The organism is Corynebacterium sp. HMSC076D02, from assembly GCF_001813815.1.
Classification (GTDB): Bacteria; Actinomycetota; Actinomycetes; order Mycobacteriales; family Mycobacteriaceae; genus Corynebacterium; species Corynebacterium simulans.
In genome coordinates, this window is record NZ_KV814037.1 from 163,970 (window position 1) to 219,753 (window position 55,784).

A 55,784-nucleotide genomic window follows, 5' to 3' on the forward strand; every position below is an offset into this window, starting at 1 on the left:
AGGTGAAAGGAAAGTTGTGGATATACGGGGCGTCGTAAAGATCGCCGCCCGCCTTCACGTCGGCGCCGGCGAGCTGGTAGATCTTCAGGTCGAAAGGAATCCTGCCAAAGAAGGCGCGCCCGCGCTCATCCGAGACGTTGAAGCGGTAAATCACGAAGGCGGCGAAGGCCGTCAGGACAGTAGCCAACGTGGGCAAGCCGTAGAGCTTTTTCACCTGCTGTTCCCTTCAAAGGTTATTTTTTACGCAAAGCACGGGTTGCTGGTTTGTCGTTTCGGGACATCAGTTCCGGCGACCCGTAGAGGCCCTCGCGGCGCGCGATTCGGGAAGTGCGCTGCGCCGTAACGGGACTCGTAATCATGGCAAACAGTACCAGCAACAACAGGATTCCCAGATCACCACGCTCTGCTGGGCCGAAGGAATCTGCGCCGGTGACGCGGAAGAATGCCCCCAGGATGCTCAAGATGAGACCGGTCGTTTGCGGCTTAGAAATGGCATGCACGCGCGACATGGTGTCGGGAAAGCGCGCGACGCCGATCGCGGCGGCCAGCACCAAAAGCGCACCGGCGAGGATCAAGATGATCGAGATGATGTCGGCGAAAAGGTGATAGCTCACTAGGCATCCCTCTTTCGGAATCTGGTGACAGACACGGTGGAGATAAATCCCAAAAGGGCCACGACCAACATCGCGGAGACCACCGAGGTGTTCAGCGTCCAACAAATATAGGCGGCCATCGCGCATTGGAACATGGCCACGAACCCGTCCATGCCCACCAGGCGGTCCAGCGAATTCGGGCCGGTGATAATCCGCCAAGTGGTAATCAGGAAGGCCACGACCAAGATGCCGGCGGCAACGCCCAGAAGAATGTCATAAAGCTGGGGATCCATTAGGGGTGGCTCCTTTCAAAAATCTCAATCATGCTTGCTTCGAGCCCCGCGACGTTCGCGATTTCGCGCTCTATAGCGGCTTCCGACGCCGCGTCCAGGATGTGGATGGTCAGCATACGGTTGGCGATGTCGATATCGGTCACCGTGCCGCCTGGCTGCAGGTTGTACAGGCTAACCGCCAGAGACAAGATAAACTCGCTGTCCAGGCGCATCGGCAGCTCGAGGATGGCCGTCTTTGGTGGATCTTGCGGGCGCACCGCCAGCCAGGCCACCTTTAAAGAGGCGTGGAATAGGTCGATGGTCCAGCCCACCATGAATAGGGCTAGCTTGCCCCAGGAGACCTTCAGCTCGGCAATCGGCATGGCCGGCAGTGGCAGCGCAAGCACCACGAACAGGCCCACCAGTAGTCCGCCAACTAGGTTGGCTACGGTGACTGCGCCCATGAGTAGGCACCACATGGCGGTGATCCACGCGATAAACCAGGGGCGGAAGCGGTGGCGGAGTCCAGCAAATTTCATTACTTCGCCTCGCTTTCGGTGGGTTGTGATTTGGGCTGTTCCTGAGGCGCAGTTTCTACCGCCGGAGCTGGGTCCTTGATGGGCCCACGGCGTACTTCAAAAGAATCCTGCTCGTTGGTGTAGCGATCCTTCTGGTTCTTGTGCCGGGTGGGGTTATCTGCGTTATCGCCCAGGACCGCGTAGCGGTAGATGGAATCATCCTGCGCAGACTCGGCGGCGCGGCTGGTCACGCCGGAGATCGGGCCGGCCAGGAAGGTGATGGACACCGAGGCCAGCACCAGCAGGCAGGTGGAAGCCAGCATGCCAAAGGGCACGCGGCCGACGTCTTGGCGCTCGTCGAATTCGACGACATCCGTGACGTCGGAAAGCGGCGATGGATGCGCCAGCACGATGTTGCCTTCCGGGGCGTCGGCGCGGTCACGCAGGAAGCCCTTGGACCAGACCAAAACCATGACGTAGAGGGTAAGCAGGGAGGTCACTACGGCACCGCCGATGACCACCCAGACCTGCCAGGAACCCTCGTTGGCGCCGGCCTGCAGGAGGATGACCTTGCCTAGGAATCCGGAAAATGGCGGGATGCCGCCCAGGTTCATCGCCGGAATGAAATACAAGATGGCGATGAGCGGAGCGGTATAAATCAGCGAGCCCAGGCGCCGCAGGGAAGAGGTGCCGGCCTGGCGCTCGATGAGGCCGACCACCAGGAATAGTGCGGTCTGGACCAGAATGTGGTGCACGGCGTAGAAGATGGCACCGGACAGGCCCTCGGCAGTGCCCAGCGAGACACCGAAAATCATGTAGCCGATGTGGCTGACCAAGGTAAATGACAAAAGGCGCTTGATGTCGGACTGCGCGATGGCGCCCAAGATACCCACCAGCATCGTGGCGAGAGCAACCCACATGAGCAGCTGGTCCAGCCCGCCAGCGGTGAAAATGGAGGTGCGGGCGCGAATAATCGCGTAGACGCCGACCTTGGTGAGCAAGCCCGCGAAGACTGCCGTCACCAGCGAAGGTGCGGTGGGGTAGGAGTCCGGCAGCCACGCCTCCAGCGGGAAGACGGCGGCTTTGATGCCGAAGGCGATGAGCAGCACCGAGAAAATAGCGGTGCGGGTACCGGCCGGGATTTCCTCCATGCGCATGCCGATCTGCGCCATGTTCATGGTGCCGACCGCGGCGTAGATATAGCCCAGCGCCAGCACGAAGATCAGCGAGGAAGCCATCGAGACCATCACGTAGCCCACGCCCGCGCGCACGCGCGCCGGGGAAGCGCCCAGCGTCAGCAGCACGTAGGAAGCCACGAGGAAGATCTCAAAGCCGACGTAGAGGTTGAAGAGATCGCCTGCCAAGAAGGACACGTTCACGCCCATGGTCAGCAGCATGTACGTGGGCAGGAAGACCGCTACCGGCTCGTCCTTGGAACCGTCGCGAATACCCTGCGAGATGGCGTACCACATCACCGAAAACAGCACTACGGACGAGGTAAACAGCATCACGGCGGAAAGGCGGTCAGCCACCAGCGTGATGCCCACCGGCGCGTCCCAGCCGCCCACCTGGAGCGTTTGAATGCCGGCCGTATCGGCGATGAAGATCAGCAGTGCGTTCGCGGCGGCGAGCAACAGCAGCGAGAAGAATGCGATCTGGCGCTGCACGCCGGTAAAGCGTGCGCACAGCATGGTCAGGGCCGCAGCCAGTGCCGGGATTATCACCGGCATGGGGATGAGGAAGCCGGTATAGGGCAGCAGGAAGTTAACCAGCGGAAGCAGCGTCTCAGTCATCGTTTGCCTCCTTTACTGGCTCTTCGAAAAAGTTGGGGCCAAAGGCGTCGCCCTGCTTGGTGGCGCGGCCGGTGGTTGGGTCATTGGAAGCATCGTGGTCCGGTGCCGCCGCGGCGTTGCCAGGGCGGGTGGCCATCGCTGCAATCGCGGTATCTTCCGCGTCATCCTCAATGACGTCGGCGGTGCGGTAGCGGTACTGGCGGTAGGCCAGGGTCAGGATGAAGCCGGTCAGTGCCATGGAAATGACGATGGCCGTCAGAATCATGCCTTGGGCCAAGGGATCGGCGATTTGATCGCCATACTGGGCGGTCTCGCGGCCGTCGATAGGCGGCGAACCCGCCTTGCCGCCGGCCTGCAGCATGAGCAGGTTAGCGCCGTTACCGAGCAGCAAAATGCCCAGCAGCATCTTGGTCATCGCGCGGTCCAGCATGAGGTAGACGCCGGTACCGCACAGCACGCCCGCGGCGAGGAGAAGGAACAGGTTTGCTTCCATGTTTATTTCTCCTTTCCGGAGGTCATTGTTCGGCTTGCGGATTGCGCCGTGGCGCGGTTGCGCTGGCGGCGCGCGAGGGAGCGGGCGCGGTCGCGGGCGCGCTGCTTACGCATGTCCTCTTCCTCGTCGAGCTTGGCGCCCAGCGAGTTCAGGATGTAGAGCGTGAGCCCCACGACGATGAGGTAGACCCCGGCGTCGAAGACCAAGGCCGAAGGTAGTGAGACATCGCCCACCAGCGGCACCGGCAGCTTGGTGTAGCCGGTGGTCAGCGGCGGATGGCCGAAGGCAAAGGGGACTACCACCGAGGCGATCGAAATCAGCAGGCCGGTGCCCATGGTGCGCCCGCCGTCGATTGGCAGTGCCTCATCGAGCTCCGCGCGGCCGCCGGCGAGGTAGCGCAGGATGAGCGCGAGCGCGGCCACCAGGCCACCGGCGAAACCGCCGCCCGGCGCGTTGTGGCCAGAGAAGTAGAAGTAGAGCGAAAGTGCAATCATTGAGGGGAAGAGCAAGCGCGTGGTGACGTCCACCATGAGCGAACGGTTCAGCGCCTGCTCGGATTCCGCACCGGCTGCCAGCCAGCGACGCCCGGTCACGCGCAGCGTAGGACGCCGCGAGGAGCGGGTAAAGGACTGGGTGCGGTAGATCAGCGAGGCGATGCCGGTGGCCGCGATGACCAGGACGGTGATCTCGCCGAAGGTATCCCACGCACGCAGGTCCACCAGCAGCACGTTGACGGTGTTTGCGCCGTGGCCGATTTCCTTGGCCAGCTCCGGCATGAAGGTGGAGATGGACTCGCTGCGACGGGCATTGATGGAGAACATGCCCACCAAGGTCACGCTAAGGCCAACGCCAACGGCAAGCCAGGCGCGCAGGCGCGAGACCTTGGGGTCTTGCTTCCAATCGGTGTTTGCCGGCATGCGGCGCAGCACCAGCATGAACAGCACCATGATGATGGTCTCCACGAGCAGCTGGGTTAGCGCCAAATCCGGTGCGCCGTGCAGGGCGAAGATGAAGGACAGACCATAGCCGGTCACGCCGACGATGATGACGCCGGAGAGGCGGTTATCGGTCACCGTGGCCGCAATTGCCGCGACCATGATGATGACGGCGGCGACTATCTGCCATGGGTTTTCCGCGACTTCCATGTGCACGTTGGTCAGATCGCCGCGGATCAGCATGATGACCGGCAGGATCATGAGCGTGCCGAAGATGATGGACATGTTCATCTGCAGCGAACCGCGCTGGGTGGAGGCGGTGGTGCGCAGCGAGAGGGTGCGCAACGCCTGGAGCACGGAATCGTAGGCGGCGTCGGCTGAGCCCAGCGCCGGGTACTGGAACTGCCACTTGGCCACCACATTGCGCTGCCAGTGCACGATGAATCCCACCACCACGATGAGCAGCGACAGGCCCAGCGGGATGGTGATGCCGTGCCACAGCGCTAGGTGGGTGTGCTCGTGGTGGCCGAAGAGATTGTCCAGGTGCTGGTTGATGCCGAGGGAAAGCGGGTTTGGCTGCAGGCCCAAGAAGATGGTCAGCGCGGTCAAGATTGCCGGCGGAATCCACAGCAGCGGGGCGAGCGCATGCATGTTCTCCACGGCTTCGGAGGTGCCCAGACGCTCGCCGTCTTTATCCTTCTTTACGGCGAAGGCGCCCCACAGGAAACGTAGCGCATAAGCCATGGTGAGCATAGAGCCCACCACGACGCCGACGAGCAGCATGTTGCGCGGCATTCCTACGAGGAGGGACTCGTGGAGGATGGCCTCCAGCGTTGCCTCCTTGGCCACGAATCCCAGCAGCGGTGGGATACCAGCCATGGACAGCGCGGGGATGATGGCCAGCAGATACAGTCCCGGTTTAGCGCGGCCAAGGCCGGAAAGCTTGGCGATGTCGCGTGTGCCCGAGGCATGGTCGATGGCGCCGACAATCATGAACAAAGCAGCCTTGAACAGCGAGTGTGCGAAGGTCAGTGCCAGGCCTGCTTGCAGCGCCTCGCGGGAGCCGATGGCCACGATGGAGGTGATAAAACCCAGCTGGGAGACGGTGCCATAGGCCAGAATCAGCTTGAGGTCGCGTTGCTTGAGCGCCATCCAGCCGCCCAACAGCATGGTGAATAGACCCAGCGGAATGAGGACGAGATGCCAGGTGGCGACCTCATGCAGCTCAGGGGCGAGGCGGGTGACCAAGTAAATACCCGCCTTCACCATTGCCGCGGAGTGTAGGTAGGCCGAAACCGGTGTCGGCGCTGCCATGGCGCCGGGCAGCCAGAAATGGGCGGGAGCGATGGCGGACTTGCTGATCGCACCGGCCAGGATCAGGACGATAGCGATCGTGATATAAGGCGTCTGTGTGATCTGCTCGAAATCTGCGAGTGCGCTGAAGGTCCACTGGCCGGTCTGTCGGCCCAGCAAAATGATGCCCATGAGCATCGCCAGGCCGCCCAGGGTGGTGATCATCAATGCCTGCTGGGCCGCACGCCTCGAGGAAGCTCGTTCTCCGTAGTAGCTAACGAGGAGGAAGGAAAGCAGGGAAGTGATTTCCCAGAAGACGTACATCATCAAGATGTTGTCTGAAACCACCAAGCCAAACATGGCGGTGGCAAAGGCAGTCATCTGCGCGCCAAACATCGCAAGGCGCCGCCGGGTTTGGTCGAAGTAGCCCCAGCAGTACAAAAGCACGAGCGCGCCCATACCTAAGATGATGAGGCTAAATAGCGCCGATAGCCCATCCATCCGCAGGGTGATGTTGAGGTTGGCGTCCGGCATCCATTTCAGGTTGTACTGCAGCGAGTTGCCGTCATTGAACGTGGAGTTTGTCAGCTGGCTGAGTACCCAGAAAAAACCCGCGCCCGGGGCGATGGCAAGAATGCCGAAGGCAGGCCTGCCCAAGTAATAGATCAAAAATGGCGCGAGGACTGTGGCCAGAATTAGAGCACTCAGCACTGCTATCACAGTTAAGCCGGATCTCCTTTGCAAGATGGAGACGCGCGAGCATTTTTAGGCGCACGTGCGACGTTGTGTGTACACGAAATCGAGCATGCGCCGATGAAGACATCTAGGCCACCGAAAAGACCTGGTTGATGAACCACTGTGAAAAGGAAACCCCACTAGAGGGGTGCCGCTGGCAGCGTCAACGCCCTGCCTTAAAAGAAAGTAGGGGGCGTATCACATTTGGCGCAGCCAATACGGCCACTATACCGGCATAACCAGCAAAAGTCACTGATTTTTAATCAGGCAGTATTATATGGGGCTATTTATTATATGGGGCTATTTTGGCTGAACACAGCCTCAATAGCCCCACGAGTTCAACGCAGCCACAGCGTCTGCTGTGCGGTCTGCCGCGCGATTAGGCGAAGCGCTGGAGGAAATAAGCCTCGGCGGTGGCGATCTTTTCGATCTCGTTTGGATCGACGGACTCGTTTGCCGAGTGGATGGTGGCCTGTGGATCCTCCACGCCGAAAAGCGCGATCTCTGCGTTCGGGTGCTTTTCCTGCAGCTCCACGGTCAGCGGGATGGAACCGCCCATGCCCTGGGAGCTGGTCGCAGTGCCGTATGCCTCAGCCAGGCACTCGCCGAGCAGCGCTGCGGCTGGCTTTGTAGGATCGGTCTCGAAACCGCGGTTGGCCTCCAGAATGTCGACCTTGATGTGAGCGCCCCACGGAACGTGGTTCTTCAGGTGCTCGGCAACTGCCTCGGCGGTGGCGCGCGGATCCATGGTGGCCGGGGTGCGCAGGTTCAGTTTTGCAGCGGCGGTAGCTGGAACGGCATTGACGGCCTCGGTAACTGGGGTAGAGGTAAAACCGGTGACGGTTACGGCCGGGCGTGCCCAGATCATGTCAGCGATTTCGGTGGCGCCGGCCGGATCTTGTGAGCCCATGATTTCGGTGCCCTCAAGCATCTGCGCGTCGGTACGGAAATCTTCCGGCTTATAAGCGGTGGTCTGGCCCTCAGCCAGAGGCCAGGTGCCGGCGCAATCGACGCCGTCGATAGTGGTGCGTCCGTGCTCGTCGCTCAGGGAATCGAGTGCGCGCATCAGCGCCTTAACGGCATCTGGAGCGGCGCCGCCGAACTGGCCGGAGTGTACGCCGGCTTCGAGGGTGTCTACCTGGACATAAATCTGCGCGCCGCCGCGCAGGGAGGTGGTCAGCGTGGGCTGGCCAGCCTTGGCGTTGCCGGCATCGGCGATGAGGATGGCGTCGGCAGCGAAAAGCTCCGGGCGCTCCTCGATGAGTGCGGACAGGCCCTCGCCGCCGCGTTCCTCAGAACCCTCGATGAGGAAGGTCAGGTTGAGGTCGGTGCCACCGTTTGCATCGATAGCGCGCAGGGCGGCCAGGTGCATGGCGATGTTGCCCTTGCAGTCTGCCGCGCCGCGGCCGTACCAGCGGGTATCGCCGGAAGGTGCAGTGCGCTCGGTCAGGGTCAGCGGGTCAGATTCCCATGGCTCGCGTGGGCCGACCGGGACTACGTCGTAGTGGGAGTAAAGCAGGACGGTCTTGGCACCCTCTTTGCCGGCGCGCTTGCCGACGAGCGCGGTAGAACCGTCCGCAGTCTTCACCGCCTCGACCTTGACGCCGGCGTCAGTAAGGGTCTTCTCAACCCACTGCGCTGCCTTCTGGGCTTCTTCCTCGAGGCCCGGCTCGTTGTGTACGGAGTTGAAAGAAACGAGTTCTTTGAGCTGCGCGAAGATATTCGCGCGATCATTTGCGATGTAGTCAGAAATAGCAGTCATGTTGTCCAACATACTCGCAGGCTTGGACACGCACGCCAGGTGCTGTTTGGGGAACCTGTCCGAAAATTAGTATTGCCTGAACGTTTGAGATCGTGCCCGGGTGAACTAGAGTTCTAAGAATATTTAATTCCGATAATTAAATACACATACCTTCACATTGGTTTCTCGTTAGAAAGGTCTCGGCATGGCACACGACGCCGTCCAGGCTTCCCCCGCTTCTGCGTCCCACTCACCAGGGGCAACAGACAATGATGCAAGTTCTTTGCGCGAGCTGACGCTGCGCGGCATCCTAATCGGCGGACTCATCACGTTGGTCTTTACCGCAGCCAACGTCTATCTCGGCCTCAAGGTCGGCCTGACCTTCGCCACCTCGATTCCGGCAGCCGTTATTTCTATGGCTGTGCTGCGTCGCTTTGCCGGGCACAATGTCAAAGAAAACAACATTGTGCAGACCATCGCTTCTGCGGCCGGCACTCTTTCTGCCATCATCTTCGTCCTGCCGGGCCTGGTCATGGTGGGTTACTGGAAGGGATTTAGTTTCTGGGAGACCGCAGCTGTCTGCGCCATCGGTGGCGTGCTCGGCGTAATGTACTCGATCCCGCTGCGCCGCGCGCTGATTACCAGCTCTGACCTGCCCTACCCGGAGGGCGTTGCCGCCGCTGAGGTTCTCAAGGTAGGCGATGGTAACGGTGCGTCGGAAGTCGCTGCGGAAGAAAACGCCCAGGGCTTGCGCGTCATCTTGGTTGGCGGTGTTATCTCCGCGGTGATGGCGCTGTTGGCTGCGATGAAGGCTGCAGCCTCCTCAGTCTCGACCTACTTCAAGCTGGGTTCTGGTGCCACCACCTTGGGTACTTCGCTGTCGCTGGCTCTTATCGGTGTGGGCCACCTCGTTGGCCCGGCTGTCGGCTTTGCCATGCTCATCGGCGTCATCATTTCCTACTTCTTCCTGCTGCCGATGCACACTGCGGGCGACGTCTCTGGCCTGGACGCCACTGCGCTGGCTGATACCGTCGATTCCGTTTTCTCCGGCGAGATCCGCTTCATCGGTGTCGGTGCCATGGCCATCGCCGCGATCTGGACGCTGATCAAGATCACCGGCCCGATCATCAAGGGCATTTCTGAGTCTCTGGCTTCCTCCCGCAAGCGCAAGGAAGGCCACACCGTCGACGTCTCCGAGCGTGACATCCCGTTCCCGTACGTGCTTGGCACCATCGTCATCTTGATGGTTCCGATTGCGCTGCTGCTGTGGGACTTCGTACGCGGCACGGATATCCACGAGCACATGGGCGTGCTGATTACGGTCTCGGTGCTGTTTACCTTGCTGGTTGGCCTCATCGTCGCTTCCGTGTGCGGCTACATGGCGGGGCTGATTGGTGCGTCTAACTCGCCGATTTCTTCCGTTGGCATCATCGCCGTGCTGGCTGCCTCGCTGCTGATTGCCGCGGTAACTCGCGGCAGCAGCGCGGACCCGCTTTCGCTGGTGGCTTATACCCTCTTCACCGCGGCCATCGTCTTCGGCATCGCCACGATTTCGAATGACAACCTGCAGGACCTGAAGACCGGTCAGCTCGTCGGCGCGACACCGTGGAAGCAGCAGGTTGCGCTGATTATTGGCGTCCTTTTCGGCTCCGTTGTCATTCCCCCGATCCTGCAGATCATGCTCAACGGCTTCGGCTTCCAAGGCATGGAAGGCGCGGGGGAGGACGCTCTCGCTGCCCCGCAAGCTGCGCTGATGTCTTCGGTGGCATCGGGCATTTTCGATAACTCCCTGGATTGGAGCCTTATCTTCACCGGTGCCGTCATCGGCGCGGTTCTTATTGTTATTGATGAGGTTCTGCGTAAGACCACCAAGAAGTTCTCCCTGTCCCCGCTGGCCGTGGGCATGGGCATGTATCTTCCGGCCGCGCTGACCATCATCATCCCGATTGGCGCAATCCTGGGTTACTTCTACGACAAGTGGGCGGCAAGGCAGGCTAACCCGGATTTCTCCAAGCGCATGGGTACCTTGCTGGCAACCGGCCTCATCGTTGGTGAGTCTCTGTTCGGCGTGGTCAATGCTGCCATCATCGCGGCAGCCGGCGGCGAGTCCCCGCTGGAGATCTTCGAAGGTGGCACCTCCGCTAACGTCTTCGGCCTCATCCTGTTCATCACAGTGCTGGGCTTTATTTACCGTTGGACCGCCAAGAAGGTGAAGAAGGCCGAGTAGAACCGCGAAAATGCGAAGAACTCAGTAAACTCCGCAACCTAATTTCTGACACGAACGCCCTCTAGAACGCTCACAGCGAACGTACTGGAGGGTGTTCGTGTCTTTCCTTGCACTCGTAGTAGTCGAGTGTCAGAATGGTCGCTAGCACTCCCACCGGGTAAGTGCCAGAAAATCTCATCTATGTGGTTGAGGCTGGTTAACACTCACCAGCCGTGCCGTCGCGGGCGTCCGTATAGATACAGACGTGAGTGTCGTCCTAAACAAATCAAGGAGCACAAACACAATGGCAAAGCTTATTGCTTTCGATGAAGAGGCACGTCGCGGCCTTGAGCGTGGTCTGAACACGCTGGCCGACGCAGTAAAGGTCACCCTCGGCCCGAAGGGCCGTAACGTCGTCCTGGAGAAGTCCTGGGGCGCTCCGACCATCACCAACGATGGCGTCTCCATCGCTCGCGAGATCGAGCTGGAAGATCCTTATGAGAAGATCGGCGCTGAGTTGGTTAAGGAAGTAGCAAAGAGGACTGACGATGTTGCCGGTGACGGCACCACCACCGCTACCGTTCTGGCACAGGCGCTCGTACGCGAGGGTCTGCGCAACGTTGCAGCAGGCTCCAACCCGATGGGCATCAAGCGTGGCATCGAGACCGCTACCAAGGCAGTCGTTGACTCCCTGCTTTCTTCCGCTAAGGAGATTGAGACCCAGGAAGAGATCGCTACCACCGCTGGTATCTCCGCCGCTGACCCGGCAATCGGCGCCAAGATCGCTGAGGCTATGTACACCGTGGGTAACGGCTCCGTGAACAAGGACTCCGTTATCACCGTTGAAGAGTCCAACACCTTCGGCGTGGACCTCGAGGTAACCGAGGGCATGCGCTTCGACAAGGGCTACATCTCCGGCTACTTTGCAACCGACATGGAGCGCCAGGAGGCAGTCCTCGAGGATCCGTACATCCTGCTGGTTTCTTCCAAGATCTCTAACATCAAGGACCTCGTTCCGCTGCTGGAGAAGGTCATGCAGACCGGCAAGCCGTTGCTGATCATTGCCGAGGACGTTGAGGGCGAAGCACTGTCCACCCTCGTCGTGAACAAGATCCGTGGCACCTTCAAGTCCGTTGCTGTTAAGGCTCCGGGCTTCGGCGACCGCCGCAAGGCTACTCTGCAGGATATGGCTATCCTGACCGGCGGCCAGGTCATCTCCGAAGAGGTTGGCCTTTCCCTCGAGACCGCTGAGATTGAGTACCTCGGCCAGGCACGCAAGGTTGTTGTTACCAAGGATGACACCACCATCGTCCAGGGTGCTGGCAACCAGGAGCAGATCGACGGCCGTATCAAGCAGATCCGCGCTGAGATTGAGAACTCCGATTCTGATTACGACCGTGAGAAGCTGCAGGAGCGCCTGGCCAAGCTGGCTGGCGGCGTTGCTGTCCTGAAGGTCGGCGCTGCAACTGAGGTGGAGCTCAAGGAGCGCAAGCACCGCATTGAGGACGCAGTCCGCAACGCAAAGGCTGCCGTTGAAGAGGGCATCGTTGCCGGCGGTGGCGTCGCCCTCCTGCAGGCTGCCTCCGCTCTGGATGCGTTGAATGACCTGACCGGTGACGAAGCAACCGGCGTCAAGATCGTTCGTGAGGCACTGTCTGCCCCGCTGAAGCAGATTGCTCACAACGCTGGCCTGGAGCCGGGCGTTGTTGCTGACAAGGTTGCATCCCTGCCAGCAGGCGAGGGCCTGAATGCAGCTACCGGCGAGTACGTTGACCTGATGTCCGCTGGCATCAATGACCCGGTCAAGGTCACCCGCTCCGCACTGCAGAACGCTGCTTCCATCGCAGCGCTCTTCCTGACCACTGAGGCTGTCGTTGCTGACAAGCCGCAGCCTGCTGGTGCAGGCGCTGGCATGCCTGACGCTGACGCTATGGGCGGCATGGGCTTCTAATAGCGCCAAACCTCGAAAGGCGTCCATGTAGCTCCGTGCGAGCTAGATGTTGTCGATTTAAGGCGCCCTACGTGAGATAAAGAACGTCTCTCGTAGGGCGCTTTCGCGTGTCGCTACACGGAAAGATGAAAAGTGTGATTCCAAACCTCAACTTTCACACTAGACAACAATTTTCACAGCTAGCGGCCCATTTTTGAGGCTGAATGGCGGTTGATTGGTTGCGCCTTCGCCTCTATTTGACTGCCTGGAACTCCGGGCGAAAGCGAAAACGGCCAATCTGAGGTCTTTGGTACACCCCCGCATTGGGGCAATTTTGGAACCGATTTTCCGCTGAATTTCTGAATTTTGGACCGTGTCCATCGGGGGGTTTCTGATGTTTGTTACACACTTTTTCCAAAGAATTTGATCATTTCTGTCTATCGTCAGAAAACCCGCTGGTAAGGGGCATTCTAATTAACTTTCGAGTAAGAAATGACTTGGAGTATGCTGTGTATAAAGTGACGGTTGGGAACTGTGGGGAGCTTTCCCGAGATTTAAAAACTCGAGAGTTTCGGATTGATCTTTGAGCGCTGTGTGGCAAAATAGTTACTTGTGACGCCCACAGAGGGTGTCTGCAAATCCGCAATACCCTCGGGTGTAAATACCCGAAACCTATCCAAGGAGTTCATTATGGACCTCTCCATGATTCAGACCCACCTCGAGAACTTTGCTACCACCTGGGAGAACTGGACCAAGGTGCTCCAGGGCTTCGCTAACGTTCTGAAGTTCGTCGTCGATTTTGCAACCCCGGGTCAGGATGGTTTCATCCCAGCTGAGACCGCTGCTGCAACCACCTCCTCCATTTTCGAGCAGTAAATTTCAACGGCTTGGGTAGCATCGCCTAAGTTGACAACACCTTTAAGAACTTAAGGAGTTCAAAATGAACCACGATAACTTCGATACCGCCGCAGCTGAGAACGCACAGACCGTTGCTGACCAGTGGTCCACCCTGTCCTCCGATGGCGTCTTCGGCTTCATCTTCGACCTTATGGGTCAGTTCGCTGACATCGCTGAGGCTGCCGCAAAGCTCATCGGCCTGATTGCCTAAGAGCATCTTCGCGTAAGCGATTTCTAAGAGCCTCACCTTTAGGTGGGGCTCTTTTGCTATGTCTGGGTGGGGGAGACCTTAGGGGTAAATCGGTAGAGTTGCAGTGTAATTTAACGCGCCGAATAGTTGGGTGACCGGTAAACTTTTAAGTATGGCTGATATTAAAGACGACGAACTTCCCGAGATCGACCTTGCTAAGACCGACGGCTACGTCGTCGATGATTCTGATGAGGATGACCCGGCGCTGATCATGCCGGACGGTTCCCCCATCGATACCTGGCGAGAGAACTACCCTTACGAAGAGCGCATGACGCGTGATGAGTATGAGGCCACCAAGCGTGCGCTCCAAATCGAGCTGCTGAAGTGGCAGAACTGGACCAAAGAAACCGGCCAGCGCCACATCATCTTGTTTGAGGGCCGTGACGCCGCTGGCAAGGGTGGCACCATCAAGCGCTTCAACGAGCACCTGAACCCGCGTGGTGCGCGCACCGTCGCACTGGAAAAGCCCTCCCCGCGTGAGTCCACCTCCTGGTACTTCCAGCGCTACATTCAGCACTTCCCAGCAGGCGGCGAAATCGTCTTCTTCGACCGCTCCTGGTACAACCGCTCCGGCGTCGAGCGCGTCATGGGCTTTTGTACCGAGTCCCAGCACGCAGAGTTCCTGCGCGAGGTGCCAATGCTCGAGAACATGATTCTTGGTTCCGGTATTTCCCTGACCAAGCTGTGGTTCTCCGTTACTCGTAAGGAGCAGCGCACCCGCTTCGCTATTCGTCAAATTGACCCAGTGCGTCAGTGGAAGCTTTCCCCGATGGACCTGGCGTCCCTCGACAAGTGGGACGACTACACCTCTGCGAAGGAGGAGCAGTTCCGCTACACGGATACTGAAGAATCGCCGTGGATCACCATCAAGTCCAACGACAAGAAGCGCGCCCGCATTAACGCTATGCGCTACGTGCTCTCCAAGTTCGAATACACCAACAAGGACCATGAACTGGTCGGCGAGCCTGACCCGCTCATCGTTATGCGCGGCCGTGACCAAATTGGTGACTAACGTTAGTTTCGCCGTGAGGCCCTAGGTTGGCTCTAAAGCCGAAGGCTGGACGCACGATGCATCCAGCCTTTTGCTTTGCGCCCCATCGCCCTAAGTACCAAATCGTGGGGCCTACGATGGTGGCGGTTGAATCTTCCCACGATATGGCATCTAGGCAGGCAAGCCGGCGAAAAATGCCGCTGCAGCCAATTCCGCAGAGGATAATCGGCGGCAGGCCGGGCCTAGTCCCACGGCTCAATTGGATTGCCCTGCCATACGGAGTTGGCGGGCACGCGGTCGCCGCGCATGACGAGCGAGCCGGGGCCGACGGTGCCGGCGTCGCCAAGCAGCGATGCTGGCAGTGCGACCGAGTGGGCAGCAAGGGTCGCGCCGTCTTCGATGGTGACGGTATCCAAGCTCATAACGCGGTCCTGGAAGAGGTGGGTCTGCACCACGGTGCCGGGGCCCACGGAAGCGCCCTTGCCCACGTAACAGAGATCCGTCTCCGGGAACCAGTAGGAATCGATCCAGGCGCCCGCGCCGATCTTTACGCCCAGCGCGCGCAGGCCGAGATTGATCTCCCCAGTGCCCAGCGTGTGCTGGAAGAACCACGGCGCCGCGACGGCCTCAACGAAGGTGTCCTGCAGCTCGTTGAGCCACACGAACGCGGACCACAGTGGGTGGTCGGCCGCGCGGTGCTTGCCCACGCAGATCCACTTCACGGCCACGGTGATAGCCATGCTGACCGCGCCAATTGCCATAAGCAGCAGTCCAGAGACAGCCCAGGCAAGGCCCACACCGTAGTTATCCACGAGCACGTACATGGTGGCTAACGTTGCTGCCAGCAGCATCGCCGAGGTCATCGGCGCGAGCAGGCGCATGGTCTCAACGAGACCGCGGGCCGCCTTCACTCCGAAGCCAGGGTTATAGGTCAGGGACTCGCCCTGTACGCCCTCAACGCTGGCCTCCACGCGGCGCATGCGCTCCGGCGGCGAACCCCACCAGTTCGAGCCCGACTTGGACTTCTTCGGCGTCGAGGAGAGCACCGCAACCAGCGAGTTCTTACCTAGCTTGCGGCCCGGGCCCGTGATGCCGGAGTTGCCCACGAAGGAGCGCTTGCCCACCTTGGTCTCACCCGTGAGCATCCAGCCGCCGCCCAGCTCGTAGCCGCCGATCATCGTGTCGTCGGCTAGGAAGGCGCCGTCCTTGATGTCCGTCAGCTTCGGAATCATCACTGCTGTGGAAATCTCCACGTCTTTGCCGATCTTCGCGCCCAGCGAGCGCAGCCACGTCGGGGTTAGCTGCGAGGCGTAGAGCGGGAAGAGCGTCGTGCGGGCTTCGTCCATGAGACGCTCAACGGACCACAGGCGCCAGCCGGCAGCAGACCGTACCGGAGCCACGCCAGGCTTGAGGCCGATGGACAGAATCCGCACGCCCAGCCAGGTCTGCGCCATGAAGCAGGCGAATGCCGCCAGTGCGCCTAGCGGCGCGAAGAAGATCGAGCCGATGAAGTCGTTGCCCGCGGTCATGCTAAGGCCTGCGACAACGACGGCCGCGCCCACAGCGAGAGCTACCACCGGCTGGATGGCCAGCAGGATCGACGTTGCGCCGTAGAACGCAACCCACCACGGGCGGCGCTTCGGCGGCTCGGCGGGGAAGCGGTGCTTGGAGCGGCCTACCTTCTTGGCAGGCGAACCGGACCAGCGCTGACCGTCCTTGATCTTCTTTCGAGCCGTGACCGTGGAGCCGGCCTCCACGTGGGCGTACTTGCCCACATTGGTGCCCGGCAGCAGGGTAGATCGCGCACCAACGCGCGCGCCTTCGCCAATGTTGATGGCGCCAACGTGCAGTACGTCGCCGTCGAGCCAGTAGCCAGAAAGATCCACTTCCGGCTCGATAGCCGCGTGGTCACCCAACTTGAGCAGGCCCGTCACCGGGGGAAGAGAGTGCAGGTCAACGCCGCGGCCAATCTTCACGCCGAGTAGGCGCGCGTAGTTGTTCACCCACGTCGCGCCCGCAATCGAGCGCGAGCCCGAGGCATCAGCCCAGCGCTCCGCGGCCCAAATGCGCAGGTGCGCCGAGCCTCCGCGCGGGTAGTCGCCCGGCTTGATTCCCGCAGTGATAAGGCGCGCGCCGATGCCGCCTATCGGGATGCGGCCAATCGGAGTCGCAAAGAGCACCACCATGACGGCAACCAGCCACCACGGGGTAGTCAGCGCCCAATCCGCACCGAGCGCGTTCGCCACATTCGAGCCAAGCAGCAGCCAGGTCAGCCACGAAGTCGCAGCCAAGGTCATCACCGGAATCTGGATGAGCGTCTGCACCACGCGCGTGCCCATGCCCACCTTGCGCATCGTGCGTTTGGGCGCAGCCGAAGGCCGCTCCTCGACGCCGCCGATGTGCTCGGCCAGCGAGCCTAGGCGCGGGTGGTCGTAGAGGTCACGCACCGCCACGGTGGGGTAGCGCTCACGGATGCGGCCTACCAACGTCGCCGCGGCCAGGGAGGTACCGCCCAGGGCGAAGAAGTCCGCGTTCTCATCCGAGACGGAAACGCCCAGCGTTTCCACCCACAGTTGCGCCAGCCACTGCTCGGTCTGGGTAAGGCCCGCGGCCTCCACACCAACGCCTGGAAGTGGCCACGGCAGGGCTTTCTTATCCACCTTGCCTGAGGTGCGCACCGGCAGCTCTTCCATCACGCAGATGCGCGGGACAAGTGCAGCCGGCATGGTCTCGGCCAGACGCTCGTGCGCGGTTTTTTCGTCAAAGCCCTTCGCCTCATCCTCCAAGGAAACGTAGCCCACCAGCACGGACTCGCCGCCCGGCGTCTTCTGCACTGCCACCGCGGAGTTATAGACGTTCGGCAGGGCCGCCACGTTGGCTTCGACCTCGCCGAGCTCGATGCGCCGGCCGCCAATCTTGACCTGATCATCGATACGACCCACGAAATACAGGCCGTCTTCCTCCAGACGGACGTGGTCGCCCGTGCGGTACGCGCGCTCCCACGCCATAGAGTCCAGCGGCGCGTACTTTTCCGCATCCTTTGCCGGATCCAAGTAGCGAGCCAAGCCGACGCCGCCGATAACCAGCTCGCCGACTTCGCCCACGCTCACCGGGAAGCCTTGCTTATCCACGACCACCAAGTCCCAGCCGTTCAAAGGCAAGCCGATGGAAACCGGCTGGCCCGGCACCATGCGCTGGGCACAAGCGACGACCGTCGCCTCCGTCGGGCCGTATGTATTCCACATCTCACGCTCGTCTGTTGCCAGGCGGTCTACCAGCTCCTGGGAACAGGCCTCGCCGCCGACGATGAGCAGGCGGATATTGTCCAGCGCCTCTGCCGGCCACAGGCCCGCCAAGGTCGGCACCGTGGAAACAACCGTGATGTCGCGGCGGATGAGCCACGGGCCTAGGTCCATGCCGGAGCGCACCAAAGAGCGTGGCGCCGGCACCAGGCAGGCACCGTGGCCCCAGGCCAGCCACATCTCCTCACAAGAAGCGTCGAATGCCACTGACAGCCCGGCTAGCACACGGTCGTCGGGGCCCAGCGGGCCATGTGGGTGATCGACCAAAAACAGTGCGGCCTCGGCATCCACGAAAGCGGCCGCGGAGCGGTGGGTGACGGCCACGCCCTTCGGCTTGCCCGTGGAACCGGAGGTAAAGATGATCCACGCGGTGTCATCCGGCGTCGGTGCACCCTGGTGGGCGTCCTTTCCTACGCGCTCAGCTGAACGCAGCGATCGGAAGCCCTCATCCGTAAACAGGCCATCGATGTCGGCCTCGCCAAAGACCATCTCGGCGCGCTCGTCGGGATCGTCTGCGTCGACCGGCACATAGGCCGCGCCCGCAGCCAAGGTGGCCAGAATCGCGAGATAGAGCTCTCGCTTGCCGGAGGTCATGCGGATGCCGATGCGGTCGCCGCGGCAGACGCCGTTGGCCTGCAGCTCGGCGGCCCATGCCTGGACATCGGTGATGAGCTCTGAGTAGGTGAGCACCTCGCCGTCGTCAAGCGCGGCGGCGTCCGGGTTTAGCTCTGCAGTGGTTTGCACGATGTCCCACAGTGTGCGCTCGCGCGGCGCGCGATCCCGCAACAGGTATTGCTCCGGAACATGCACGAAGCCCGCGCCGGGCTGCCGGGAATCTAAAAGGTCTTCGGGCAGCGCGTGGCGCCCGGTACTAGCGTCCTCTTCCGCCATTTAAGCATCACCCTCGCTTGAAGACATGATGGCGCGGGCCAGCTTGCGCAGGTGCTTGAGCTGCTTGGAGGTGGACTCGTCGAGGGCTTCGTCCTCGGCTGCGGCGACGAGCTCCGCGAGCTCCTTGTGGGCCTTCACGCCTTTCTTGGTGGAAGCCACGATCTGACGGCGGCGATCCTTCGGGTCGCGCTCGCGCTTGGCCCAGTTGCGCTCCTCCAGGGAATCGATGAGGCGCACCATGTCGGAGGCGTCGATCGCGAGGGTCTCGGAGAGCGCGGACTGGGAAGCAACGTCACCATCGACGAGGCAGGTAAGTACCCAGTACTCGCGGATGGTGGTCTGCCGGGTGCTGAGCGCTTGCTCGACGCCGTCGCGGGTGCGGCGGCGGAGGCGCTCCAGCTGGAAGGAAGGAGACTCTAGGAGCGCGGTAGGGATGGAAATAGAATTCAATGAAGGCATGCCGATGATCCTAACGCGCCTACGGCGGAACACCTAAATTATGGGTTATGGCCCATTAGTTTTACGCCGAGGCTAGCTTCTGAACAATGAGGGTGTTAAGGGATACGCCCTCTCGCTCCGCTTCAATGGTGAGGCTCCGGTGGAGCGATTGAGGGATGCGAAGGTTGAACTTTCCGGAAAAGCTGCGTTGGCCAAAAGGTTCTGGGGCTTGCTCATTGTTGCGTTGCATATCTTCTAGAGTTTCTTCGACGATGCTGCGCAGCTCGGACTCAGCGGTAGCTGCAGTGGAGTCGAGCCATGACAAGGAGGGGAACTCTAGGACTGTGGCAACGAATTCTCCATCCTCTTCGGACCACGCGGTTTGGTAGGTGTATTTGTCTGCGAGGTTCATGGTCTGCTCCTAGAAATAGAAGTCGCACTCAAGTTGCAGCTCAGAGAAGCGAACATTATTCCGAGAAGTCCGCATCTTGATGAGGATCTTTTCTATCTTTGAAACCACACAGTAGTGGTACCGTAAATGGTACCACTACTGTGTGGGGTAAACCATGGGACAACCTTGGGCCTTCCAACCATCCGTTCCGCCCTCGACGTTGATGACGTCCCAGCCCTTGGTGTGCTCCAAGTACTGGCATACCTGCATGCTGCGCCCGCCAAGGTGGCAGATGACGTAGACATCGCGGTCCGAGTCAATCTCGTCGAGGCGCTCGACAAGTTCGCCCATCGGAATGTGCGTGGCGCCTTGAGCATGCTCGGTGTTCCACTCGTGGTCCTCGCGGACGTCGATAAGCTGGGCGTTCTCAGGTACTTCTTGTGGCGTTACGTTTCTCATGCCCCATACCCTAGTCACGCGGAGGGCCTAGTGTTGCTACTCCACTCGTCGCGTCCATGGAAGAGCTTCAAACTCTGCGCGGTCTCCGTTCACAAACCGCTCAAGGAGGGACAAGGCTTCGTCGATGTCCTCAAGGAGCATCTGGAAGCTTTCCTCCTCACCGTTGTTGTGGCCCCATTCGACGAGGTAGCGCGCTGCTCCTGTTTCTGCGGGCTCCACACGGTCGACCTGGCAGTAGTCGCCAGGGACCAGCCGGTCATGGACCACTGCCCAAGTGCCGACCTCCGAGAGGCCCTCGTCCCGGACGGCGTTAAGAAGCCTGTCGTCAAAGATGTACGGGTTTCGGCCAGTAAGGGTGCCGCTGAGCACGAAGCGCTCTTCTTCGCTCACATCTGCGGGCGTGTGGCTGCGCTCCCAATTCACCTTGTCAACCATCTGCGCCGGACCGTAGGTGAACTCAACAATCATCTCCAACGCGTAGGGGAGAGGGATATCGGGAATTGTGTAAAGGCCGCTGTCGGGGGCGGCCAGGTTCACTTGAAATCCCCCATCCTGCTGCTGCACTTCGAGGGCGTAGCGCTCCTGAAAGTCCACATTCCGCCCGGACATGACCTTAAGCCTCCAGCCCGGGAACAGACGCAGCGCCGCTTCCGTTACTGCCGACGGCGTAGTGGTCTCCCAACTATTGACGTAGCGATTCCCGGATAGCAGCGTCAACGTGCACTTCTCTGCATTGGGCAAAGCCCGCCCCGACGGGTTGTACAGCGCCATGGTGTCATCCACCACCAGGGAGACGCCGTAGTTCGAGGCCACGTGGGTTAGCCGCTCTAGGGTGACCGCCGTGACCTCGGCGGGGATGAGCAACCGGGTGAGGGCGTGGGGCTCGACGTGTTCCTCGGCAAGCAGGATTTCATTTCCCAGCTTGGCGTTTACCGCAGAAATGAACTGCTGTATCCGGGGGCTGGGCTCGTCATTGTGGTCAGCGCGGATGCGGTGCATCATGCAGAGCGATGCTTCAGTCCACTGCTCCTCGCGCTCAGGCAGCTCCATGGCAGTGACCGTGGTGTACGGTGCCGGATCGGAGACCGACGAGGCGGGGAAAATCTCAAAGAAGGTCTCTCCGTTCCCATTGAGATAGTGTTCCGCTACCGCGATGGCCTCGTCTGCGATGTCGAACGTTTGCACGTTCTCGGTGCCCAGGTGATCGTAGGCCTTCGCCGCCCACTGTCCCTGTGCATTCCGTCCGTACGCCAGCGACATCGTGGGCCAGGCGTGCAGGTGGACCATCACGCCCACAGGAAGCTCCTTCACCGCGTCCAGCCGGCGCCACGGAAGCTCGTGGCGGAACCCGGCGTCAAGGAAGTTCTTCTGCGGGCGCTGGGCCAACGGCTCCCAGTCGAGCTCCGCAATCAGCGGGTTATGGTCACTAAAGGATAGGAGGAGTTCCCGGGCCTCCTCGTAGGTGCCAACAGTAAGACTGCGGAATACTGGCGCAGCATCTGCGGCGGGAAGGCTGGTCCACACCATCTCACAGCGCCCGTTTGCTAGCAGGCGCATGGACATGTCCACCCCGTAGCCGTAGGAGTCCGAGCCGTGGTTGATGACCTGCACCCAGGTCTGCTCGCCGACGGGAAGGCGAAGCGCATCCTCGAACGCGCGGTCCACCGTTTCCCTGCTGACCTGCCGCCACACCGTGCCCATGGAGTTGGTCATCGATGCGAGCCCGTCGCTACTGATGTCGATGCCCGTCGCGTTGACCAAGATGTCCGTGGTCCCGAGGAAGACCACGAGGCCGTGCAGGTAAGCCAACTTGGTGAGCCGGTCCTGCAGCTCCAGGTTGCCCGATTCCACCGTTACCGTAATGGCCGAATGCGCCGGGAATTCCTGACCGAAGATTTCCGTCAGTGCCGCCGCAACCTCCTCCATCTTCGGGTCGAAGGTCCGAAAGGCCTCCAGCCCCTGGCTCTGAAGCGAGTTCAACAGGAAATCATGATCCGAGATCATGTCGGCGTCGACGTGCACGAAGTTGAGCTGCAGCTCCATAGCGGTGGGTTCCTTCCGAGGTTGGGGTGCGGTTGTAGTTCTGAGACTGAAAGCGATCGTAGGCGACCTGGGTCACATCTGCCTGAGCGGCTGCTGGGAGTGCGCTGGAACAGGACAATCAACGGAACCCGTGAAGGATGGATGTCGCCCAAGCCAATGCGCCAACGTATGAGATTTTGGGCATGTACTTTGGGCTGCATAGGAATCCTGTGTTTCGGCCTTCTCTTCATAGCGAAAGCGGGTGTTCCACCACTTTTTCACTACTCATTTACGTTGAAGGGGAAACTTTTAAATGGAAGATCTGACGGCAATGCGTTTAGAGCGTCGCCAAGACACACTTGAAATAGATGGCATCACTATTGAATGCGCTATCGATGTGTGCCTCGAGCCTCACAGCGAATATATTGTGAACCTCGAATTTGCAGTACGCCAAGGAACTGCACCCACTGCAATGAGACTTAGGACCTATAGCGCTGAGTTCGTACTCTCTGATAATGAGACAGAAAACAGCATTCGCCTTACTGACGGTGTTAGCAATTGCTCAAGCTTTCGCCTTCGCACCGGACAGAAAGATGGCAAGCTAAGTGTTTTCAACGAGTACCTTCATAGTTATTGGGAAGGTGTCGAACCCGCCTACGAGTACATGACTGATGATGCTGGGATTGTTATCACCAAGAGGGAAGGTGACACCATTCACTTTGCCTGCAATAACCGCAGTCCACGGGAGCAGCTAGCGTTTGAGGACGTCACGGGGAGGCTTACGGTTACGAAAGTTGGTTCAGCGGAAGATCATTCCATCGCCCCTGCAGAGGATGGATCGCCAATTCAACAATATTGCTTCATCGACAGCGGCGATGAAGTAATCGATGAAAAGAAGCTCGTTGATATTGCTACTGCGCTGTCGGGCACGGTCTCCCCGACTAGCGAAGCGGTCACCACTTTAATTGGCAGGCTTGAAGGGCTTAACTACACCATTATTTCTTCCGCTGACAATGCCGTCACCATCGAAGTGGACATCTCGAATGAGGACACCACCGAATTCGCTATGGTCGATGAGGCCCGACTATGGAATCTCAACCTTGTGAAGGTTCGCTCTCGCATTCTGCTGAATCGGAGCACAAACCGGCCAGAAAGTTAGGCCCCGACTGCTCAGAATTGGGATGCTAAGAACTGCGTGACTCGTCGTGTTGAAGAACGAATTGTGGCGGAGAGCACGCAGGTGTAAGCCACGGATTTGGCTGTGGCACGTGGCGCGTCGGTTCGTGTGAGGAGTCGATGTCGTTCACGGTAAATAGCGCCGGAAAATGGCGGGTTTTCGTGCTCTATTTACCGTGAGCGTAGAGAATGACCCGCCAGCGGTGCGCGGAGATGCCCTTGCTGGACTCGCCGTGGGGATGAACCGAGGATCTCGCGCGGGGTAAGCCTGCCCAGGCCGCTGCACCCGAAGCTCATCTACGTTCCTGCGGTTGCGGGCTTTTTGGGGGCACTTTATTGTGAGCAGCACGGGGGAGGGGCTTTTAATCGGAGGGGACTACATGGAGAAAATTGTTGGCCGCGCTGGGCCACTAGCTGCAGCCAAGGGGGAAGCAATAAAGATTACGCGGGGGCTTTACCTGCCTAACGAACCAACGCCGTTGGAATTGGCGAAGGTAGTCAGTGAGCACTGGCCGGACTGCGCACTGGATGGCTATTCCGCGGGGATGATTTTCCTCGGGCGAAAGCCAGGGTTTCCGTTGCAGCTCATTCGTGAGAAGGGCCTGGAAAACACGCGCTACTTCGTATGCCGCCGTGCGCGGCCGAAGGGTGTCTTTCCCTACGACGGCATCAATGTATGCAATCCGCTGCAGGCAGTAGAGGCCATGGAGGAGAAGCACGCGGTGACGTTTCTGGAGAAGTACCTTGCTGGCGGTGATGTGGAAAGCAGATTGAGGCTGCTTGCCATGGACTTTCGGCGGTTTCCGAAGCACACCCAGCGCGTGCTGGACAAGGCCATCATCGGGGCGGATAGCGTCCCAGAGAAATCGTTGACTCGTGCGTTGGAGCCCTTCTTTAAGGTGCGCAATAACGTCAAAATTGGGCCCTACCGCTGGGATCTTTTGTTGGAGGACAACAAGATTGCCATCGAGGTTGACGGTTACGCCTACCACCGGGGAGAGAACCGGCGGCAGTTCGAGCTTGACCGTCAGAAACTCAATGACGTTGTGCATCGGGGGTATACGCCTCTGCACTTCACTGCGACCACGATTGAGCACCATATCGACGAGGTGGTGGAGCAGGTGCGCGGGGTCGCGGGAGGGAACAGACGCTATTTAGACCCGCCGTGGATGTGGCACCGGATGTTCGTGTGAGGAGACGATGTCGTTCACGGTAAATAGCGCCGGAAAACGGCGAGTTTTCGCGCGCTATTTACCGTGAGCGTCGTGCAGGCGGCCCGCGGCGATGGCTGTGAGGCGCATGGGGTCAAAGTGACGCGCTGGCCCCGCGCTGGCCGGCGCGTTTTAACGGTGCGCGGAGAGGTACTCCAGAATCGCCTTGACGCGGCGGTTGTCCTCGCCGGGGTCCAGCCGCAGCTTGGTAAAGATATTAGAGACGTGCTTGGCCACCGCGGCGGAAGAAAGGACGAGCTCGGCGGCGATGTCCTTGTTGGACTTGCCGCGGGACATGAGTTCGAGCACCTCGCGCTCGCGCGGGGTGAGCTCACCCAAGCCGCTGCGCCCGGAGCTCATTAAAGCCTGAGCCACGGTGGGGTCGATGACGGTGCCGCCCTGGGCCACCACGTCCAGGCTGGAGAGGAAGTCCCGCACTTCGGAGACGCGGTCTTTCAGAAGGTAGCCGGTGCCGGCATCGGGGGAGTCGAAGAGCTCCACCGCGTATGCGGGGGCCACATATTGGGAGAGCACCATGACGGGCAGGCCCGGGTATGCGTTTCTTAAGTTCACGGCGGCTTTCAAGCCGTCGTCGCCCATGCCCGGCGGCATGCGCACGTCCGTGATGACGATGTCCGGAAGCTCATCGCGCAGCTTGTCCACCACCGCCTCAAGCGCCGGGGCGGAGTCCGCCTGGCCCACAATTAAATGCCCGCGGCGCTCCAACAGGCCGGCGAGGCCCTCGCGCAGAATGGCGGAGTCATCCGCCACGACGATTCTCAAACTCATTGGTGAACTCCTGACTGTCCGCGATCGAGAAGAAGGGGAATCGAGCACGTCAGCCTCGTCGGCCCGCCCGGGGGAGAGCTCAGCGTCATCTCTCCGCCGAAAGCGACGAGGCGCTCGGCCATCCCCGCTAAGCCGTGACCTTGTAAAACCTGTGCGCCACCCGGCCCCTCATCCACCACGGTGATTTTCAAGGAGGCATCCGCGGTCACTAAAACGGAGACCGGCGCGCCGGGCGCGTGCTTCGCTGCGTTGGTTAAAGCCTCCGTGCCGAAGAAGTAGCCGCAGGCCAACACGGAAGCGGATAGCTTGGGCAAAGGATGCGGGGCGAAGACGCTGACGTGGGGGCCGTGGGAAGAAGCAGCGTCGGCAAGCGCGGCCACCAAACCATGATCCTGCAGGACCTGGGGGTGGATGCCGTGCACCGTGGCGCGCAAGGACTTGAGGCCGCGGTCCACGTCCTGCTTGGCCGCGGTGAGGAGCTCGGCGAGGTCTGCGGGGGCGTCGAGAAGAGCCTCCCCCAACTTCATGCTCGCGGACACGAGGTATTGCTGCGCGCCGTCGTGCAGGTCGCGTTCGATGCGTGCGCGCTCCACCTCATAGGCATCCGCGATGGCGCGGCGCGAGGCCGTGAGCTGCGCAATCTTCTGAGCCTGCTGCTGCTCATGGTTGGTGGGCTGGGGCTTTCTTCCGAACACGGCTTTCAGCATAATGGGCGACGGTCCCGGCGGGGGTAGTGCTGGCGCTACCGTAAAGAGCAACGCTAGGACTGTTCTTTATGAGGGCCCGAGACGGTGGAATGAGAGACATGGCACAGACACTTTCCCTGACAGACATCACCAAGGATTTCGGCGGCGGCCCGGTGCTCGCCGGAATCTCCCTCGATATCGAACCAGGCGAGCTCGTGGCGGTCATGGGGCCGTCCGGCTCCGGCAAGTCCACGCTGCTGCATTGCATGTCCGGCGTGCTTACCCCCACGCACGGCAGCGTGCGCTACGGGGATGAGGAGCTCTCCGCGCTTGGCGACGGCCCCCGCTCCCGCCTCCGCCTGCGCAACTTCGGCTTCGTCTTCCAGGATGGTCAGCTCCTGCCGGAGCTGAGCAACGTGGACAACGTGGCGCTGCCCGCCATGCTCAACGGAGTATCGCGTGGGGCTGCCCGCAAGCGCGCGATGGAGTTGTTGGACCAGCTGGGGCTGGGTGGTCTGGCGGAGCGCCGCCCGGCACAGGTTTCTGGCGGTCAGGCGCAGCGCGTGACCATTGCGCGTGCGTTGGTGGCGAACCCGGGCGTCGTTTTCGCCGATGAGCCGACCGGTGCGCTGGATCAGTCCACGGGCCACGAGGTCATGCAGATGCTGACCACCATCGTGCGCCAGTCCGGCGCCAGCCTGGTCATGGTCACGCACGACCCGAAGGTGGCCGACTGGATGCAGCGCCGCGTGGAGATTCGCGATGGCATCATCCACGATGACCGCCGCCTCGAGGTGATTCGATGAACACCGCGACTTTGGGCTTTGACCTGCAACGCGAATCCATTCGTGCGCGCTCCGGAACAGGAATTGTTTCCTTACTGGCCATTGTGAGCCTGACCATTGGTTCCGCCATCGCCTTCCTGGTTGCGGGTGGCACGTGGATGTTCTGGCAACGCGCCCAGCACGTCGAGGACGCCGCCCCGGCTCTCAAGGAGGCCTTCGGCAACGAGATGGAGGCCTTCCTTTACCCGTGGTTTGCCTTGGCCCTGTTGGCCTGCGCGTTCATCCTCCCCGCGCTGTTTAACCTGACCGCGCAGGCAGCCGTCCTCGGTGCTTCAGGCCGAGAGCAGCGCCTGGCCACCCTGCGTCTGTTGGGATTGAGCTCCCGCCAGGTGGAGCGCATGGCCATCGTGGAGACGGGCCTCCAGGCGGTGATCGGCATCGTGCTCGGCGGGCTGATCAGCCTGCTCATCGCGCCGGTCTTCACCCAGCTGGACTTCCAGATGCGCTCGATTTCTTTGCCTGAGATTCTGCTACCCTGGTGGGGTTATCTGGCCGTGGCCGGTGTGCTTTTTCTGCTGGCCATCGGCGCAGCACTCGTCGGCATGCGCCGGGTGCGGGTAAGCCCGCTGGGCGTGGCTAAGCGCCAGATGCCCGCGGCTTACCGCTGGTGGCGCGCCATCGTCTTCCTTGTCATCGTGGCGGTCGGCGGGGCTTTCCTCTCCGGCAAGGCGGGCCCGCCCACCGCTATGGTCATCGTGGTCATGTTCGGCATGCTGATGAGCATCAACCTCATCGCTCCTTTCATCCTGCAGCTTGGCGCGCACATCTTGTCCCTCTTCCCGGGTACCGCGCACTTCGTGGCCTGCCAGCGCGTGGCGGGTAATGCGCGCCCCGCGTGGCGGCGGAGTGCTGCCATCGGCTTCTTCGGTTACTTGGCGGGATTCCTCGTTGCCGCGCCCCTAGGCGCAGACGCTTTGGCCCTAGTTCTGAAGGAAGACCCGGGGATGAACGTGGTGTTCAAGGACATCTCCACTGGTGTTCCATTAACCCTCATTTTCGGATTCACGCTGACCACCATGTCCATCATCCTGGGACAGGTCTCCGGCATTTTTGAGGACAAGGAGCTCATCCGCTCCCTGGATCTCATGGGCGTGCCGCGCGGCTTCCAGTTCCGCTCCGGCGCCCTGACGATCATGGGGCCGGTGGTGGGCTTGAGTTTCTTCGGCTTCCTCTTCGGTGGCGGTATCGCCTCGCTGATGTTCTTCTCCAGCGTCGATTCAAGCGACGTCGACGTCGTCGCGCGTCTGCTCATGGCCTTCAGCTTCCTCGCGGTGGGCTGGCTCGTCACACTCCTCGCCGTTGTCCTTGTCGAACCGTTGCGCGGCTACGTGCTGCGCACGGGAGGTCGAAAAGAATGAAAACGGTACTGAGAATCTTTGGTGGACTCTTTCTGGTTGCCTTCATCGCCGTGCTCGCGGCCGTGTATTTCTTCGGCCCTTCCTACGGCGGGGCGCTGCTGGGCAAGCCCTACTTCCTCTTTAACGCCAGCGAGAAGCGCATCAACACCGCGATGGTGGATACTGCAGCAATCACCGGAATCTATGGCGAGAGCGAAGAATTCCAGCGCGCCCGCGAGGCTTTCAAAAAGGACCCCACGAACGCCGAACTCCTCGATGCCGCCATCGATGCCGCCGGCGGCAAGCACTCCAAGGTCTTTAACACCGAGAAGGAAAAGGCCATCGACAACGCCGAGCCCTCGGTTTCCTTCGAGGACGGCATCCTGCGCGCCACCGTCCCGTCTATCGGCCGCCACGATGATGGCCAGGCCTATGCCGATACCTTGGCTCAAGGCCTGACTGCCCACCCGGAGGCCTGTGCCGCCGTGGTGGATCTGCGTGGCAACGACGGCGGCGATATGGGCCCGATGTACGCGGGCTTAAGCCCCCTGCTGCCGGATGGCACCGCGCTCTCCTTCGTCAGCCGCATGGGCACATCTGACGTGGTCATCGACGGCAATTCCGTCACCGGCGGCGGCACGCCCACCACCACGTCGGGCGGCAAACTTGAGGTTCCCGTCGCCGTGATTGCCGACGACGAAACCGCCTCCTCCGCCGAAGCCACCCTCCTGGCCTTCCGCGGGCTGGACAACGTGCGCACCTTCGGCGAGCCGACCGCCGGCTACGCCTCCGCGAACGTGGTTCTGGATTACCCGGACGGCCGCTCGCTCATGCTCACCACGGCCAAGGACAAGGCGCGCACCGGCGAGGAATTCGCCGAGGACCCCATCGCCCCCGATGCCCCGGAATCCGAGCTCGATTCTTGGCTCGCTTCCCGCTGTGGCTCCTAAGCACGTTGCGGCTTCCTAGCCGCAACGCTCGCCTTCCCACCGCCAGTAGTGGTGCCACTTCCACGGCGGAGGAACGAACTCGCCCCGCCGTTTGATGACCGCGAGGACCTGGTGCACAGCGACGTCAAGGTGGTGCTCAATCGTGGCGGCGGTGAAGTGGAGGGGCAGGTAGCCGCGCTGGATGGCGTCGTTAAGCTTCTGGCGGTCGATTTCGAAGCGCTGCCGGTTCTCGCCTTTGTGATACGCATAGCCGTCCACCTCGATGGCAACCTTGTGTTCCTCTAGCACCAAGTCCCAGCGGTAGGGCCCAACCCGCACGTTGTTGCGGACTTTGACGTGGGGTTCAAGGCCCCGGGTGAGGTCGCGCTCCGGCTTGCTATCCGCCCCGACGATGGCCTTCTCCAACACCTCACGCGTGTGCTTGGGCAGGCGGCGAAAGTCCAGCTGCTCGGTCTCGATGCGCGAGCGCCCGTGTGGCCCAGCGAAGAAGGCCTCGATGAAGGCCACGCCATCCTCCTGCGCCATGGCCTCAATGCATTACAGCGGGCTGCACACGTTTACCCCGTTCATACTGCCCAGCGCCTTGGGCCGTGCCCGCCGGCTGCGGAAATACGTGCTTGATGCCATCGTTCCTGCACGCAGGAAGTGAAGCGGAAAAGTCAGTTCTTGGCCAAGATACTGCTGAGCGGCGGAATAGCCGTCTAAAGCTGAGTCCGGCCAGCGCCGCGAGACGACTTCAGCGAGCTCGCGCGGCGTTGGCACCGCAGATAAATACAGACCGCGGCAAATCTTGATTGCCTGCCCCTTAGCAGCGCGGCGAGTCCCCGCGCGTCCCTCGAAAATTTCCATGTGCCCCCGACGAGTACGTTTCTAACAAATAAGCCCCCAGAAACCGCTGTTTTCGGCCCCCTATTTGATCGAATCGTACGTCACGAACGAGGAGTTGTCGCGGTGACAAAGAAAAAGGACGTTTCGATCAACTAAGGCCTCTCAAACCCTCGGATTTTGAGCCCTATTTGATCGAAACGTCCCTAGAAACGTGAATTACTTGAAGCGAGCGATAGCCTCTTCGAGGATCTTCTCCGCCTCAGCCTTGTCGCCCCAGCCAGAGCCGGTAACTTCCTTGTTCGGCTCCAAGTCCTTGTAGTGGACGAAGAAGTGCTCGATCTCGTCCTTGATGGAATCCTCAACATCGTTGATGTCCTGGTAGCGCTCCCAGCGAGGATCATCGATGACGCAAAGCAGCTTGTCGTCGCCGCCGGCCTCGTCGGTCATCTTGAAGACGCCGAGGACGCGAGCCTCAACAACAACGCCCGGGAAAACTGGCTCCGGCAGGATAACGAGAGCGTCGAGCGGATCACCGTCCTCACCCAGGGTGTGGTCGATGAAACCGTAATCAGCCGGGTATGCCATCGGGGTGAACAGGTAGCGGTCGAGGTGAACCTTGCCGGTCTCGTGGTCAACCTCGTACTTGTTGCGGGAGCCCTTTGGGATCTCGATGGTTACTTCAACGCTCACTGCGTATTCCTCCATACAAATTGTGGGTACTGGGGGATTGCGGCCGAGAATATTCGGCATCATCAATCGCTGCCAATAGTCTACCGTGCCGCATTATCGCGCTAGGGTGAAAGGCGATGAAAGCGAAGCATATGTGGTGGACGGGCACGGCCGTGGTGATGGCCGCTGCCATTGCAGGCACGGCTGCACTCGGGGTAAACATCCAGAGCGCCTACAACAATTTGGACCACGGGACCCCGTATTCTCAGCCCACGCCGGCGACACCTTTGCAGGTTGCCCAGCCCGGTGAGGTGGATTTAGAAGCGCTGAAGGCCCGCCTTGATTCCCAGGCTAAGGACCCCGCGTTGGCGACGTTCGGCGCGCAGGTCATCGACACCACCAGCGATGAGGTGGTGTGGGAGCGCGACGCCCAGCGCCCGCTGACGCCGGCATCTTCCACCAAGGTGTTAACCCTTGCCGCAGCCACGTTGGCACTCGGCGAGGACGAACGGATCACCACGCAGGTCCTGCAGGGCGAGGAGGAAGGCACGGTTGTGCTGCGCGCGGCTGGCGACGTCTGGATGACCTCCGCACAGCTCGATGACCTTGCCGCCCAGGTGGGAAACGCTAAGCGCGTGGTGCTGGATACTTCCGCATGGGCAGGCCCGCAACAGGCGCCGGGTTGGGACCCCGAGAATGTCGACGAGGGCTTCGTGGCGCCTATGCAGCCCGCGATGCTTTACGGCGGCCGCCTCGGCGCCACGACTGGCGACGTCCCACGTAGCCACACCCCGGCCACGGATCTTGCGCATGCACTGGCAAAACGCTTAGGCACCGACAAAGTCGAGGAAGGCGATGCCCCGCAGGCCGGCGTCGTGCTCGGTGAGGTGCACTCCGCGCCGCTGGCCGAACGCGCGCAGGAAGCCGCGAAGCATTCCGACAACGTCATGACCGAGGCCATTGCCCGCGAGCTGGCCACGGCCCGTGGAAAGGAAGCCAGCTTCCAAGGTGCTACCGAGGCCACCCGCGAGGTGCTCGAAGAAAACGACATCGACTTAAACGGCGTGAATATTAAGGACAACTCCGGGCTGTCCACCGAGAACCGCATCCCGGCGGCAGTGCTGACGCGCATCGTGGACATCGCCGCGACGAACGACGCCCTGCGCCCCCTGCTGGGTTATCTTCCGCTGGCCGGCGGCGAGGGAACCTTGTACGAGCGCTACGGCGATTCGCCTGCCCGCGGCTATGTTCGCGCCAAGACTGGCACGCTGACCGGCGTCTCTGCGCTGGCTGGTACCGCACAGGGCCAGTCCGGCCGCGTCTATGCCTTCGCCTTTTTGGTCAACGACGGTGACATCTTGGCCGCCCGCAAGGCCCAAGACGCGCTGGCCAGCGTGCTGCATGAGTTCTAAATACGCGGCAAAGCCCTTCTGGCCGCGAGTTTCGCCAAACTTTCTGGCCTGCCGCCGCGCGGTGGTGGAGTGGGCGCAGGAGGCAAAGCCACAAGAGAGCATAGCCGTGGGGCTCTCCGGCGGCGCTGATTCTCTGGCGCTGACTGCGGCCTTGGTGGCCGAGGGCTTCGAGGTACAAGCCCTGTGCGTCGATCATGGCCTGCAGCCAGGTTCTACCGAGCAAGCCGGGAAGGCCGCCGGCCAAGCAGAAAGCTTGGGCGCGCGGGCAGAAGTGCTGAAGGTGGAGGTTGCAGATCGAGGTTCCCTGGAGGCCGCCGCGAGACTAGCGCGCTACCAGGCTTTCGCCGGTGCGACGCGGCTGCCCGTGGCCGTGGCGCATACCGCCGACGACCAGGCCGAGACCCTGCTGCTTGGCGCGCTGCGCGGCAAGGTCGCCGGCATGCTGCCTGCCGCCGAGATTGAGGGCGTGCGCGTGGTGCGCCCCCTGTTGCAGGTCCGCCGCGCGCAGACGCTTGCCGCTTGCGAAGAGCTGGGCCTTGAGGTTTGGCATGACCCGCAAAACCGCGATACCTCCTTCCGCCGCGTGGCGCTGCGCCGCGAGATTATCCCGCAGCTTTCCCAGCTGATCGGGGGAGACGCCGTGCCCGCACTCGCCCAGGCGGCGGGGGATGCCGCGCTTGACGACGCGGCGTTGAGTAAGGCGGCGTTAGGCAACGCGGCGTTAGACAACGCGGCGTTAAGTAACGCCGCGATAGATTCTGGCGGATTTAATATCGCGGAACCGGGAAGCGAAGTCCTCGACGCCGCGGAGTTGGCAGCTCTTAGCGAACCGGTGCGACGGCGTGTCCTGGCTGCGTGGCTGCATGAGCAGGGGGTGGAAGTAACCCGTGAGGTGCTGCGCGGCGTCGGCAAGCTGTGCACCAACTGGCACGGACAGGGAGGCGTGGCCGTGGCGCCTAGCCTGAAAGAGCAAAAAATCATGGGGCAGAGGTTGGAAGTAAGAAGGGTTGGTGGCAAACTGGCACTATTGCCCGGTCACTAAAGGAGCGCAAGCGTGCACGACAAAAAAGATTTCAACGTCCCAGCAAATGCTTACGGCAAAGACGTCGAAGCCGTCCTCATCGGCGAGGAAGAGCTGCAGGCACGAATCCAGGAAATGGCGGATAACGTAGCCGCTAAGTATAAGGACGCAGAGGAAGAAATCATCCTCGTTTGTGTGCTCAAGGGAGCCGTTTTCTTCATGACGGACTTCGCGCGCAAGCTGTCTATTCCTTCCCAGATGGAGTTCATGGCGGTTTCTTCATACGGCAACGCCACCTCCTCTTCCGGCGTGGTCCGCATCTTGAAGGACCTTGACCGCAACATCGAGGGCCGCGACGTTCTCATCGTTGAGGACATCATCGACTCTGGCCTCACCCTGTCCTGGCTGATCCGCAACCTCAAGGGCCGCAACCCGCGTTCCCTCGAGGTGGTCACCTTGCTGCGTAAGCCGGAGGTCATTCGTGCCGAGATCGATCTGTTCGATGTTGGATTCGACATCCCGAACGAGTTCGTCATCGGCTACGGTCTCGACTACGCGGAGCGTTACCGCGACCTGCCTTACGTCGGCACCTTGCACCCAGACGTCTACACCAATAAATAGGGATTACTAGGTACAAATAGGTACTAATGAAAAACAAGAAACTCCTTCGCTACGGCGGAATCGCAGCGCTTGTACTCGTAGCGCTTTATGCCTTCACCTTCTTTACCAACGATGCACGCAACTACGTCCAGGTGGAGACATCCGTAGCGGTCAAGCAGCTGACGGACAAAAACGTCGCTGAGGCGCAAATCGACGACCGCGAACAGCAGCTGCGCCTCAAGCTCAAAAAGCCAGTGACGGTGGAAGAGCGCGAAGGCGTCGAAGAAATCATCGCCAAGTACCCGGCCCGCGCCGGCGAACAGATCTTTAACTCTGTTAAGGACTCCGGCGCGGAGAAGTACCAGACCAAGGTCACCCAGGAATCTTTCCTGGGCTCGATGGTCAGCTTCCTGTTGCCGATGATCATCCTGTTCGCGTTCCTGTTCTGGTTCATGTCCCGCATGCAGCAAAACGGCGGCGGGATGTTCGGTATCGGCGGCTCCAAGGCCAAGGAGCTGACCAAGGACATGCCCACCAACACGTTCGAGGACGTGGCTGGTGCCGATGAAGCAGTGGACGAGCTGCAGGAAATCAAGGATTTCTTGGACGAGCCCGAGCGCTACCATGCCCTCGGCGCGAAGATTCCGCGCGGCGTGTTGCTCTACGGCCCTCCCGGCACAGGTAAGACGCTGCTGGCCCGCGCCGTTGCGGGCGAGGCGGGAGTTCCTTTCTTCTCCATCTCCGGCTCGGACTTCGTGGAGATGTTCGTCGGCGTGGGTGCTTCCCGCGTGCGCGACCTGTTTAAGCAGGCGAAGGAAAACAGCCCGTGCATCATCTTCGTCGACGAGATTGACGCCGTGGGTCGCCAGCGTGGCTCCGGCACCGGCGGCGGACATGACGAGCGCGAGCAGACCCTGAACCAGCTGCTGGTGGAGATGGACGGCTTCGGCGACCGCGAGGGCGTCATCCTCATCGCGGCCACCAACCGCCCAGACATCCTGGACCCGGCGCTGCTGCGCCCGGGCCGCTTCGACCGCCAGATTCCGGTTACTAACCCAGACCTGGCTGGCCGCGAGGAGATTCTGCGCGTCCACGCTAAGGACAAGCCTTTGGCCAAGGAAGTCGACGTCGCCCAGCTGGCCAAGCGCACCGCCGGTATGTCCGGCGCGGACCTGGCTAACGTCCTGAACGAGGCTGCACTTTTGACCGCCCGCATTGGCGGCAATGTGATTACTTATGACGCTCTCGAGGAGGCCACCGACCGCGTCGTCGGCGGTCCGCGCCGCCAAGGCAAGATCATCTCCGAGCACGAGAAGAAGGTCACCGCGTACCACGAGGGCGGCCACACCTTGGCCGCTTGGGCGCTCAAGGACATTGAGCGCGTTTACAAGGTCACCATCTTGGCCCGTGGCCGCACCGGTGGCCACGCGATGACCTCGCAGGAAGACGACAAGGGCATGTACACCCGCGACGAGCTCTTCTCCCGCTTGGTCTTTGCCATGGGCGGCCGTGCTGCCGAGGAGCTCGTGTTCGGCGCGCCGACAACCGGCGCCTCCTCTGATATTGAAAACGCCACCAAGATCGCTCGTTCCATGCTGACCGAGTACGGCTTCTCCCCGGACCTTGGCACCGTGAAATACGGCAAGGAGCAGGGCGACCCATTCGGCTACGGCATGGGCGGCGGTTCCATCGAGTACTCCGAAGACGTGGCTACCCGCATCGACGAGCAGATGCGCTACTTGTTGGATCGCGCGCATCAGCAGGCCTACGACATCTTGGCGGAGCACCGCGACTACCTGGATAAGCTCGCGGAGATGCTGCTGGACAAGGAGACCCTCCGTCGCCCCGACCTGGAGGGCATCTTTGAGGGCATCGAGCCACGCGCGGCTTTCGACGTCTTCCCGAACGAGGACGATCGCTTCCCGCGCCAGGCTGGCCGCGAGCCAGTCAAGACTCCGGCCGAGTTGGCCAAGGAACGCGGCGAGGAGCTGCCACCGCGCATGACTTTGGTTGAGGCTTCCCGTGCGGCACGCGAGCGTCGCCTAGCAGGCCAGGACCCACAGCCCACCGGCGAGATTGGCTTCAACTTTGGCCAGCACGCGGGCGACAAGGTCGATAGCGAGAAAAACACTTTCTTCGCACCAGAAGAAAAACAAGCCGAAAAGCCGGCACAGCCTGCTCCGGCTCCCGAAACTCCCGCTGGCCAGGCCCCGAGCGACCGCCCGACCACCGAAATTCCCCGCGTCGGCAGCCGCCACGCCAAGCCGCAGCCTGACCGCGACCAGTGGTCCAGCTTCGGCGAGAACCAGCGTGCCAATAACCCGTACAACGCGCCTCGCTCTGGCAACCAGGGCCAGGCCAGCCCCTACAAGGATTCAGATGAGCAATAACATCCCCGCCAGGGGCGAATTTGATCAGGCCCGCGCGGAGGCAGCGATCCGCGAGTTGCTCATCGCAGTAGGGGAGGACCCCGACCGCGAGGGCCTGCAGGAGACGCCAGCCCGAGTCGCGCGCGCTTACAAGGAAGTCTTCGCCGGCCTGCACGCGGACCCAACCGAGGTCCTGCACAAGACCTTCGCCGAGGAGCACCAAGAACTGGTCTTGGTGCGCGATATCCCGATTTACTCCACCTGCGAGCACCACCTGGTGCCTTTCTACGGCGTGGCGCACATCGGCTACATCCCGGGCCCAGACGGCCAGGTCACCGGCCTGTCCAAGCTAGCCCGCCTGGCCGATATGTACGCCAAGCGTCCGCAAGTCCAGGAGCGTCTGACCTCCCAGATTGCCGATGCCCTGGTGGAGGTCCTCCACGCGCAATCTGTCATCGTGGTCATCGAATGCGAGCACCTGTGCATGGCCATGCGCGGCATCCGCAAGCCTGGCGCTACCACCACGACCTCGGCCGTCCGCGGCGGTTTCAAGTCCAATGCCGCTTCCCGCGCTGAGGTAATGAGCCTTATTAGGAGCTAGAAATGACTGTCAGTGACTTGACCGTCCCGGGCCGCACGCTGGTCATGGGAATCGTGAACGTCACCGAGGATTCTTTTTCTGACGGCGGGCGGTGGCTCAACATCGACGCCGCGATTGAGCACGCCCGCGAATTGGTCGCGGCGGGTGCAGACATCATCGATGTTGGCGGCGAATCCACCCGCCCCGGCGCAGTCCGCGTGGACGCGAAGGACGAGGAAAACCGCGTGGTTCCGGTCATCCGCGCGCTGCACGAGGAGGGCATCAAGACCTCCGTGGATACGATGCGCGCGTCGGTGGCGGCGGCGTCGGCAAGCGCGGGCGTGGACCTCATCAACGATGTCTCCGGCGGGCTTGCGGACCCTGACATGCTGGCCGTGATGGTCGATAGCGCGCTGCCCGTGTGTCTGATGCACTGGCGTACCGTACAGTTCGGCTCCGCCGCCGGCAGTGCGGACCATGGCGGCGATGTCGTGCGCGACGTGCACGAACGCCTAGCGCAGCTGAGCGACGCCGCCCTTGCAGCAGGCGTGCGCGCTGACAACATCGTCCTGGATCCGGGCCTGGGCTTTGCCAAGACTCCGCAGGATAACTGGGCGTTGTTGAAGGCACTGCCGAGCTTCCTTGAGGGCGAGTTTCCGATTCTCGTGGGCGCTTCCCGCAAGCGCTTCCTCGCCGCCATCCGCGAGGACCGCGGCGTGGAAGCCTCGCCCATGCTCGCCGATCCCGCCACCGCCGCTGTCACCGCAATCTCCGCGCAAATGGGTGCGTGGGGCGTGCGCGTGCACGAGGTCGGCGTCTCCCGCGATGCCGTCGACGTCGCCGCCGCGTGGAACGCTGGCTTGGCCTATTCTGGCGGCGTAAACGCCACCCGTAGCTACACCAACGGCGCTGCGTCTAAGGAAGGAAACCGCTAATGGCAGACCGCATCGAACTGACCGGCCTGGAGTGCTTTGGCTACCACGGTGTCTTCGAGGAAGAAAAGCGCGAGGGTCAGCCCTTCCTAGTGGACATCACCTGCTGGACTGAGTTCCCAACCACAGATGACCTTGCGAACACCGTAAGCTACGCCGAGCTTGCCGACGTCGCGGCGGACATCGTCGAGGGCCCGTCGCGCGATCTCATCGAGACCGTGGCCAACGAGGTGGCCGATACCGTGATGCAGCGTTATGACCTGCTGCATGCGGTCGAGGTGACCATTCATAAACCGAAGGCGCCGATTCCGCGCACCTTCGCCGACGTCGCCGTCGTGGCGCGTCGCTCGCGAAAGAGCATGCGAGGAGGCAAGTGACGATGCGCGCGGTACTTTCGATTGGCTCCAACATGGATGACCGCCGCGCATTGCTGCAGACGGTCTTCGACGAGTTCGCCGCGGAAACCGTGGCGGCCTCGCCCATTTATTCCACCCCGCCGTGGGGTGTTACGGACCAGGACGAGTTCCTTAACGCGGTGCTCATTGTGGACGTAGAGGAGAGCCCAATGGAGTTGCTGCGCCGCGGTCAGGCCCTTGAGCAGGCCGCCGAGCGCGTCCGCGTGCGCCATTGGGGTCCGCGCACCTTGGACGTGGACATCGTGCAGGTAGAAGGCGTGACCTCTAGCGAACCGGAACTGACGCTTCCGCATCCTTATGCCCACGAGCGCGCCTTCGTGCTGGTGCCGTGGCTGGCTGCGGACCCAGATGCGCGGCTTGGCGATACTCCTGTTGCAGACCTCATCGCTGCGCTCGACCTGGCCGAAGTAGAGCAGGTGAAGCTGGCATGAAGCGGACGTCGATAGGCTGGCTTGTCGGAGTAGGGCTCTTCGTTGCCGCTGCGGCTGCGATTTTGACCTCCCGCTTTTACGGCTCCATGCTGGCCATCCCGGCGACTGTTTCCATTTCCCTGTGGGCCGTGACGGCCGTGTGTGTCTTTTTGACGTGGAAGGTGCGCCAAGCCAAGAGCAAAGAACACGGTATTGGTCTAGATAACTCGCAGCTCAATCCCATGACCATCGCGCAGTTTCTGCTCGTGGGCAAAGCCTCGGCGTGGACCGGCGCCATCGTCGGCGGCGGCTACTTGGGCATGTTGGTCTATGTGCTTCCTCATGCGAATGAGCTGGTGGCCGCCGCTAGTGACCTTACGGGCGTGCTGACTTCCGCCCTCGGCGGCATCGCCATGGCAGTGGCTGGCGTGGTCTTGGAACGCCACTGTGAGGTGCCGCCCGACGCGCTGGGTCAGACTTAGTGGGCTAATTAAAGGATCGGACTGTAAATTGGTTTCCATGACTGCTCCGACCCCTGAACCACAGCAATCCGCCCCCAAGAAAGCAGACGCCGGCTCGATTGGCCTTATTGCACTGGTGATTTTGGCTGTCATCGCCAGCTTGGTCATGCTCATTTCGGGCTCTGCTAGTGCTTTGAAGCTGGCGCTCATCGCCGCATTGTGGGCGGCTGTCCTGGGCTTTTTCATGGTGGTGCGCTACCGCCGTGAGGCCGCGGAATCGGCTGCGCTGCTGGAATCTGAGCGCGCCCGCAAGGTCGAGCCAACCCAGGGTGATTCCGACATTATGGAGGAAATTCGCCGGGAGCTGGCTTCCATCCGCGCCCAGATTGAGGAGCTGTCTGGCCGCGAGTTCACCTATGAGCCAGCCGCGCTGCACGCTGAGGCACGTCGCATCATGGAGCTTGAGGAAAAGACCCGCGAGCCAGAGGTCAACTTCACCCAGGCTTCCAAGGGTGCGCCAACTGCCGACGCCGTCGCCGGCCGCCTCGGCTCCCAGCCCAGCGCCCGCACCCCGCAGCACAACCCGCTGGATGACATCATCTCCCAAAAGGTCCAGCAGCGCGGCCAGCAGACTCAGCAGTCCCAGCAGGCGCAGCGCCAGGCCCAGGAGCGCGCCCGCCAGTCCTTTGGACGTCCGACCTTCCCAGCACAGGGGCAGGCACAGCAGGCACAACAGCCGCAGAACCAGCAGGCGACTGCCCAGCAGCAGCCGCAGGCGAAGCCGGCCTCCGCAAAGCCGAGCCAGCACTTCCCAGGCGGCCAGCCGCAGAAGTCCCCGCAGTCGACTTTCGACACCGCTTCCTTCCAGACCGTGCGCTGGGATGGCCAGCAGTCCTCACACTCCAAGCCGGCAGAGACCAAGTCCGCGCAGGCTAGCGGCCACCACGCTGCCAACGCCGCGCAGTCTGCTGGCGCACAGCAGGGCCAGCAGGGCCAGCAGGCACAGCCGCAGCCGCAGCAGGCAAGGGCGGCGCAGCACGCTAGCCATAAGCACCGCGCGCCGGAGCAGGAAGGATCCCGCGGCCGTCGCCGTAGCGACGAGGCACGCGAGGGTTCTGTCTCAGTGGCCGAGCTCATGGCCGCAATGAAAAAGAAGAAGTAAATGCGCGCACCGCGGATGCGCGTCGCGCTCTTCGGAAACTCACAAGTCGGCCAGCTTCTCGCTGAGGAGATGCGCATGGTCGGCCACACCGTGGAGCCGCTCACAGAACTAACCGAGCTACAGGACTATCAAGCACTCATCATCGCGCTTGGCGATGCCCGCTTGGAGCAGGCCGTCGACATGCTCGAAACCTACGTGCACGACGGCCTCATCGTGTTTCACACTTGCCTTTCCCGCGGAGTGCAGGTGCTCGATCCCTTAGAGACCCGCGGCTGCGTCGTCGCCGCCATCGCGCCGTGCCATGCGCGCCGCTGGGCCACCACGACCATCGATGAGCTTGGCCAAACCATCGCCGAGCTGGTGTTGGGGGAGTTCCAAGCCAGCGGGGCCGCGCTAAGCGATAGTGAAAGGCCCGCGTTTGCCGCCCGCGTGTACTATGCCCAGATGATGACCGAGCTGGCCGTGCGCGCGAACGAGGACGTCTTCAGCGAGACTCTGGTCAAAAGCGCCGAGGCCCTCGAAGCGGCGGAAAGCGCCGAAATCATCGCGGCGTATCGAGGCCTCACCGAACCCGGAATGCGCCGCGCCTTCGTCGAAGCGGCCCGGCGGTTCGGCGAGGTCTTTCGCCGCGAAGAACTAGAAATGTGGGCGCTACAGGAGGAGAACCGATGAACATCGTCGAGGACATCGAACGCATTCGCATGGTGGGCAGCGCCTACCGCAAGACCGGCCGCCGCGTGGTTCTGGTTCCCCTGGGTCGCGGCGTGCACGCGGGGCATCTGGCGCTGGTGCAGGCCGCCCGCCGGATTCGCGGCGCGGTGGTCGTCGTGGCGCTCACCGACCTGCAGGATGCACAGCTGCTTGGCGAAGTCGACGTCGTCTGGCATGCGCCCCAAGCCCCCGAACGCACGCGGATCGTGCCGCAGTGGCATGGCATGGAGGACATTAGCGCTGAGCTAACGCGCATCATTGGTCTGATTGGTGCGCTTGCGCCAAGCGACGTCGTCATGGGCGAGAAGGATTACGAGCTGCTCGTCGCGACCCAGCAGGCGTGCACCGACCTGCACCTGGGCGTGCGTGTCCAGGGCGTGCCGGCGGTACGCATGGCTGATGGCGTGGTGATGAGCCTGCGCAATGCGGACGTGGCGCCGGAGGCTCGCGAGCAAGCTAGTGCGTTGTCGGCGGCGCTGACCGCGGGTGCCTATGCGGCTGAATCTGGTGCTGACAAGGTACTTGAGGTAACGCGCGAGGTGCTGGCTGCTGCAGGTGTGGAACCGGAGTACTTGGAACTGCGCAGCCGTGACTTGGGCGAGCCGCCGGCTGAGGGCGACGCGCGCCTCTTTGTCGCGGCCACACTCGGCGGGGTGCGGCTGATCGATAGCGTCGGCCTGCCATTGGGTATCGGTTTCCGCAATTTGGAGAACCAAGATAGCTAGTCTGGAACCCATGAAGATTGGATTTCTGGGCGCAGGCGCCATTGGCGGTTACTTTGGCGGCACTCTTTCGCAGGCAGGCCACGAGGTGGGCTACGTAGCCCGCGGCAAGACCCTGGAAGCCCTGCGCTCGGGGCTCACGCTTATCGACGCCTCTGATAACGAAACCTTCATCCCCTCCCCACCGGCGGCGGAAACGTTTGCCGAGCTAATTGAGCAATTGGGCGGACTCGACGTGGCCATTATCGCCACGAAAGCGCTGCCGGGGAATGACACTTTCGGCCCAGATCCGGAATCGCTCACGGGTATTCCCGTGGTGACCACCCATAATTCGGTGGAGATTCCGTACTTGGCTGCAGCGCATTTCGGTGAGGAAAATGTGCTGGCTGGTGTTGCTCGCGTCTTCGCGACCCGCCTGGGGTCGGCGAAGATTAAGCGCAACCCCGGTCCGTTGAGCTTGGCATTCGGCCCGATGGCGGGCTCGATTCCGGTGGGGCAGCAGTTGGCTGCTGCCTTGAACGAAGCCGGCGCGCGGGGCAAATATCATGCGGAACCATTGGTCGATGTGTGGGCCAAGGCCATGTTCGTAACCACCACGGGCACTTTGGGCGCATTGGTTGACCGGCCGATTGGTTACCTCATCGACGAAATCCCGGGGCAGTTGGAGGCCTTCATGCGCGAGGTCGAGACCGTCGCTCGAGCGTTGGAGGTCGCGCTGCCGAATAACGTGGTGGAGCAGACGATGGGTTTCGCCCGCGAACAGTATCCGCAGGCCACGACATCAATGCAGCGTGATATCAAGGACCGTTTGCCCAACGAGCTCGATGCCCAGGTCGGCGCCATTCGCCGGATGGGCCAGCGCGCTGGAGTTGCGACCCCGCTCTTTGACTTTGCGCAGGACGTGTTGGAGGCCCAGCTCCGCAACTAGCGCGACCACCCTCACTGAGCAAGCACTCAGGCCTGGAACTGCACCCCTGGAAACCCAGACCTCCTGTTCGCGGTGCGCTGTCATTTTCGCGCCCGGACCGCGACCTTGAGGTCTTGGTATCCAGGCCTGGGTAAATGGAAAGTGGTGGAGTAGCGGCGAGGTAGTGCGCGCCACAAATGCAAATGGTGAGGTCACCCCGTAACCACTGCGGCCTGTGTTGGCCAGTGTGATTATTGTTGGGTGACCTCACCATTTGTTCCTCACCATTTAGTTAGGCAGCAGCCAAATGGTGAGGTGGTGGCCAAATGACTAGGCAGCGGCCAAAGGCGAGCGGCGAAAAGGAGAGCGAGCTAGTTAACGCCAATCTTGCCGTCTTTCCATACCACAACCACGGCCGGGCGCGGGGTGGTCTTGCCACCGTCAGGCCAGTGGGAGGTCGCGGCGTCGAAGGTGGCGTCGTCAGCCTCGCCCGGGTGCTGGACGTTGACCATGACGCGGTCGTCGTCAACGATTGGGCCACAGGTCTCTGCGCCGGCCGGAACCGTGAGGAAGCACTTCAGCTCACCGCGGGTATCGCCGCTGGTGGTGACCGCATAGAGGCCGTCGTTGCTGTCCAGTGCGTTGCCGTCAGTGGTAATCCACAGGTTGCCGTGGTTGTCGAAGGCCAGGTTGTCCGGGCAGGAAATCGGGGAGACCTTGGACTTATCGAAACCGCCGAAGTAGGTGTTGGCTTCATTCGGGTCGCCGCAAACCAAGAAGAGGTTCCAGGTGAAGGACTCGCCGACGTGGTCATCATCAATTTCCATGACCATGCCGTTCTTGTTCTCCTTGACTGGAGCCCATTCCTTGGCATCTTCCTTGTTCTTCTTGGCGTTCTCGCCGGTAGCGCCGCGGTAGGAGTTATTGGTCAGCGCCACGTAGACCTTGTGGGAATCCGGGTGGACCTGGATGTCCTCAGGGCGGTCCATCTTGGTAGCCCCCACCTTGTCAGCAGCTTCACGGGTAAAGATCGCAACCTCTTCCGCGCTGAAGCCATCAACGTGAGATTCAAACTTGTTGTTCTCCGTGTCAGAGGTCAGCAGCTTGACCCACTTGCCCTTGCCGTCGAAGGCGCCGTCCTCAGGCAGAACGCCCGAGCCGTCGATTTCGTCCTCAGGGGAGTTGCCCTCCATCACGGCGACGTACAGGGTGCCGTGGTCCAGGATGGAGAGGTTGTGCTCGATGTTGCCCTCTTCGTACTTCTTGGTGGAGATGAACTTGTAGATGTATTCGAAGCGGGAGTCATCGCCGGAGTAGCAGACTACGGTGCCGTCATCAGCGATGTGGATGTTGCCTGCCTCGTGCTTGAAGCGGCCCAGCGCGGTGTGCTTGACCGGAGTAGAGGTTGGGTCCAGCGGGTTAATCTCAACGATCCAGCCGAAGCGGTTTGGCTCGTTTGGCTCCTTGGAGCAGTCGAAGCGGTCGTCGAAGCGCTCCCACTTGCGGGAGGTTTCCTTGTCCTCAATACCGAAGCGCTCCAGCGACTTCTTTGCCTTCTCGTCCTTGATATCGCCAGCAGCGAAGTACTGGTCAAAGTTCTCCTCGCCAGAAAGCATGGTGTTCCATGGGGTCACGCCGCCGGAGCAGTTGTTCAGCGTGCCGCTTACGGTCTCACCCTTTGGATCGGCCTTGGTCTTGACCAGGTCGCTGCCCTTAGCAGGGCCAACCAGCTGGAACGGGGTAGTTGCGGTAATGCGGCGGTTCAGCGGGCCGAACTCGCGCTTGAGCTCGCCGGTATCGCCAACCTTGGAGACCTCCAGGATGGTGTGGCCGTGGCCAGCCCAGCCGATCTTGACCTGCTCTTCGGTGGGGTTCTCCGGGTCATAATCCGGGAACATCATCGGCTCAGTGGTGTACTCGTGGGAGCACATGTAGACCAGACGCTCCGGGTTGTCCGGGTGCTCGATGAGGCCCGCGAAGTCATTGTTGAAGCCGAACTGCTTTTTCGCAGCTTCCGCAGTTTGCTTATCGACGTCGAATTCCGGTGCCCCCTCAATCACCGGGTCACCCCAGGCGATGAGCACTGACTGCTCGTAGCCCTTCGGTACAACGACCTCGTCCTTGGTGTTTGGCTGGACCGCATCGAACTGCATGCCCTCTGCAGAGGTGAGCTCGACCTTGGCATCGGTAGTCTTGCCGGCGCCTGCGTTGCCCTCGGAGTCACCCGGGCCAGCGCCGTCGCCAGAGCAGGCAGCCAGGGCTGCCGAACCGCCTACTGCAACCACGCTGAGGCCGCCCGCGCGCAGTGCGGTACGGCGAGAAAGCGGGGTGGTGAAACGGTCACCGAAGTAGGAGTTGTTGGAAGGGTTATCGCATTCGCCCAAGCAGGCGTTGCCGCACTTGTAGGTGCAGGTCAGCGAGGAACGCGAGGAAGTAAAAAGGTTAAGGCCCTTGAGTGCCATTATGTGATGCTCCTGATTTCATGTTTTAAGTCATGAGGTTTGCCGGAGCATATTTAAGCGCATCTGCATTTACAGCCTGTGTAATCGAAATGTCATTTGAATGAACACTCGTTAAACGGGTACGAGATCGCACTGTCTTAAGGGGATCGACTACCCTAGACAATCGTGAGCGAGCAGAAAAATACCCCCGAAGTAAACGACGTCCCTGAGCAGCTGCGCATCCGCCGCGAAAAGCGCGAGCGCCTGCTGGCTGAAGGCACCGAGGCATACCCGGTCACCGTTGACCGCACCATTGCCATGAAGGACCTTCGCCACAAGTTCCAGGTCCTGGCAGAAGACCAAGAGCCGGGCCAGGAAGCCGACGTAACCTACCTGCACGCAGGCGACGAGACCGAGGTCGAGCACGCTATCGCCGGCCGCCTTATCTTCATGCGCAACACCGGCAAACTTTGCTTTGCCACCTTGCAGGACGGTGACGGTACCCAGGTACAGGCCATGCTTTCTTTGGCCGAGGTCGGCGAAGATCAGCTGGCTGCCTGGAAGTCTGACGTTGACTTGGGAGACTTCATCTCCGTGCGCGGCCGCGTCATCGCTTCGCGCCGCGGCGAGCTTTCCATCATGGCAACCAAGTGGACCATGGCGGCGAAGTCCCTGCGCCCGCTGCCCGTTTCCTTCGCGGGCATGAATGAAGAAACCCGCGTGCGCCAGCGCTACAACGATCTCATCGTGCGCGAAGAGGCTCGCAAGAACGCGATGACCCGCGTGAAGGTCATGCGCGCGTTGCGTAACTACATGGAGGATCAGGGTTTCGTCGAGATCGAGACCCCGATGCTGCAGACCTTGCACGGTGGCGCGGCAGCTCGCCCGTTCGTGACCCACTCCAACGCTCTCGACATCGATCTTTACCTGCGCATTGCGCCGGAGCTGTACTTGAAGCGCGCCGTCGTTGGCGGCATCGACCGCGTTTTCGAGATCAATCGCAACTTCCGTAACGAGGGCGTCGACCGCTCCCACTCTCCGGAGTTCGCCATGCTCGAGACCTACGCGGCCTGGGGCGATTACAACGATTGTGCTCGCACCACCCGCGAGTCCATCCAGGCTGTGGCCGAGGCCGTCTTCGGCTCCCACAAGGTCACCTTGGCTGATGGCACCGAGTATGACTTCGGCGGCGAGGAATGGCCGGAGATCGAGATGTACCCATCCCTGAACGAGGCACTTGCCCGCAAGTTCCCGGGCCAGCCGGAGGTCACCATCGACTCCACCGTGGAAGAGCTCAAAGAGATTGCCAAGGTCATCGGCCTGGACGTTCCAAAGAACGGCGGTTGGGGCCACGGCAAGCTGGTCGAGGAGATTTGGGAAGTCCTGTGCGAGGACCAGCTCGAGGGCCCAATCTTTGTCAAGAACTTCCCGGTTGAGACCTCCCCGCTGACCCGTCAGCACCGCTCCATCCCGGGCGTTACCGAGAAGTGGGATCTCTATGTCCGCGGCTTCGAGTTGGCCACCGGCTACTCCGAGCTGGTGGACCCGGTTATCCAGCGCGAGCGTTTCGAGGATCAGGCCCGCCTGGCCGCCGGCGGCGACGATGAAGCCATGGTCCTCGACGAGGACTTCCTGGCCGCCATGGAGCAGGGCATGCCGCCAACAGCCGGCACTGGCATGGGCATGGACCGCCTGCTCATGGCACTTACCGGCCTGGGCATCCGCGAGACGGTTCTCTTCCCAATCGTGAAACCGGAAAAGTAGACGGCCTTAGCAGGCTGGAATCTCGGCTGCGGATTCCAGCTCGCCCCGATAGAAAATCACAAAATTCGAGTGTTTTCCGTCGGGGTAGAATCCGGTGAGGTCGTCTGCATAAGCCACGACCTCTAAGCTGCAGCGATCGCCTTCCTTGCGCGCACTACCCCGCCCAGGGGAGGCTTTTTTGAAATCGCTGCGCGCGTCGGAGGAGGCAAATTCCAGCACGCTTATCTGCTGGCGCGGGCTGGAGCAGCTTATCGACGCCTCCATCGGCGCCTCCGCTGCCACCTCCTGCGGGTTGCATTTCAGGCCTTCCCAGCCGGTGCCGCCTTCCTTCTCGCCCACAATTTGGTGATATTCTGCTGCGATTTCCTTTTGCGTTCCGCTCCAGTCGTCTTTGGCTAGGTAATTCCATGCACCGGCCACGCCGATGCCGCAGAGACCGAGTACCATCGCGGCTGGAAGCCATTTGCGCGCTGTACTCTTGCGCCGTGGGGTAGCGGTGGGCGTGGTCAGCTCCTCGATGAACTCCTGTGCGCTGGTATAGCGGCGCGCCGGATTTTCCGCGAGCGCCTTGTGCAGCACCGTGTTGATGTGCTCAGCAAAGTCTTGGTTGCGCGGGCCTAAGTCCTGCGCGGTGATTTCCGGAATCAGGCGCGAATGCGCCCATTGCTGCTGGTTGTAGTGCTCGCGCAGATTCTCCAGTGTGAGCATTTCTAGCGCGATGAGTGCGAGGGCATAGCGATCGCTCGCCGCGGTGGCGGAGGGCGCCTTTGCGCTAAGCGACGTCGGATAGAGCTCCGGTGCCAAATAGGCATCCGTGCCCACGCGCATGCCCTCGGAGGTGATGCGATTATCCTCTTCGTAGAGCGCAATACCGAAGTCTGTCAGGACCGTCGCCGAGGGGCGCGGATCATCTGGGACCAGGATATTTGCGGGTTTCACATCGCGGTGGACAACCGGCGTGGGAAGGCTGGCCAGGTAGTCTAATGCCTGCGCGATAGGTTCGAGATAGATAGCAACCTCGGCCAAGTCGAAGTGGAGCCCTGCGGCCTTGCGGACCTTCAGGACGTCGTAAAGCGTGCCGCCCTCTACGTAGCGCATGACAAAATAGGGCAAACCTTCCGTCGTGCCGCCGGTGTAAACCGGAACGATGGCGGAGTGGCTGAGGTGGCTCATGCGCCGCATCTCCGCGCGGAAACGCTCGCGTGCATCGGGGCTGGGGGTGGCCTTGATGACCTTGATGGCTACGTCGCGTTCCAAGTCCTTTTGGCGCGCGTAGTACACGCGCCCCATGCCGCCCTCAGCGATGAGGCGGATGTCGGTGTAGCGCTCGTCGATTCCTCGGCCAGTTCCTTGGTAGAAGGAATCACCACGCGCGGCACGGCGCTGGGATCCTTGAGAAGCGGGCGCGCGAGAGCCTCGAGCACACGGCGCTGTTCATAGTTGGGTTCGAAAGTATTCCGGGTAAATTCTGCGTTTGGCAGGCTATCTACCTCGGGTTCTGTGACAGGGGTGCCCTGCACGAGCTCTAATTCATAGCGCATCGTCTTGGTGGAAAAACGCAAAAGCGAGGAGCCAAGTGGAATGATGGCGGTGGTTTGGGGAACAACGCGGATAGGAGAATAAGCGCGGTTGCTGGTCGAAGACATCGTGACGGTCAGGAAATTGCCGATGTTTTTGACCAATCACACTCCGTCCGATTCGAAGAAGTGGAGAAAATGGCGGTGTACGGCTAAATCATCTTTCCAACTACATTGCCGCATTCGGGAGAACTCCCCAGATCGCCTTTGAAGTGTCTTTTCTCACAAACGCCTGGTCTTGCTGCAAGATGCGCGCGGGATTGCCCTAATCTCTGTCTTCGTGTCCCAAAATTCTTCTGCTCCCGATTCCTTGTCCCGCGACGTAGTTATTAACCTCACGATTCTGGTCTTGGGCGCCATGATCATGATCTTGAACGAGACCTCGTTGTCGGTGGCATTGCCTGCCGTCATGGCAGACTTTTCCATCCCGGCGACGGCGGCGCAGTGGCTGACCACGGGTTTCATGCTGACCATGGGTGTGGTTATTCCCACCACGGGGTACCTGCTGGAGCGCTTTAGCACCAGGCAGATCTTCTTTGCTTCGACCGGACTCTTCCTCGCCGGCACCGTGATTGCGGCGCTGGCGCCAGCCTTCTTGGTCTTGCTTGGCGGACGCGTGGTGCAGGCGGCGGGCACGGCGCTAATGATTCCGACGTTGATGACGGTGGCTATGACCCTGGTTCCGCCGCAGCGCCGTGGATCGGTGATGGGCATCATCTCGATTGTCATTTCGGTGGCTCCCGCCCTAGGCCCCACGGTGGGCGGCGCGATTGTTAATGCTTTGAGCTGGCACTTCATCTTCTGGGCGATGGCCCCGCTGATGGCGTTGCTGGTGGTAGCGGGCATGGCCAAGCTTGTCGACGTCGGGGAAAGCCGCGATACCCCGCTGGACCCATTGTCGGTGGTGCTTTCGGTATTCGCCTTCGGCGGGCTGGTCTACGGGCTTTCATCCATCGAAAAGATGCTGGAAGGCGACGGCCTGGTGGAAATTATCGCCACCGTGGTGGGCGCGGTGGCTTTGGTTGTCTTTGCTAAGCGACAGCTAGCGTTGGGCAAGGAGAACCACGCGCTGATGGACTTGCGCCCCTTCCGCGTGCGCAATTACACGATTGCCGTGGTCATCATGCTGGTTTCCTTTGGGCTGATGCTGGGCTCGGTGACGGTCTTGCCGATTTACCTGCAAACCTCCCTCGGCGTTTCCGCCTTGGTTACTGGCCTGGTGGTGATGCCGGGCGGCCTGCTGCAGGGCCTTGTCTCGCCATTTGTGGGGCGCATCTATGACTCTCATGGCCCGCGCCCGTTGATGATTCCCGGCGCCATCCTGCTGGTGTTGGGGCTTGGCGCGATGGCAACGCTGGGGGAGGGCTCTCCGGTGTGGCTTGTGGTGGTCATGCACGTGACCTTTGCGGTGGGTATTGGCCTTATGATGACTCCGCTAATGACTACGGCTTTGTCCTCGCTGCCGAATGAGCTCTACTCGCATGGCTCGGCAATCATGAACACTCTGCAGCAGCTTGCCGGTGCGATGGGCACGGCCTTCCTAGTCGTCTTCTTGACCCGCGGCACTGTTGCTGGAATGGAGGCGGGCATGGACGAAGCCGCCGCCACCGCACAGGGCACGCACTGGGCATTCTTGTTCGCGGCCGTCGCATCGCTTGTGGCACTCGTGCTCGCGCCGATGCTGCGTCCGGTTCCGCAGGATTAGCCTCTAGCTAGCAGGGGGAGAGGAACTCCGCACGGTTGGAGAGGATACGCGGGTTGCCACCCAGGCGGGAAGCTGCGGAACACAGAGCATCGGTATCGAAGCCATAATCGATGGCCACCGGGTAGACCTTGCCCTCTGCTACCTCGCCGCGCACAGATGGGCAGATACCTGGGTTGTAGTATTCCGCGCCGGGGTAGGCAGCGACTGAGCGCTCAAGCTGTGGAAGGGCCTCTTCTGGGCTGCCGGCCACGACGGAATCGACGATGAGCACGCCGTGGCCGTCGCAAGCCACGGTGGCGGGATTAAATCCAGCGGGCAGGCCCGGGTTGGACTTAGTCGGGGCAGGAGCGGTGTATTCCTGCGTGACCGTCTGCTCCACGGTCTTGGTCAGGGTTGCAGCTTCTGTTACTTTGCTCTTGCTGTTGTCGCTGCTTTTCGGCTCAGCGCTTTCTTTCGCGGTGCTCTCAGTTGCAGGGGCTTCGGCAAGTGGGGCTAGCTGGGACTGCGCATTTTCTTTGGCGCCGCCCAGCATTCGCATGGCCAGAACACTGCCGCCTACCAGTGCAATAAGTGCTAGGACTGCGACGGCAATCGCGATGTAGATGGTCTTGTTTTCCTGCGAATTATCCATGGTCGCTGCTCCTTTAGGCGCACAATTGCATCTTTAGGCGCGCGTTCTCCGCGTCTGCGCCCCAGATAATGAAGGCGGACTGGGTGCCAGGCACTGCCATGTAATAGGTCGGCTCCTCGGCGTTCGGGGCTTCGAAGCTCTGGACGGTGCACTGACCATTGGAAAGCTCGGTGGGATCCGAAGGCAGGATGGCGTCGCGGGCTTCCACGGATTCGTAGGAGGCGACAGAATAGCTTAAATCGTCGCCCTCACAGGTGATCTTCGCCAGCTGGCCTTCCTCCGGCTCGCGGTGGTGGCACTTGGTATCGCCATAGCCGGAGGTGCCGCTGCGCGAGCCCAGCAGGCCAGGGTAGGCCTCTGCGAGGTTGCTTTCATCATCGTTCCAGCCCGGGTACTGCTTGAAGAAGATGCCGGCGGCGGCGAGAACGACCACTGCCAGTGCGGCGCACAGCGCGATGAGGCCGGTCTTCTTGCCAGAGCCGGACTTCTTTTCTGCAACCGGTGTAGCAAATTCCGCGCCGTGTGGTTGGCCCTGCATCTGCCCCTGCGGCTGGCCTTGTGGGTAGCCTTGCTGGAACCCCTGCTGGTACTGGCCTTGCTGCATCATCGGCTGCTGTTGCGGCATGTACTGCGGTGGCATCTGCTGCTGCGGGGCCTGCTGCGCTGGCTGAGGCTGCGTCTGCGGGTGGGTTTGCTCGCGGGTTGCCGCAGCTTGCGGGCTGGCGAACTGGGAAGCAAAACCTGCGGCTGCGGCACCAGCTGCTCCCGCTGCAGCGACGCCCGCTGCAGCGGTACCTGTGGAAGTAGAGGCGTGACGCAGGGCGTCGATAACCGAGCCAGCCGTGTGGAACTGGGAATCTGGTTTGAACTCCGGATGCGCAGATTTAATGAGCTCCGCAAAGCGCTGCGTGACCTGCTCAGCGGTGACGTTGCCCACGCCCGGGCCTGCCGCACACAGCACCGCATTGCTGCGCGAACCCGTAACCATGATGCGGCGCGGATGCAGCGCATGCATGGCAAAGCCCGCCTGGTTGTTCTGCAACAGGTAATCCACTGCCTCGGCCAAAGGAGTAAAAACTGAAAGCGCCTCGGTCTTGGTGAGATGCTGCGCGCCTAGGCCAGAGCCGGTGAAGGTAGAAAGCGGCTCGCCGGAAAGTGCGGCGCGCACCAGAAAGTCCTGGCCCTTTTCTGTGGTTCCGGTGCCGACGAGCGGGGCGATGGAGCGATGGTGGACGTCGGAAAGCGCGGAGGCTTGCTTAACCGCACCGCGGTGGTTGGGCTCAAAAAGCTCGACCGTCATTGGCTTATTAGAGGAGTCCACGACACCGAAAAGCGTGGAGACCGGGGATTCGTCCATTACGGAAAGCTGACGAAGTTGATGCTGAGTAGAGAAGAACTCAGGGAGCTTTTTCACAGGGATTCATCCTTTAAAGGCAAGCGGTATAGGGGGACGTTTCTTCATTAAGAGTAACGGCCAAACGGACATCGCTAAGCGAAAAGGGGCATACAAGTGGCATAAACTTCCTGTTCGCTACCGGCGTACAGTGGTGTGAGCTGGGAAAATGGGGATATAGATGGGTGGGTTTAAAAAACGGCGAATTGCATGTCCAGTCAGCGCGTTAGAGTGGATGACACATTATTAGCGAAAGCATAGAGGTATAAGGCAATGTTCGAGAGGTTTACTGACCGTGCTCGCCGCGTCATCGTCCTGGCGCAGGAGGAAGCACGCATGCTCAACCACAACTACATCGGCACCGAGCACATCCTGCTCGGCCTCATCCACGAGGGTGAAGGCGTTGCCGCAAAGGCCCTCGAGTCCATGGGCATCTCGCTCGAGGACGTGCGCCGCGAGGTTGAGGAAATCATTGGCCACGGCTCCCAGCCGCACACCGGCCACATTCCGTTTACTCCACGCGCTAAGAAGGTCTTGGAGCTTTCCCTGCGCGAGGGCCTGCAGATGGGCCACAAGTACATCGGCACCGAGTTCCTCCTGCTCGGCCTCATCCGTGAGGGTGAAGGCGTTGCTGCGCAGGTGCTGATCAAGCTCGGCGCTGACCTGCCACGCGTGCGTCAGCAGGTTATCCAGCTGCTTTCTGGTTACGAGGGTGGCAATGGTGAAAATGACGGCCAGTCCCAGGGCGGTCCCGTCGGCGCTGGCGCCGGCGTTGGTTCTGGCGGCCGCACCGCGCCGTCGGGTTCCGGCGAGCGTTCCAACTCCCTGGTGCTGGACCAGTTCGGCCGTAACCTCACCCAGGCAGCCAAGGACGGCAAGCTTGACCCAGTTGTCGGCCGCGAGTCCGAGGTTGAGCGCATCATGCAGGTGCTTTCCCGCCGTACCAAGAACAACCCGGTCCTCATCGGTGAGCCGGGCGTTGGTAAGACCGCCGTCGTTGAGGGCCTGGCTCTCGACATCGTCAACGGCAAGGTCCCAGAGACCCTGAAGGATAAGCAGCTTTACTCGCTGGACTTGGGTTCCCTCGTTGCAGGTTCCCGTTACCGCGGTGACTTTGAGGAACGCCTGAAGAAGGTCCTGAAGGAGATTAACCAGCGCGGTGACATCATCCTGTTCATCGATGAGATCCACACCCTCGTTGGTGCAGGTGCCGCAGAGGGTGCTATCGATGCTGCTTCGCTGCTGAAGCCGAAGCTGGCCCGTGGCGAGCTGCAGACCATCGGTGCAACCACGCTTGATGAGTACCGCAAACACATCGAGAAGGATGCCGCACTGGAGCGTCGCTTCCAGCCGGTCAAGGTGGACGAGCCATCCTTGGATGACACCATCCTGATTCTCAAGGGCCTGCGCGATAAGTACGAGGCACACCACCGCGTCTCCTACACCGATGAAGCACTGAAGGCTGCGGCATCGTTGTCTGACCGCTACATTAATGACCGCTTCCTGCCGGACAAGGCAGTTGACCTCCTCGACGAGGCCGGCGCCCGCATGCGCATCAAGCGCATGACCGCGCCGGAAGGCCTGCGTGAGGTCGATGAGCGCATCGCCCAGGTGCGCAAGGAAAAGGAAACCGCCATCGATGCTCAAGACTTCGAGAAGGCAGCTGGCCTGCGTGACCAGGAGCGCAAGCTCGGTGAAGAGCGCGCGGAGAAGGAAAAGCAGTGGCGCTCTGGCGACCTTGAGGAGATCGCCGAGGTAGGCGAGGACCAAATCGCAGAGGTTCTGGCGCACTGGACCGGCATCCCTGTGCTCAAGCTGACGGAGAAGGAATCCTCCCGTCTGCTGCACATGGAAGAGGAGCTGCACAAGCGCATTATTGGCCAGGACGATGCCGTCAAGGCCGTCTCCCGTGCTATCCGCCGTACCCGTGCAGGCCTCAAGGACCCACGCCGTCCTTCCGGCTCCTTCATCTTCGCCGGCCCGTCCGGCGTTGGTAAGACGGAGCTTTCCAAGTCCCTGGCTAACTTCCTGTTCGGCTCTGATGATGACCTCATCCAGATCGACATGGGTGAGTTCCACGACCGTTTCACCGCGTCCCGACTCTTCGGTGCTCCTCCGGGATACGTCGGCTACGAAGAGGGCGGCCAGCTCACCGAGAAGGTTCGCCGCAAGCCATTCTCCGTGGTTCTCTTCGACGAGATCGAGAAGGCCCACAAGGAGATTTACAACACCTTGCTGCAGGTCCTCGAGGATGGTCGCCTGACCGACGGTCAGGGTCGCATCGTGGACTTCAAGAACACCGTTCTGATCTTCACCTCGAACCTGGGCACCCAGGACATTTCCAAGGCCGTGGGCTTGGGCTTCACCGGCTCCTCTGAGAACGATTCTGATGCGCAGTACGAGCGCATGAAGAACAAGGTCAACGATGAGCTGAAGAAGCACTTCCGCCCAGAGTTCCTGAACCGCATCGACGAGATCGTGGTCTTCCACCAGCTCACTCAGGAGCAGATCGTCGAGATGGTTGAGCTTCTCATCGGCCGCGTGGAGAAGCAGCTGGCTGAGCGCGACATGGGCATCGAGCTGACCCAGAAGGCAAAGGACTTGCTGGCAAAGCGCGGCTTCGACCCAGTCCTCGGTGCGCGCCCGCTGCGTCGCACCATCCAGCGCGAGATTGAGGATCAGCTCTCTGAGAAGATTCTCTTCGGCGAAATCGGCGCTGGTGAAATCATCACCGTTGGCGTGGAGAATTGGGATGGTGAGTCCAAGGACAACTCCAAGGCCACCTTCACCTTTACGCCGCGTCCGCGCCCACTGCCGGAGGGCACCTTTGAGGATGACCTCGCTGACGCTGAGGTGCGCGAGAACGAGGAAGAGACTACCGCTGTAGATTCCACCGAAGCCCCGGATATCCTCTCCAGCGACGTCTTGCCAGAGTCCAATGATGACGACGGCGAGGGCAACCCACCAGCAGCTGGTGCTGGCCAGCCGCTCTAAGGCTCGCCGCTAGCTGAAAGCAATAGGGGCGCCTGCGTACAACATGAGTACGCAGGCGCCCCTTTCGTTTGCTTTCTTCTAGATTCGCTTAGTTTCTTCTCTCTGCTCTACTCTGCAGATTCTGCTTCGGTGCTTAGGGTCTCTTCGAGCCAATCGATTGCTGGTTCATATTGTCCGATAAGACCTGCGATGTGGCCGCCGGCAACGCGGGAGGAGAGTGCACCGCCGCGGTCTTCGAGGGTTTCTACTTCACCGCCGAGCTCTTGCCAGTCGGTGGCTAGCTGCATTGCTTGGGCGTGGTCCACGATGTCGTCGTTGGGTGCGCTGCCCACCAAAACCTTGCCGGCCGGGCGCAGGTTGCCGATGCGTTGTGCTTCCAGCACGGAGCGCACCCGCTCATCGGAGGTGATGAACTCGCTCATCGAAATTCCAGTGTCGGTGAGCTCGGACAGATCCGTCATGGACCAGCGCATCGAGGAATCCACGATGCAGGAGCGGGAGTTTTCTTCCAACCAGTGCTTGCCCTTGGCGTTGAAGTACTCGTCGATCGCGGCGGAGAAATCCTGCGAACGGGCGCTAAATCCTTCAATGGCATAGGCCAAGTTCGGCCCAAGCCGTGGGGAACCGGCGAGCACCTTCACTAGGTCTGCCGGAGGAGCGCCCGCAAAAGTCGCACGCAGGTCTAGCTCCGGCGCATATTCCGGAACGAGCTCAGCCGCAGCGGCTGCAGCACCGCCACCCTGGGAATAGCCAAAGAATGCGACGGGCCCAGATGCGGCGGCCCGTGCGGCGTCGATAAGCGCGTGCCCTTGCTCAAGCCGGTTGGCATAGGTGTGCACACCCGGGGTACCCAAACCAATGTAATCCGTGATGACCAGGCGCATTCCGCGGTCCAGGAACTTGGAATACAACGGGGATTCATAGTTGACATTGAT

The 55,784-nt window shown here is 61.3% G+C and carries 49 protein-coding genes and 1 pseudogene; 26 read left to right on the forward strand and 24 right to left on the reverse strand.

The window, feature by feature from the left end; translation table 11 throughout:
- From HMPREF2935_RS01535 to HMPREF2935_RS01570, 8 genes and pseudogenes are all read right to left on the reverse strand, one after another.
- Window positions 1-214, reverse strand: a pseudogene (locus HMPREF2935_RS01535) (hypothetical protein); the annotation flags it as partial.
- A 19-nt stretch (window positions 215-233) separates the two neighbouring features.
- On the reverse strand, window positions 234-614 hold the full coding sequence (locus HMPREF2935_RS01540) for a monovalent cation/H(+) antiporter subunit G (RefSeq protein WP_061924793.1): 381 nt from the start codon (window positions 612-614) through the stop codon (window positions 234-236).
- A complete protein-coding gene (locus HMPREF2935_RS01545) occupies window positions 614-886 on the reverse strand; it encodes a monovalent cation/H+ antiporter complex subunit F (protein ID WP_061924789.1) in 273 nt (90 codons plus the stop codon). Before HMPREF2935_RS01545 ends, HMPREF2935_RS01540 begins: the two co-directional genes overlap by 1 nt.
- Window positions 886-1,404: a Na+/H+ antiporter subunit E gene (locus HMPREF2935_RS01550; RefSeq protein ID WP_070731697.1), complete on the reverse strand. Its 519-nt coding sequence runs from the start codon at window positions 1,402-1,404 to the stop codon at window positions 886-888. The genes HMPREF2935_RS01545 and HMPREF2935_RS01550 overlap by 1 nt, the downstream gene beginning before the upstream one ends.
- The gene (locus HMPREF2935_RS01555) at window positions 1,404-3,176 is read right to left on the reverse strand and encodes a Na+/H+ antiporter subunit D (RefSeq protein WP_070731698.1); all 1,773 of its coding nucleotides are present in this window, start codon (window positions 3,174-3,176) and stop codon (window positions 1,404-1,406) included. The genes HMPREF2935_RS01550 and HMPREF2935_RS01555 overlap by 1 nt, the downstream gene beginning before the upstream one ends.
- The gene (locus tag HMPREF2935_RS01560) at window positions 3,169-3,669 is read right to left on the reverse strand and encodes a Na(+)/H(+) antiporter subunit C (RefSeq protein ID WP_061924779.1); all 501 of its coding nucleotides are present in this window, start codon (window positions 3,667-3,669) and stop codon (window positions 3,169-3,171) included. Before HMPREF2935_RS01560 ends, HMPREF2935_RS01555 begins: the two co-directional genes overlap by 8 nt.
- Window positions 3,670-3,671: 2 nt before the next feature.
- Window positions 3,672-6,617: a Na+/H+ antiporter subunit A gene (locus HMPREF2935_RS01565; protein WP_061924776.1), complete on the reverse strand. Its 2,946-nt coding sequence runs from the start codon at window positions 6,615-6,617 to the stop codon at window positions 3,672-3,674.
- A 394-nt stretch (window positions 6,618-7,011) separates the two neighbouring features.
- On the reverse strand, window positions 7,012-8,394 hold the full coding sequence (locus tag HMPREF2935_RS01570; RefSeq protein WP_061924878.1) for a dipeptidase: 1,383 nt from the start codon (window positions 8,392-8,394) through the stop codon (window positions 7,012-7,014).
- Between the two features lie 184 nt (window positions 8,395-8,578).
- Here HMPREF2935_RS01570 and HMPREF2935_RS01575 point away from each other — a divergent pair, with 184 nt between their 5' ends.
- From HMPREF2935_RS01575 to ppk2, 5 genes are all read left to right on the forward strand, one after another.
- On the forward strand, window positions 8,579-10,600 hold the full coding sequence (locus HMPREF2935_RS01575; protein ID WP_083313155.1) for an OPT family oligopeptide transporter: 2,022 nt from the start codon (window positions 8,579-8,581) through the stop codon (window positions 10,598-10,600).
- A 283-nt stretch (window positions 10,601-10,883) separates the two neighbouring features.
- Entirely contained in the window at window positions 10,884-12,530 is a 1,647-nt protein-coding gene (gene groL / locus HMPREF2935_RS01580; protein ID WP_070731699.1) for a chaperonin GroEL, read from the forward strand.
- A gap of 669 nt (window positions 12,531-13,199) precedes the next feature.
- On the forward strand, window positions 13,200-13,385 hold the full coding sequence (locus HMPREF2935_RS01585; RefSeq protein WP_070731700.1) for a PorH family porin: 186 nt from the start codon (window positions 13,200-13,202) through the stop codon (window positions 13,383-13,385).
- Between the two features lie 64 nt (window positions 13,386-13,449).
- Entirely contained in the window at window positions 13,450-13,617 is a 168-nt protein-coding gene (locus HMPREF2935_RS12920) for a porin (RefSeq protein ID WP_141748324.1), read from the forward strand.
- A 151-nt stretch (window positions 13,618-13,768) separates the two neighbouring features.
- Entirely contained in the window at window positions 13,769-14,668 is a 900-nt protein-coding gene (gene ppk2, locus HMPREF2935_RS01590) for a polyphosphate kinase 2 (RefSeq protein WP_061924765.1), read from the forward strand.
- Between the two features lie 221 nt (window positions 14,669-14,889).
- Here ppk2 and HMPREF2935_RS01595 read toward each other — a convergent pair whose 3' ends face one another.
- The 5 genes from HMPREF2935_RS01595 to HMPREF2935_RS01615 form a co-directional block, all read right to left on the reverse strand.
- The gene (locus tag HMPREF2935_RS01595) at window positions 14,890-18,840 is read right to left on the reverse strand and encodes a Pls/PosA family non-ribosomal peptide synthetase (protein WP_070731701.1); all 3,951 of its coding nucleotides are present in this window, start codon (window positions 18,838-18,840) and stop codon (window positions 14,890-14,892) included.
- Window positions 18,841-19,299, reverse strand: coding sequence for a MarR family winged helix-turn-helix transcriptional regulator (locus HMPREF2935_RS01600; RefSeq protein ID WP_062037089.1), 459 nt, complete (start codon window positions 19,297-19,299; stop codon window positions 18,841-18,843). It lies immediately after the preceding gene.
- A gap of 61 nt (window positions 19,300-19,360) precedes the next feature.
- On the reverse strand, window positions 19,361-19,690 hold the full coding sequence (locus HMPREF2935_RS01605; RefSeq protein ID WP_062037092.1) for a type II toxin-antitoxin system HicB family antitoxin: 330 nt from the start codon (window positions 19,688-19,690) through the stop codon (window positions 19,361-19,363).
- A gap of 135 nt (window positions 19,691-19,825) precedes the next feature.
- The gene (locus HMPREF2935_RS01610) at window positions 19,826-20,128 is read right to left on the reverse strand and encodes a rhodanese-like domain-containing protein (protein ID WP_070497955.1); all 303 of its coding nucleotides are present in this window, start codon (window positions 20,126-20,128) and stop codon (window positions 19,826-19,828) included.
- A 36-nt stretch (window positions 20,129-20,164) separates the two neighbouring features.
- The gene (locus tag HMPREF2935_RS01615) at window positions 20,165-22,171 is read right to left on the reverse strand and encodes a hypothetical protein (RefSeq protein ID WP_070731702.1); all 2,007 of its coding nucleotides are present in this window, start codon (window positions 22,169-22,171) and stop codon (window positions 20,165-20,167) included.
- Between the two features lie 292 nt (window positions 22,172-22,463).
- On the opposite strand from HMPREF2935_RS01615, the gene HMPREF2935_RS01620 reads away from it, so the two are divergent.
- Together HMPREF2935_RS01620 and HMPREF2935_RS01625 are read left to right on the forward strand one after the other, a co-directional pair.
- On the forward strand, window positions 22,464-23,309 hold the full coding sequence (locus HMPREF2935_RS01620) for a hypothetical protein (protein WP_070731703.1): 846 nt from the start codon (window positions 22,464-22,466) through the stop codon (window positions 23,307-23,309).
- Window positions 23,310-23,706: 397 nt separating this feature from the next.
- Window positions 23,707-24,519, forward strand: a complete 813-nt coding sequence (locus tag HMPREF2935_RS01625) for an endonuclease domain-containing protein (RefSeq protein WP_070731754.1) — start codon at window positions 23,707-23,709, stop codon at window positions 24,517-24,519.
- Between the two features lie 150 nt (window positions 24,520-24,669).
- On the opposite strand, the gene HMPREF2935_RS01630 is transcribed toward HMPREF2935_RS01625, so the two are convergent.
- Together HMPREF2935_RS01630 and HMPREF2935_RS01635 are read right to left on the reverse strand one after the other, a co-directional pair.
- A complete protein-coding gene (locus tag HMPREF2935_RS01630; protein WP_070731704.1) occupies window positions 24,670-25,326 on the reverse strand; it encodes a LuxR C-terminal-related transcriptional regulator in 657 nt (218 codons plus the stop codon).
- A complete protein-coding gene (locus tag HMPREF2935_RS01635) occupies window positions 25,323-26,033 on the reverse strand; it encodes a sensor histidine kinase (RefSeq protein WP_070731705.1) in 711 nt (236 codons plus the stop codon). Before HMPREF2935_RS01635 ends, HMPREF2935_RS01630 begins: the two co-directional genes overlap by 4 nt.
- 98 nt (window positions 26,034-26,131) lie before the next feature.
- On the opposite strand from HMPREF2935_RS01635, the gene HMPREF2935_RS01640 reads away from it, so the two are divergent.
- Genes HMPREF2935_RS01640 through HMPREF2935_RS01650 form a run of 3 tightly spaced genes read left to right on the forward strand, consistent with a single transcriptional unit; the run spans window position 26,132 to window position 29,144 of the window.
- Window positions 26,132-26,818: an ABC transporter ATP-binding protein gene (locus HMPREF2935_RS01640; RefSeq protein ID WP_070731706.1), complete on the forward strand. Its 687-nt coding sequence runs from the start codon at window positions 26,132-26,134 to the stop codon at window positions 26,816-26,818.
- Entirely contained in the window at window positions 26,815-28,215 is a 1,401-nt protein-coding gene (locus HMPREF2935_RS01645; protein ID WP_070731707.1) for an FtsX-like permease family protein, read from the forward strand. The genes HMPREF2935_RS01640 and HMPREF2935_RS01645 overlap by 4 nt, the downstream gene beginning before the upstream one ends.
- Complete coding sequence (locus HMPREF2935_RS01650; protein WP_070731708.1) at window positions 28,212-29,144, forward strand: S41 family peptidase; 933 nt, start codon at window positions 28,212-28,214, stop codon at window positions 29,142-29,144. The genes HMPREF2935_RS01645 and HMPREF2935_RS01650 overlap by 4 nt, the downstream gene beginning before the upstream one ends.
- A 15-nt stretch (window positions 29,145-29,159) precedes the next feature.
- Here HMPREF2935_RS01650 and HMPREF2935_RS13400 read toward each other — a convergent pair whose 3' ends face one another.
- From HMPREF2935_RS13400 to HMPREF2935_RS01660, 3 genes are all read right to left on the reverse strand, one after another.
- Complete coding sequence (locus HMPREF2935_RS13400; protein WP_235591242.1) at window positions 29,160-29,669, reverse strand: DUF559 domain-containing protein; 510 nt, start codon at window positions 29,667-29,669, stop codon at window positions 29,160-29,162.
- A 12-nt stretch (window positions 29,670-29,681) separates the two neighbouring features.
- Window positions 29,682-29,993, reverse strand: a complete 312-nt coding sequence (locus tag HMPREF2935_RS13405) for a hypothetical protein (RefSeq protein ID WP_235591243.1) — start codon at window positions 29,991-29,993, stop codon at window positions 29,682-29,684.
- Window positions 29,994-30,188: 195 nt separating this feature from the next.
- A complete protein-coding gene (locus tag HMPREF2935_RS01660; protein ID WP_062037114.1) occupies window positions 30,189-30,662 on the reverse strand; it encodes an inorganic diphosphatase in 474 nt (157 codons plus the stop codon).
- A 116-nt stretch (window positions 30,663-30,778) separates the two neighbouring features.
- Between HMPREF2935_RS01660 and dacB the strand changes: the two genes are divergently transcribed.
- Genes dacB through HMPREF2935_RS01725 form a run of 13 tightly spaced genes read left to right on the forward strand, consistent with a single transcriptional unit; the run spans window position 30,779 to window position 42,365 of the window.
- The gene (gene dacB / locus HMPREF2935_RS01665; RefSeq protein ID WP_070432313.1) at window positions 30,779-32,053 is read left to right on the forward strand and encodes a D-alanyl-D-alanine carboxypeptidase/D-alanyl-D-alanine endopeptidase; all 1,275 of its coding nucleotides are present in this window, start codon (window positions 30,779-30,781) and stop codon (window positions 32,051-32,053) included.
- Window positions 32,043-33,095 (forward strand): tRNA lysidine(34) synthetase TilS, encoded by a 1,053-nt coding sequence (gene tilS, locus HMPREF2935_RS01670; RefSeq protein ID WP_070731709.1) that lies wholly within the window; start codon window positions 32,043-32,045, stop codon window positions 33,093-33,095. The genes dacB and tilS overlap by 11 nt, the downstream gene beginning before the upstream one ends.
- A gap of 12 nt (window positions 33,096-33,107) precedes the next feature.
- Window positions 33,108-33,695 carry a hypoxanthine phosphoribosyltransferase gene (gene hpt / locus HMPREF2935_RS01675; protein ID WP_062043252.1) on the forward strand — a complete coding sequence of 196 codons (588 nt, stop codon included), beginning with the start codon at window positions 33,108-33,110 and terminating at the stop codon, window positions 33,693-33,695.
- A gap of 26 nt (window positions 33,696-33,721) precedes the next feature.
- A complete protein-coding gene (ftsH, locus tag HMPREF2935_RS01680; protein ID WP_062037124.1) occupies window positions 33,722-36,064 on the forward strand; it encodes an ATP-dependent zinc metalloprotease FtsH in 2,343 nt (780 codons plus the stop codon).
- Window positions 36,054-36,644, forward strand: coding sequence for a GTP cyclohydrolase I FolE (gene folE / locus HMPREF2935_RS01685; RefSeq protein ID WP_062037128.1), 591 nt, complete (start codon window positions 36,054-36,056; stop codon window positions 36,642-36,644). The genes ftsH and folE overlap by 11 nt, the downstream gene beginning before the upstream one ends.
- Window positions 36,645-36,646: 2 nt before the next feature.
- Window positions 36,647-37,558, forward strand: a complete 912-nt coding sequence (folP, locus tag HMPREF2935_RS01690; RefSeq protein WP_070731710.1) for a dihydropteroate synthase — start codon at window positions 36,647-36,649, stop codon at window positions 37,556-37,558.
- Entirely contained in the window at window positions 37,558-37,932 is a 375-nt protein-coding gene (folB, locus tag HMPREF2935_RS01695) for a dihydroneopterin aldolase (RefSeq protein ID WP_061924717.1), read from the forward strand. The genes folP and folB overlap by 1 nt, the downstream gene beginning before the upstream one ends.
- Window positions 37,933-37,934: 2 nt before the next feature.
- Window positions 37,935-38,402, forward strand: a complete 468-nt coding sequence (gene folK / locus HMPREF2935_RS01700; RefSeq protein WP_070731711.1) for a 2-amino-4-hydroxy-6-hydroxymethyldihydropteridine diphosphokinase — start codon at window positions 37,935-37,937, stop codon at window positions 38,400-38,402.
- A complete protein-coding gene (locus HMPREF2935_RS01705; RefSeq protein ID WP_061924713.1) occupies window positions 38,399-38,863 on the forward strand; it encodes a DUF3180 domain-containing protein in 465 nt (154 codons plus the stop codon). The genes folK and HMPREF2935_RS01705 overlap by 4 nt, the downstream gene beginning before the upstream one ends.
- 37 nt (window positions 38,864-38,900) lie before the next feature.
- Window positions 38,901-40,004 (forward strand): DUF6779 domain-containing protein, encoded by a 1,104-nt coding sequence (locus tag HMPREF2935_RS01710; protein ID WP_070731712.1) that lies wholly within the window; start codon window positions 38,901-38,903, stop codon window positions 40,002-40,004.
- The gene (locus HMPREF2935_RS01715) at window positions 40,005-40,676 is read left to right on the forward strand and encodes a 6PGD fold domain-containing protein (protein WP_210400712.1); all 672 of its coding nucleotides are present in this window, start codon (window positions 40,005-40,007) and stop codon (window positions 40,674-40,676) included. It begins immediately after the preceding gene.
- Window positions 40,673-41,440, forward strand: coding sequence for a pantoate--beta-alanine ligase (locus tag HMPREF2935_RS01720; RefSeq protein WP_070731713.1), 768 nt, complete (start codon window positions 40,673-40,675; stop codon window positions 41,438-41,440). Before HMPREF2935_RS01715 ends, HMPREF2935_RS01720 begins: the two co-directional genes overlap by 4 nt.
- 10 nt (window positions 41,441-41,450) lie before the next feature.
- The gene (locus HMPREF2935_RS01725) at window positions 41,451-42,365 is read left to right on the forward strand and encodes a 2-dehydropantoate 2-reductase (RefSeq protein WP_070432305.1); all 915 of its coding nucleotides are present in this window, start codon (window positions 41,451-41,453) and stop codon (window positions 42,363-42,365) included.
- Between the two features lie 350 nt (window positions 42,366-42,715).
- Here the strand turns inward: HMPREF2935_RS01725 and HMPREF2935_RS01730 are convergent, their stop codons facing one another.
- Complete coding sequence (locus HMPREF2935_RS01730; protein WP_070731714.1) at window positions 42,716-44,806, reverse strand: PhoX family protein; 2,091 nt, start codon at window positions 44,804-44,806, stop codon at window positions 42,716-42,718.
- A 165-nt stretch (window positions 44,807-44,971) separates the two neighbouring features.
- Here HMPREF2935_RS01730 and lysS point away from each other — a divergent pair, with 165 nt between their 5' ends.
- Complete coding sequence (gene lysS, locus HMPREF2935_RS01735) at window positions 44,972-46,549, forward strand: lysine--tRNA ligase (protein ID WP_070731715.1); 1,578 nt, start codon at window positions 44,972-44,974, stop codon at window positions 46,547-46,549.
- 6 nt (window positions 46,550-46,555) lie between these two features.
- Here lysS and HMPREF2935_RS01740 read toward each other — a convergent pair whose 3' ends face one another.
- Together HMPREF2935_RS01740 and HMPREF2935_RS01745 are read right to left on the reverse strand one after the other, a co-directional pair.
- Window positions 46,556-47,830 carry a serine/threonine-protein kinase gene (locus HMPREF2935_RS01740; protein WP_070731716.1) on the reverse strand — a complete coding sequence of 425 codons (1,275 nt, stop codon included), beginning with the start codon at window positions 47,828-47,830 and terminating at the stop codon, window positions 46,556-46,558.
- Window positions 47,791-48,231 carry a hypothetical protein gene (locus HMPREF2935_RS01745; RefSeq protein ID WP_061924688.1) on the reverse strand — a complete coding sequence of 147 codons (441 nt, stop codon included), beginning with the start codon at window positions 48,229-48,231 and terminating at the stop codon, window positions 47,791-47,793. Before HMPREF2935_RS01745 ends, HMPREF2935_RS01740 begins: the two co-directional genes overlap by 40 nt.
- Window positions 48,232-48,406: 175 nt before the next feature.
- On the opposite strand from HMPREF2935_RS01745, the gene HMPREF2935_RS01750 reads away from it, so the two are divergent.
- Entirely contained in the window at window positions 48,407-49,831 is a 1,425-nt protein-coding gene (locus tag HMPREF2935_RS01750) for an MDR family MFS transporter (protein WP_256380763.1), read from the forward strand.
- Window positions 49,832-49,838: 7 nt separating this feature from the next.
- Here HMPREF2935_RS01750 and HMPREF2935_RS01755 read toward each other — a convergent pair whose 3' ends face one another.
- Together HMPREF2935_RS01755 and HMPREF2935_RS01760 are read right to left on the reverse strand one after the other, a co-directional pair.
- Window positions 49,839-50,462, reverse strand: coding sequence for a flagellar basal body-associated FliL family protein (locus HMPREF2935_RS01755; protein WP_070731717.1), 624 nt, complete (start codon window positions 50,460-50,462; stop codon window positions 49,839-49,841).
- A 13-nt stretch (window positions 50,463-50,475) separates the two neighbouring features.
- The gene (locus HMPREF2935_RS01760) at window positions 50,476-51,876 is read right to left on the reverse strand and encodes a hypothetical protein (protein ID WP_083313157.1); all 1,401 of its coding nucleotides are present in this window, start codon (window positions 51,874-51,876) and stop codon (window positions 50,476-50,478) included.
- 252 nt (window positions 51,877-52,128) lie between these two features.
- Between HMPREF2935_RS01760 and HMPREF2935_RS01765 the strand changes: the two genes are divergently transcribed.
- On the forward strand, window positions 52,129-54,849 hold the full coding sequence (locus HMPREF2935_RS01765; protein WP_070731718.1) for an ATP-dependent Clp protease ATP-binding subunit: 2,721 nt from the start codon (window positions 52,129-52,131) through the stop codon (window positions 54,847-54,849).
- A gap of 107 nt (window positions 54,850-54,956) precedes the next feature.
- Here the strand turns inward: HMPREF2935_RS01765 and HMPREF2935_RS01770 are convergent.
- Window positions 54,957-55,784, reverse strand: an 828-nt coding sequence (locus HMPREF2935_RS01770) for a lipase family protein (RefSeq protein WP_168166281.1), incomplete at its 5' end; no start/stop codon positions are given.

Coding starts and splice junctions, on each gene's coding strand:
- HMPREF2935_RS01550 (WP_070731697.1), bottom strand. CDS start 1,404: ATGAAATTTGCTGGACTCCGCCACCGCTTCCGCCCCTGGTTTATCGCG.
- HMPREF2935_RS01555 (WP_070731698.1), bottom strand. CDS start 3,176: ATGACTGAGACGCTGCTTCCGCTGGTTAACTTCCTGCTGCCCTATACC.
- HMPREF2935_RS01730 (WP_070731714.1), bottom strand. CDS start 44,806: ATGGCACTCAAGGGCCTTAACCTTTTTACTTCCTCGCGTTCCTCGCTG.
- HMPREF2935_RS01575 (WP_083313155.1), top strand. CDS start 8,579: ATGGCACACGACGCCGTCCAGGCTTCCCCCGCTTCTGCGTCCCACTCA.
- HMPREF2935_RS01600 (WP_062037089.1), bottom strand. CDS start 19,299: ATGCCTTCATTGAATTCTATTTCCATCCCTACCGCGCTCCTAGAGTCT.
- HMPREF2935_RS12920 (WP_141748324.1), top strand. CDS start 13,450: ATGAACCACGATAACTTCGATACCGCCGCAGCTGAGAACGCACAGACC.
- HMPREF2935_RS01720 (WP_070731713.1), top strand. CDS start 40,673: ATGAACATCGTCGAGGACATCGAACGCATTCGCATGGTGGGCAGCGCC.
- HMPREF2935_RS01570 (WP_061924878.1), bottom strand. CDS start 8,394: ATGACTGCTATTTCTGACTACATCGCAAATGATCGCGCGAATATCTTC.
- HMPREF2935_RS01615 (WP_070731702.1), bottom strand. CDS start 22,171: ATGGAGCTGCAGCTCAACTTCGTGCACGTCGACGCCGACATGATCTCG.
- folE (WP_062037128.1), top strand. CDS start 36,054: ATGAGCAATAACATCCCCGCCAGGGGCGAATTTGATCAGGCCCGCGCG.
- tilS (WP_070731709.1), top strand. CDS start 32,043: ATGAGTTCTAAATACGCGGCAAAGCCCTTCTGGCCGCGAGTTTCGCCA.
- folK (WP_070731711.1), top strand. CDS start 37,935: ATGCGCGCGGTACTTTCGATTGGCTCCAACATGGATGACCGCCGCGCA.
- dacB (WP_070432313.1), top strand. CDS start 30,779: ATGAAAGCGAAGCATATGTGGTGGACGGGCACGGCCGTGGTGATGGCC.
- HMPREF2935_RS13405 (WP_235591243.1), bottom strand. CDS start 29,993: ATGGAAATTTTCGAGGGACGCGCGGGGACTCGCCGCGCTGCTAAGGGG.
- HMPREF2935_RS01585 (WP_070731700.1), top strand. CDS start 13,200: ATGGACCTCTCCATGATTCAGACCCACCTCGAGAACTTTGCTACCACC.
- HMPREF2935_RS01640 (WP_070731706.1), top strand. CDS start 26,132: ATGGCACAGACACTTTCCCTGACAGACATCACCAAGGATTTCGGCGGC.
- HMPREF2935_RS01620 (WP_070731703.1), top strand. CDS start 22,464: ATGGAAGATCTGACGGCAATGCGTTTAGAGCGTCGCCAAGACACACTT.
- ppk2 (WP_061924765.1), top strand. CDS start 13,769: ATGGCTGATATTAAAGACGACGAACTTCCCGAGATCGACCTTGCTAAG.
- HMPREF2935_RS01605 (WP_062037092.1), bottom strand. CDS start 19,690: ATGAACCTCGCAGACAAATACACCTACCAAACCGCGTGGTCCGAAGAG.
- ftsH (WP_062037124.1), top strand. CDS start 33,722: ATGAAAAACAAGAAACTCCTTCGCTACGGCGGAATCGCAGCGCTTGTA.
- HMPREF2935_RS01765 (WP_070731718.1), top strand. CDS start 52,129: ATGTTCGAGAGGTTTACTGACCGTGCTCGCCGCGTCATCGTCCTGGCG.
- HMPREF2935_RS01625 (WP_070731754.1), top strand. CDS start 23,707: ATGGAGAAAATTGTTGGCCGCGCTGGGCCACTAGCTGCAGCCAAGGGG.
- HMPREF2935_RS01545 (WP_061924789.1), bottom strand. CDS start 886: ATGGATCCCCAGCTTTATGACATTCTTCTGGGCGTTGCCGCCGGCATC.
- HMPREF2935_RS01715 (WP_210400712.1), top strand. CDS start 40,005: ATGCGCGCACCGCGGATGCGCGTCGCGCTCTTCGGAAACTCACAAGTC.
- HMPREF2935_RS01725 (WP_070432305.1), top strand. CDS start 41,451: ATGAAGATTGGATTTCTGGGCGCAGGCGCCATTGGCGGTTACTTTGGC.
- folB (WP_061924717.1), top strand. CDS start 37,558: ATGGCAGACCGCATCGAACTGACCGGCCTGGAGTGCTTTGGCTACCAC.
- HMPREF2935_RS01705 (WP_061924713.1), top strand. CDS start 38,399: ATGAAGCGGACGTCGATAGGCTGGCTTGTCGGAGTAGGGCTCTTCGTT.
- HMPREF2935_RS01645 (WP_070731707.1), top strand. CDS start 26,815: ATGAACACCGCGACTTTGGGCTTTGACCTGCAACGCGAATCCATTCGT.
- HMPREF2935_RS01755 (WP_070731717.1), bottom strand. CDS start 50,462: ATGGATAATTCGCAGGAAAACAAGACCATCTACATCGCGATTGCCGTC.
- groL (WP_070731699.1), top strand. CDS start 10,884: ATGGCAAAGCTTATTGCTTTCGATGAAGAGGCACGTCGCGGCCTTGAG.
- HMPREF2935_RS01560 (WP_061924779.1), bottom strand. CDS start 3,669: ATGGAAGCAAACCTGTTCCTTCTCCTCGCCGCGGGCGTGCTGTGCGGT.
- HMPREF2935_RS01710 (WP_070731712.1), top strand. CDS start 38,901: ATGACTGCTCCGACCCCTGAACCACAGCAATCCGCCCCCAAGAAAGCA.
- HMPREF2935_RS01650 (WP_070731708.1), top strand. CDS start 28,212: ATGAAAACGGTACTGAGAATCTTTGGTGGACTCTTTCTGGTTGCCTTC.
- HMPREF2935_RS01630 (WP_070731704.1), bottom strand. CDS start 25,326: ATGAGTTTGAGAATCGTCGTGGCGGATGACTCCGCCATTCTGCGCGAG.
- HMPREF2935_RS13400 (WP_235591242.1), bottom strand. CDS start 29,669: ATGGCGCAGGAGGATGGCGTGGCCTTCATCGAGGCCTTCTTCGCTGGG.
- HMPREF2935_RS01635 (WP_070731705.1), bottom strand. CDS start 26,033: ATGCTGAAAGCCGTGTTCGGAAGAAAGCCCCAGCCCACCAACCATGAG.
- HMPREF2935_RS01595 (WP_070731701.1), bottom strand. CDS start 18,840: ATGGCGGAAGAGGACGCTAGTACCGGGCGCCACGCGCTGCCCGAAGAC.
- folP (WP_070731710.1), top strand. CDS start 36,647: ATGACTGTCAGTGACTTGACCGTCCCGGGCCGCACGCTGGTCATGGGA.
- HMPREF2935_RS01610 (WP_070497955.1), bottom strand. CDS start 20,128: ATGAGAAACGTAACGCCACAAGAAGTACCTGAGAACGCCCAGCTTATC.